Here is a 57671-nt window from a genome sequence, read left to right on the forward strand (position 1 = left end):
TGGCAAACCCAAGATCGTCGCGATTGTCGCAACGATGCGAAAACTGCTGACCATTCTCAACGCCATCATCAGGGATCAAAAACCATGGCAAGACGCTTGACGAACAAGACAGTCGCTCATTCCCGTGCTTGTCACGGGAATCCAGGCCAGCCCAAGTCCTTGGGCTGAAAAGTCTCTTGTCGCGCGGACGCGCTCCACTGGATCTCTGTGACGAGCACAGAGATGAGGGGAGGTTGAAGGCACCTTGCGCCCTACCTCTACCCTTGTGGGAGAGGAAGAAAAATCATCACCTTAGCTTGCTAAGTGATAGATTTTTCAGGTGAGGGGTTATGTACTTGCACACTGCACACTGCACACTGCACACTGCTTGGCATCGACACGACGCTAGCAGACGTCAACCACCTCAACCACTCAACCACTCAACCACTCAATCACGTTGTTGCGTGATGCGACAGCAGCTTTGTATCTGCCTGTTCGGCCCGTTCTGAGTTGCCATCCAACAAGGCGTTGATGATATCCAGATGCATTTGCACTGCGGTTTTAAGTGCCGCGGTATCGGCGGATGAAAACCAGATACGTCGGAAATGCGTTTGCAGCGGCCACAGCGATGAGGCGATAAAGCTGTTGGGGCAGGCCTCGGCAACAATTTCATCGAGATGTTTGTCGGCCTCGTAAAAGGTGAGAATGTCGTCATTATCAGAGGACTGCACCATTTTGCCAGAACAGTCTTCCAGCGCGCGGCGCAGCGGCTCACAGATGTTCTGTGCAGCAAGGGCCACCGCCATCGGTTCAAGCTGGCGGCGCGCTTGAAGGATGTTGTTGCGGTCCATGGGGTTGATATGGGTAATCTGCAGGCCAACACGCGGCCGCACGCGAATGAGATTTTCCCAGGCCAGCCTCTGGATGGCCTCCCGCACCGGCGTTCTGCCGTGACCGGTCAGTTCGATAAGCTGTCTTTCGTTTACGATAGCACCGGGTTCTACACCCAGTGTAACAATGAGCTTTTCAAGGGCCAGATAGGCAAGGTGGCTCTGCGAAGCCTGCGTCATGAAAATCGATTCGTTATTGCACTCGTTCCAGTAGTGGCACGAAGGCCTGCGACATGCAATATTCCGAACTGCGCATATAAGCTTGTGTCGCGCAGTCAGGATTAAGCCGATTTACGCCGTTATTCGTGTCGCAGTGCCTCGATCGGACTAAGACTTGCGGCGCGGCGGGCCGGGAAATAGCCAAAAACCACGCCAATAGCGGCTGAAAATGCAAAGGCGAGGAAAATGATCGATGGGCTTGCCACAAAGGGCACGTTGAGGAAGCTGACAACCGCGTAGGCGAGGCCAAGACCGGTCAAAATCCCGACAATGCCGCCAAAGGCCGACAGCATGACGGCTTCCACCAGAAATTGTCGCAGAACCTGTGTTTCAAGAGCGCCGATCGCCAGGCGAATGCCGATTTCACGGGTGCGTTCGGTGACCGATACCAGCATGATATTCATGATGCCGATACCGCCGACCAACAGGCTGACGGCGGCCACCGAGCCAAGAAGACCGGTTAGCAGCGTTGTCGTGCCAGTCATGGCCGAGGCAATCTGCGTCATGTCATTGACGGAAAAATCGTCTTCGCGGCCAATGACGATGCGGCGTCTCTCCCGCAGCAGCGATTCAAGGTCGGACTGGACTTTCGAGGTTTGCACGCCATCCTGCGCCGATACCATGATGCTGGAGATGGTGCTGGTGCCGCCAATGCGGCGCTGATGGATTTTCAGCGGCATCAGGATGGTATCGTCCTGATCATCGCCCATGCCGGACTGCCCCTTGGTGGCGAGAACGCCCACCACTGGACAGGAGATGTTGCTGACGCGCACGCTCTGGCCAATCGGGTTGCTGTCGCCAAACAGTTCCTTGCGCACGGTCTCGCCAAGAATACAGGCAATCTGGCCGCCACGTTCTTCTGCTGGGCTGAAGTCACGACCCAGTGACAGTGGCCAGTCCTGCGCAATCAGGTAGTCGTTTGTGGTGCCAAGTGCACTGCTGGAATGGTTCTTGCCGCCAAAAATTGCGGTTGCCGTGCTGCGGTTGACCGGTGCCACGGCACGCAGGCCGCTGATCTGGTCACGCATGGCTTGCACGTCATTGTCGTTAAAACGTTTGGCTTCGGTGCTGGCGCGGCCGGGACCAAACTGGCCGGGGCGCACAAACAGCATGTTGGTGCCCAGCCGTGAGAGTTCGGATTTTACCTGCGCCGTTGTGCCATTGCCAACCGTGACCATGGCGATAACTGCGGCCACGCCGATTACCACGCCAAGAACCGTGAGGAACGAGCGCAGCAGGTTGCGGCTGATGGCGCGCATTGCCAGTTTGATCGTTTCAGGAAACATGGGCGGGCTCTCCATGGGTGTTGATGCTGTCAGATGCCAGATGGCCATCAACAAAGCGCAGCAGACGCTTGGCGTAAGCGGCAATGTCGTCTTCATGGGTGACCATGATGACGGTGATGCCCTGTTCACGGTTCAGTTCCGTGATCAGTTCCATGATTTCAACGCTGGTCTTGGTGTCGAGATTACCGGTCGGCTCATCGGCCAGGAGAACGGCGGGATTGGTGACAATCGCACGGGCAATGGCAACGCGCTGTTGCTGGCCACCGGACAGTTCCTGCGTGGTGTGACCTTCGCGTCCCTTCAGGCCAACCCTTTCCAGGGCGCGCATTGCCATCTGGCGGCGCTCATGGGCCGGTGTGCCACGATAGACCAGCGGCAGTTCGACATTTTCCACCGCCGAGGTCCGGGGCAGGAGATTGAAACCCTGAAATACGAAGCCCAGCATGTGACGGCGCAGCAACGTCAATTGACCACCGGAAAAACCTGACGTCGATATGCCCTGAAACAGGTAATCGCCCGATGTCGCCACGTCGAGACAGCCGATAATGTTCATGGCGGTGGATTTGCCAGAACCGGACGGACCCATGATGGCCACGAATTCATGTTCGTGAATGGCAAGGTCGACACCGGCCAGAGCACGGATGGTCGCTTCGCCCATGCCGTATTCCTTGACCACGTTACGAAACTCTATGAGGGGAGCCGTCTGCATGTCTGGCACCTTCCGTTCAGTTCCTGCGGGCAATGGCGTCGGTAATCAGTTCATCATCCGGTTGGATGTTGCCGGATTTTACCACGGTGAACTGCCCATCGGTCGATCCAGTTTCCACCCGCTCGGAGACCGGCGTGCCGTTTTTCAGCACCCACACGGTGCGCTGGCCAGCCGCGGCACTGGCGCTGTCACCACCGCGGCCACCACCACGCCCCATGCGTGGCGGACGAAACAGGCTCATCAGACCGCCAGCGGAAGATACGTTCTGTCGCGGCGGGCTGTAACGCAGCGCGGCGTTTGGAATGAGCAGCGCGTCCTTGATCGATTCCACCACAATATTGGCCGTCGCGGTCATGCCGGGGCGCAGTTTCAGGTTGCTGTTATCAACCGTCAGGATGGCCTTGTAGGTCACGACATTGGCCACGGTTTCAGAGGCGTAGCGCACGGTCTGGATTTCGGCCGGAAAACTTTCTTCCGGGTAGGCATCAACGCTGAATGTTGCCTGCTGACCGTTGCTGACCTTGCCGACATCCGCCTCATCGACGGCCACCTGCAATTCCATTTCCCGGAGGTCGCCGGCCATGGTGAACAGAACAGGTGCATTCAGTGACGAGGCAACGGTGGCACCGGGGTCAACGTCACGCGTCAGGATGACGCCGTTGATTGGCGCGACGATCTTGCCTTTGCCCAGGTTCAGCTCCGCCAGACGCAGATCGGCTTCGGCAGACAGCACGGAGGCCTCATTGACCTCCAGCGTCGCTGCAGCAGAATTGTAGTTATACTGGGCTGCATCCAGATCCTGTTGGGTAGAGACGCGGTTCTGCACCAGGTTTTTCAGACGGTTCAGCGATGTCTCGGCCGAGCCCAGTTCTGCCTTGGCTTTCAGCACACTGGCCTTGGCGGATGCCAGCTTGGCTCTGGCGCTTTGCACGTCGGCTTCCAATTTGTTGGTGTCGAGTTCCAGCAATACGTCGCCGGCCTTGACCTCGCTGTTATAGGTCACGTTGACCTTGCGGACAGTACCAGACAATTCGCTTGAGATATCGACCTGATCGGTCGGTTGTACCGAGCCGGTGGAGGTGACGATGACCGACAGGTCATCCTTCTTGGCCGCCGTGGTGGTGTAGGTGTAGGTGGAGCCGCTGGAGGCGGAGAAATAATAATAACCACCTGCGGCCGCAATGATAATGGCAGCACCAAACAGGTAGGTGTATTTGCGGCTTTTACGACGTTTCGAGCCCGTAGACGCAAGTATCTCCTGCAGGCTGGGCTGCGTAGAGGCGCTCTTGGTCTTGTCGTCGATATTTTCCCGCTTGTTCATCGCGCCCGCCTGTAAAAAGAATTCCTGACATCAATGCTCTTGAAGATTGACCGGAATTTGCTCGCTCTATCTTACATTGATGTAGGGATGGCAGTTACACAGGTCACGGGGTTGTAAAAGTGAAATCTTGGTAATGTTACATTTGCAGTTGTACCAGAGCCGTCGTGACGCTGTTACTGACTGGATTTCGTTGCTTTCTGCCAATTGAAGACGGGAAAATTGCCGCTATCTAGATATCAGGGTGTTTTATCGATGCGGACACGCACCGACAGACGAGATGTCTGCAGCGCATGGAGATACGAGTGACGGACGACAGCAGCCACGTGCAACGCAATGAGACACCGCCGGTACGCCGCCGCAAGCCGCTGTGGCCGTGGGTGGTCTTGCTGGTGCTGACACTGTGCGCCATATACACCTACACTCAGGTCACCCATATCATCGAGACCATACGCCACGAAGTACCGCCGGAGTTCTGGGATATCATCGAATGGATGTTACGCGAAAGCGGCGTGATCCCTGACAATGGCAGGCAGGCGCCGGACTTTGCCATGGGGCTTTTTCAGCCCGTACGTGCCGCGTAATTCAAAGCACCAAATTCGCTTGCTGCAACCGGATTGAGGGAGGACCTGATGTCCACGATCTTACCGCTGGACTTGGCGTCATACATCAGCTTGTCGGCCTGATCGAGCAGGACGTCGAAGGTCATGCCGGCCTGGGCCTCGGCAATGCCGATGGCTGCACCCACCTGCACCATCTTGTCATCAATGGTGACGTGCTGGGCGATCTGGGTGCCGAGATCAAAAAAGCGCAAGGCGGAAAACTCGAAAGCGGCCGGGATAACTGAAACGATTGCAAATTCGTCACCGCCGAGACGGGCGATAAAGTCGCCCTTGCTGGTCCAGCCACGCAGGCGATCGGCAATAACACGCAACAGCTTGTCACCAATCGAGTGGCCGTGCTGGTCATTGACCTGCTTGAAGCGATTGAGATCGATGTAGGCAAGCGTGATCCGGCAGCCCGGTTCAAGCGTTGCCAACGCCTGACGCAGGTAACTTTCAAACGAGGCGCGGTTCTGTAGCCCCGTCATCGAATCCACAAAAGCTGCTTCCATGATGGCGCGCTCATAAGCCTTGCGCTCGGAATTGTCGAGAATGATTTCAATGTCGAAACTCTCGCCATCAATGCGGCGGCGCTGTGCACTGATCAATCCGGGAATGACACGGCCGCTGGAATGCAGCATGTCCACTTCGGCAAGCTCGTAAAACCCTTGCGTGTCGAGCAGATGCAGTCTTTTCATACGGGCAGGATCGTCGAGCGGGTAGGGCAGGTCGTTGCCCAGTGACTGGCCGTTCAACTCTTCCCAACTGCGGCCAACCAGCCGCAGATAGGCCGGGTTCACCTTGATGTAACGGGAATCGTGATCAATTGTGGAAATGGAAAATGGTACTGGCGAAAGATCAAAAAGCTCTTTCAAGGCTGCGTCCAGAACGCTTTCTGAAATCATCTGCCACACCTGTATCCGCTGAAAATGACTGAGTGATCGTCCCGCAGTTTACGGCAGGTCGATTCGGTTGCGCACGTATAAGCATGCAATCTGCGCGCAAGACATTAATGATTGTTATATGACTGATACATAATTTTCAGAAAAACGGTGTCAGCAGCATTAGTCGGCGCAATACGTAATTGTGATCGAAGAAATTTCATCGTGCTGTTGGAATAATTGATCGATAAAACAAATGGTTGCGGGCAATACAATAGGCCGCAGTTCGCCTTACCCCCAATATCACATAGACATAGGACACAATAAGCGTAAACTCCGCGCCATCGTTTCCACCCGATTTCGTAGGCGGTGACGACCGAGAGTTACTATGTGCTCCCGTCTGCAAAAGGAGGGCAGCCGCATGACATTTTCGTACAGCGATACGTTGAAGGACGTGCTTTACGACCGCGCTACCTTGTATAGCGGCAACGAACGGATTCGTCTCGATCTCATAGATCGTACCGTGCGTGCGGTGTCGCATATCGATCTTGGTGTCGATGCCAATATCGAGGAAGCGCTGTTCCATCTGATGGACCAGATCGCCGGTTCTGACGCGTCTAAGCCAACCTTGTGAGGGCACAAGGTTTTTCCTCGTCCATGTTGTGTTGTTACCAGGTCAGGTTGTCCGTTGATGACCTGGTTTTTTGTTGTTCTGGCGGTCACGTCGCGGCCTTATTTCAACGGTTTTATCCGCTCTCAAACACCACCTTGTCGAAGGCTGGAAGTGCTGTCATGTTAACGACACTGTAACAGTAGCTGCGTGAGCCTTGCGACGATGCACCGAATGGGGGATGGAAGTCTGGCTGGGCAAGGAGAGGCAACGAATACCGTTCCTGTTGCCACCCTGCTGGACACTGTAGACTGGCGTTCGACGCCGCTTGGTCCAAGGTCCGAATGGCCAGCCTGTTTGCATGCCGCCATAGACATCATGGTGCCCTCCCAAGCGCAGATCGTGATGTTCTGGGGGCCAGAATTCGTTGCCCTTTACAATGACGTTTATGCGCCGACCATCGGCGACAAACATCCGCATGCCTTTGGCCGTCCGGGTCGTGAATACTGGAGCGAGCTGTGGGACGACCTTGAGCCCTTGCTGAAGCGTGTGCTTGAGCATGGCGAAACGGTCGCTGCCAAGGATCGAGCGTTTTACATCGAACGGCATGGCTTTCCCGAAACCGTGTATTTCGACATTTCCTATTCACCGGTGCGGGATCTGGACAGAAATGTTGTTGGCGTTTTCTGCATCGTCAATGAAACCACGGAGCGGGTTAAGACCGATGCTGCGATGCGTGAAAGTGAAGAGCGCTTCCGGGCGATATTTTCACAATCAGCAGCTGGCATCGCGCTGAGCGATCTCACTGGAAAGCTGACCGACGTCAACCAGCGCTACTGCGAGATTGTCGGTCGAACGGCTGATGATCTGATTGGTACGCAGATGCAGGACGTGACCTTTGCCGTGGACCTGCCAGCCAATGTCGCGCTGTTTCAAAGACTGATCGAAACCGGTGAAAGTTTCGATATTGAAAAACGTTACCTGCGTGCGGATGGCAGCCTGATCTGGGTTGCCAATTCCGTCTCTGCCATCCGGGATGAAAATGGCGAGATAGAGCAAACGGTGGCCATCGTCGTCGATATTACTGAACGCAAGCGTGCTCACGAGATTGAAAAACATCTGGCCTCGATCATTGGTTCTTCCAATGACGCAATCCTTGGCATCGATCTAGACATGACAATAACCAGCTGGAACGCGGCTGCGCAGCGTCTGTATGGCTATTACGAGGACGAAGCGGTTGGCCATTCCGTGTTGATGCTGGTGCCCGACGATCGCAAGGAAGAAGAACCGTCGATCCTGCGGCAGATCAAGGCGGGGCGGATTGTCGAGCCCTATGAGACAAAACGCCTTCGCAAGGATGGCACGCTGGTTGACGTCTTGTTGAGTGTTTCTCCCATTCTCGACCCCTTGGGACATGTGATTGGCGCGTCAAAGGTCACGCATGATATCTCGACCCGCAAGGAAGCGGAGCAGCTGCAGGCCATTCTGGTGGGAGAGTTGCACCACCGCGTGAAAAATGTGCTGGCGACCGTCACGGCGATTGCCCGCCAGACCATGGGCCGCGACACCGCAAACCGAGAGGATGTGGAGGCCTTTACCAACCGCCTGTCATCGCTCAGCCGCGCGCAGGACCTGCTGCTGCACGGCGACTGGCAATATGCCGATCTCAAATCCGTGGTGATGCAGGCAATGGCGCCTTATGCGGTGGAGACATTTACCGTCAGCGGGCCCGCCGTGCCATTGCCACCCAAGGCCGTCGTCTCGTTGTCGCTGGCCCTGCATGAGCTTGCCACCAATGCCGCCAAATATGGTGCACTTTCCGTATCCACAGGTCATATTACCGTCAGTTGGGACTATGACCGTTCAAGCTCGCATCTGCGACTGCAATGGCGGGAAGAGGGTGGCCCCGAGGTGGTAACACCAACCCGCAAGGGGTTTGGTTCGACACTGGTGGAGCGTTTGTTGACAGCCGAACTGAAGGGCTACGCGCAGATTTCCTACGAAGAAAGTGGTGTTATCTGCGTCGTGGAAGCTGACCTCTCACAAATCTGATCGCAATCAGGCAGGTTTCCGTCGGCGTCGGTTGTTGCGTCACTGACAGACTGGGACGTTGAAAGTGTCAGGGGTGGAAGCCTTCCAGCACGACCTTGCCGAACAAGCCGCCGGTTTCCATGCGTCGGTGCGCATCTGCCACCTGCGTGAAAAGATATACGGCGCCGATAACTGGATGCACGGACTTGCCAAGCATAGGCAGGACATTGTCTCTGAAACGAGCGACCATTTGCCGTTTTTCTGTCCGGGACCGTGACTTCATGACCGTGCCGATAAGCTGCAAGTGGTTGTGCAAGACGAGATCCAGCGGGATGATGGCATTGTCCTCGCGGCCGAGCAGCCCAACCTGAACAAGGCGACCGCCCGGCGCAAGACTGCGGATGTTGCGGGCAAGATAGGCACCGCCGACGAAATCGACAATCAGATCAACGCCATGCGAGGCGGTTGCATCGATGACATCTGCCTCAAAATCGGAGCGTCGGTAGTCAAACACCGCGTCGGCACCGATCGACAGGACATTGTCTATGTTGGTAGAGGCGGCGGTTGCAAGAACATGTGCCCCTGACGCTTTTGCCAATTGAACCGTAGCAGAGCCGATACCTCCGGCTGCGGCATGGATGAGTACGGTTTCGGCTGTGTGGACACGACCGAGGTGGCCAACAGCTTCCCAGCCGGTCACGAAGCTTTCCATAACAGCGGCCGCTTGCGTAAACGACAGTCCGTCAGGGATTTTGGCGGCCATACCGCTGTCGAGGCGGGCATATTGCGCATAGGCACCGCCGCCGACAATGCCCATGACACGGTCGCCAACGGCAAAACCTTGCACGGCGCTGCCTGTTGCCAAAACCTCACCAGCGATCTCCAGACCCAGTAACGCACTGTCGCCATAACACCGGGTGCCATACACGCCTTCGCGCTGGAGGATGTCGGCGCGATTGACGCCGGCTGCCATGACTTTGACCAGGAGATCGTCTGGGCGGATTTCAGGCCGTGGAGCATCACCGAGGTGCAGAACATCCGCACCTCCGAAGTCGTCAAACAGGATGGCATTCATCATTCTGTCCCTCAGTTTGCCGCTGCTGCGGCTGCCAATGCCCGGCGGGCGATGCTGGCAGCGAAAAGGGGTGTCTCACGGCTGTTATGGTCGCCACCTGCGGCCTGGCGTGCAGCGGCGGCATCGTCATAGCTGACGCCGTGGCTTTCAATGAATGTCATGAAAGCGTCGGTCGGATGGGCGGTGACACGATTTGTGTAGCGGGTGCGGTTTTCGCTGACCTTTTCGGCAATCAGTTCCCAGACCACGTTGACCTGTGTGCGACCGCTGGCGGTGAACACATCCGAGATGGAATTCATGCGGCAATAGGCGGGCTCTGCGACCTCTGCCACATAGTGCTGGACAACCAGGCCGGTGCCGATCTGCTCGACATTGATCGACATGCGGCGTCCGTCGTCTGTCCATGTGATACCGGCGGCGATGTGGTCTGGTGCGCAGCAGCGCAGATATTCCGCTTCCGGCAGCGTGAACAGCCAGTCAGCAATGTCGATCTTTTCAAAGGGTACGTCGATTTCTGCAGAATATGCCGATTGCGAGAGAATGGTATCGAGAACCTTGACCATGTTGTTATTCCTTCTGTTAAGTGGGCGTTGATTGCCCGTTGACGAGAAGGAATGTGCTCCGGATGCCCGCAAATGATAACGAACTGAATGCTCGAAACGGTTTTGCGCTGTAAGCAAAGATGACGGGATTAAAGGGGTAACGGGGCAGACATGAAAGATCCAAGGTTCGCGGAACATCTTGCCGTCTATGTCGATGTGGTGCGCACAGGCAGTTTTTCTGCAGCGTCGCGGCGGCGTGCCGTCACACCATCCGCAGTGGTGCGGCAGATCGATGCGCTGGAGCAGGATCTTGGGGTGACCCTTCTGGTGCGATCCACCCGGGCGCTGGGGCTGACCGATGCCGGGCAGCATTTATTTGATCGTGCGCAACGGCTGCTTGAGGATTTAGCCGATACACATGCCGAGGTCGCCGCCTTCGATAGCGAAGTGACGGGCACCCTACGTGTTGCCTGTTTTCCGACATTCGGAAAACGGTATGTCATTCCTGTGATGGCGTCGCTGGCGCAACAACACCCAAACCTGCATGTTGAACTCGACCTTACCGAACGGCTTGCCGATCCCGTTGCCGAGCGGCTGGATCTGGTTATCAGGATGGGGGAGTTGCAGGACAGTTCGCTGATCGCCATGCGGCTTGCGCCGCTGAAACGAATTTTGGTGGCAAGTGCGGACTATCTGGGAAAACACGGCGTACCGAGCACAGTTGCTGACCTGCGCGCCCACCGCTTGCTCGACAAATTACATGGTAACGACCTGCTTGAATGGTCTCGCGTGCTGGGGTGTGCCGCAGGCGATGCGGCTGGCAAAGTGGTATTTCGCTGCGATGATTTTGAAGCCTTGAATGGCGCTGCCTTGACGGGAATGGGAATTGCGCTGTTGCCCAGTTGGGTGGCAGGGCCTTCTGTCAAATCGGGCGATCTCATACGACTTCCGCTTTCGGCAGAAGCATTTTCAGGAGAGCCCTGGAACGAAAATCCTTCCGGCATATATTTGTTGCGGGCACTTCAGGTGCCGTCGGCAAAAATCCGGGCTTTCACGGATGCGCTCAAATCCTTCATCGGCACGCCGCCCCGTTGGGATTGATGCCACCGTGCCTCGCTCTTGGAAGAGGTGTCTCTGCCCGGTGATGTGGGACGAGCAAGGCGGTTATTGTCTCGCCGAAACAAAATGTGGCACGGTAGGGAACCGTAACGGCAGGTTTGCTGTTTACGCGCTGGTGAAAAACGGTTGTGTTCCGTTCGCAGCCGTTTTTGAAATCACAATTCCGGGGAGTCAAATTGTGAAAAGCCTTATCGTAGCCATTGCTCTTGCCGTTTCGCTGCCAGTTGCGCCAGCGTTTTCCCAAGTCGTCGTATCCTCAAAGATCGACACCGAAGGTGGCGTGTTGGGAAATATCATTCTGTCGGTCCTGAGCCATAACGGCATTGAGGTCACCGACAAATTGCAGCTTGGCGCGACGCCCGTTGTGCGTGAGGCGCTAGTGACTGGCGCTATCGACATTTACCCGGAATACACGGGCAATGCGGCCTATTTCTTCAACCGCGCCGAGGACCCGATCTGGAAAGACGCGGCCAAAGCCTATGAAGAGGCAGCCAAGCTTGATCTGGAGGCCAACAAGCTGGTCTGGCTGACGCCATCCAGTGCCAACAACACCTGGGGTGTTGCCATCCGCAAGGATCTGGCCAACAGCGAAAAGATCATCACCTTCAGCGATTTCGGCAAATACATTGCCGGTGGCGGTCAGGTCGTGCTGGCTGCATCCTCCGAGTTCGTCAATTCCGCTGCCGCGCTGCCTGCCTTCCAGACGGCCTACGGTTTTACGCTGAAGCCTGACCAGCTGATTACGCTGTCGGGTGGTGATACGGCGGCAACCATTGCGGCTGCAGCCAACCAGACCAACAATGCCAATGCGGCGATGGTTTATGGCACGGATGGCGGCATTGCGGCCTCCGGTCTGGTGCTGCTGGAAGACGACAAATCCGTTCAGCCGGTTTACCAGCCAGCGCCGGTTGTCCGCAAGGACATCCTCGACAAGAACCCGCAGATTGCCGAACTGCTGAAGCCGGTATTCGCCAAGCTGGATGCCGCAACCTTGCAGGAACTGAACGGACGAGTGCAGGTGGGCGGTGAACCTGCCAAGGCGGTTGCCACGGACTTCCTGACCAAAAATGGGTTCCTGAAATAAGCGGAGCCGAAGCGACTTGGCCGTCATTGTTCCTGAGAAGACCGGGTTTGTCGGGGTAAAACCTGACAAGCCCGGCATCGTCATTGCTCTTATGCTGGTTGGCGGTGCCTTCGGCCTGCCATTCGTCATTCTGCGGCCAAACCGCATTGTGGCGGGTGAGGCGCTGTCGATTTTCCAATCGCTCCCTGTGTCGTTGATGACGGCACTGGCCTGTCTTCTCGTGGTGACAGCGGTTGCCATGTCCATCAGAATATCGGCTGCGTTGCGGCTTGTGCTTGTTGCCGTGACACTGGCATTGTTGGTTGTTGCTGCCGGCATGGCTGCCAGTTTTGTGATGCCGGAAGGTAACAGCTATGCCCGTGTCTCGCCGGGGTCTGGGGTGTGGGTGTTGCTGGCAGCGTTGCTGCTGGCCACTGCCGACTGTGTAACACGGCTTCGCCCGCATCCACTGTTTCGCATCGTCCTGCTGGTTCTCGGTTTTGCCGGTGCCGCAGCCGTGCTGATGACCGGCGTGTGGGACAATCTTTCGATCATGAAGGAATATGCCAACCGCGCCGATGTGTTCTGGCGCGAAGGTGCGCGTCACATCACGCTGGCGGTCGGATCATTGGCGGCGGCAATCGTGGTTGGGCTGCCGCTTGGCATTGTGGCGCACAGGGTAACGGCGCTGCGCAGTGCCGTTCTCAACACGCTGAACATGATCCAGACCATTCCGTCGATTGCGCTGTTTGCCATTCTTATCGCGCCGCTTGGCTGGATTGCGGTCAATGTGCCCGGCGCGTCTGCGCTTGGCATTGCCGGTATTGGTGCAGCACCGGCCTTTGTGGCGCTGTTTCTCTATTCCCTGCTGCCGGTTGTTGCCAACACGGTGGCGGGCCTGGCGGGGGTGCCGCAATCGATCACCGAGGCAGCGAAGGGGGTTGGCATGACGAGAGGCCAACGTTTGCTGGGGGTTGAAATGCCGCTTGCCGCGCCGGTCATCCTCACCGGTATCCGTATCGTGCTGGTTCAGAATATCGGCATGGCAACCATTGCCGCACTGATTGGCGGCGGCGGTTTTGGAGTGTTTGTTTTTCAAGGGGTAGGACAGATGGCCATGGATCTGGTGCTGCTGGGTGCGATACCCACCGTGGCACTGGCCTTTGCCGGTGCCATCATTTTTGACGCCCTGATTGAATTGTCTGCCAGAAAAGAAGGCGGGAGTGCAACAGCATGATCGAGATCGACCATCTGACCAAACGTTTTGAAGGTGCGGTTGCCGTCAATGATGTATCCCTTACCGTCAAACCGCATAGCGTGACAGTTATCGTCGGCTCCTCGGGCTCCGGTAAGACGACCTTGCTGCGGATGATCAACCGGCTGATCGAGCCAACTTCCGGCAGTGTGCGGATCAATGGACGCGACAATAAATCCATTGCCGGGCATGAACTGCGCCGCAGCATCGGTTACGCCATTCAGGGTTACGGCCTGTTTCCGCACCGTAGCGTCGCGCAAAACATTGCCACGGTGCCGCAGTTGCTGGGCTGGGACAAGGCACGGATCGATGCGCGGGTGCGTGAACTGCTGGAGCTTTTCCAGCTTGAGCCTGATGTGTTTGCCAAACGGTTTCCGCATGAACTGTCCGGCGGCCAGCAGCAGCGCATTGGCGTGGCGCGGGCGCTGGCGGCCGAGCCTGAACTGTTATTGATGGACGAACCCTTTGGCGCGCTGGACCCGGTTATCCGCACCAGAGCCCGGCGCGACCTTCTTGATATCAAGGCGCTGTTGGGCACGACCATCATTCTTGTGACGCATGACATGGATGAGGCCTTTGCCATTGCCGACCATATTGCCGTCATGGACAAGGGCGTTCTCGTCCAATACGGCACGCCGGCGGAGCTGGTGCACAAGCCGGCAACAGAGTTTGTTGCCGCAATGATAGGACCGGAGGAGCGACCATTCCGGTTGCTGGCATTACGGCCGGTGTCTGAGGCGATAGAGCAGGGTACTGCCGGGGGTGAGCCGATCCCTGCAGCGGTCAGTCAACGCGAAGCCCTGTCAAACCTTGTCTGGACGGGACGGCACGAAGCCCCTGTCGCGAATGATGAGGGACAGGTGCTGGGCAAGGTAACCATGGCAGCACTTTGCCAGCAGGCTGCGGGCAGCCCATGACCTTGCAAACAAGGACCGTAACCAGCCAGATGAAGGCCGCAAAAATACCAACGCGGTGGCTGGCGCACGCATTGCGGGCCTTCGGTCTTGTGCTTCTGGTTACATTTCTCGTGCAGCCACATTGGTTCGAGCCGGTTTTCCGGCCGCTGGCGCCCGCCAATGCGCCTGCCATCTATACCCAGGCCGACTTGCTGGTGTTGACCGGACAACATCTGCGAACGGTGCTGATTGCCACGGTACTGGCAAGTCTGCTGGCGATAACGCTGGCAATCATCGTGACACGGCCGTCCTGCCGGGAGTTTCTACCCCTGTCGCGTCTGGTGGTGAATACCGGGCAGACATTTCCTCCGGTTGCCGTGCTGGCGCTTGCCGTGCCGATGCTGGGTTTTGGTGAAACCCCAACACTGGTGGCGTTGTTTCTTTACGCGCTGTTGCCGATTTTCGAGAGCACGCTGACTGGGCTTGCCAATGTGCCTGATGTGACAAAAGAAGCGGCACGTGGCACCGGCATGACCCCATGGCAAAGCCTGGTGAGCGTGGAATTGCCACTGGCCTTGCCGGTTATTCTGTCGGGCGTGCGCATATCGGTTGTCATCAGTCTGGCGACGGCCACGATCGGCTCGACTGTTGCCGCGAAGACGCTTGGCGAGGTGATTATTGCCGGCCTGCAATCCAGCAACATGGCCTTTATCCTGCAAGGCGGGCTGGTGGTTGGTTTGCTCGCGATATTTGTCTATGACGCCCTCATGGCGCTGGAACGCATGGTTACGGGTTGGCAGCATGTTTCCAGCTCACGCTAAGTGGGGCCAAATGTCAGGCCCCACCGGTTGGTAAAACATGGTTCAGATCGCCTCAAGAAATGCAATCAGCGCTTCGCGTTCTCTTACCGTCAGTGAAAACGGCCTGAGGAAAGGTGATGTCATGCCGGCATAGGGCATGAAGGGATTGGCGCCTTCCCGCTCGTTGCGTGGCCGCGTTCTGCCGCCACCCACTTCATAAAAACGCACGACGCGCCGCAAATCCCTGATGATGCCGTTGTGCATGTACGGGGCTGTTTGCGAAACGTGGCGAATGCTGGGGGTTCTGAACCGGCCGACATCCAGCAACTGGTTGGTAATGGCATATCGGCCAACGTCTTCACGCGGACGGCCCAGCAACGAAAGCCCAAGATTGTGAAACTTGTTGTCGGTCAGCAGCGGACCGTTGTGACAGTTGGCGCAACCACCCTTGGTGCGGAACAGATGCATGCCCCAGATCTGCTCATTATTGAAGGCGCGGTACTGACCCGACAGGAAACGGTCGAGCCGTGTCGGTTCCTCAAGCGTGCGCTGGAAGGTGGCGATGGCATCGGTCAGTTCTGCGGCGGTTGGCATTGAGACGTTGTAGACCGCCTGAAAAGCCTCCTGATAATCCGGCCGGGCGGCAATCCGCTCAACGGCAGAGGCAATGTCGTGGTTTGCCATTTCGCGCTGGTCTGTCATCGGGATCAGCGCCTGTTCCTCCAGCGTCTCTGCGCGCCCATCCCAGAACAGAGGTGAGCGCAAACCGACATTGAACAAAGGCGGGGCGTTGCGTTTTCCCCTGGCGCGGTCATGGCCGAAGGAGCTTTGTAAGCCGTCACCCCAGCCAAGCTCCCTGTTATGACAGTTCTGGCAGGAAATCTGGCCAGAGCGCGAAAGCTGAGGATCGCGGAACAGCTTGAAGCCAAGCTGCGCCTTGGCCAGTTGCTGGCCCTGCGGGCGCGGCGGTATTGGCAGCGGTGCCAGCTCTTCTGCTTTGATACCTGAGAACAGCGACAGCGGCGGGAAGTTTTCCGCCGGTTGTCGGTAGGCTTGTGCGAGGAATGAAAGGTCATGTTCGGTTGGATCTGCTGGGAACTCGACCAGCAGATTTTGCCGGCGCTGTTCAATGGCCCGTTCTTGCAGCGCCGCCAACCGTTCTTCATTCGCCAGCCTGCGTCCCTTGGCAACCTCGTAGCACGAGATTGCCAGGATAACGGATGCAGCAACGGCACAAAAGACATAGAGCAGTCTGAGATGCGTCGACATCAGAAGGTTGCCTTCGCGCCGAGCCATACCATGCGGCCGGGAACCCATGGTTGGGCGGGTTTGGCGTTACGGTTTCCAACGTCGTTGAAAGCGTTTTGCACTCTCATCTCAAGATCCAGCGAGCCATATTTGGATTCGAATGCACGGTATTTTGCATTGAGATCAACCGTCACAGCTGTTCTGAAACGATAGTCTTCCCGGATTTCATGCACCATGCCCAAACCCTCTGAGCCAGCTGGTAGATGGCATGCTGCAGTAAGACTTACCGAGGGTGTGCATGTCGTATCCGTTTTGCGAACACCGTCATATGGTAAAATCACATTGCCGGTAACGCCGAACTTGAATTTGTCATCAAACCAGGAGGTGACGAGGTCCAGAGATCCCTTGATGGGGATATCCATGTTACCTTGCACCATCTCGAAATCTCCGAGACCATAGGATTGGTCGTTGTACCAAATGCGCGTATCGCTTGGGTCATCGAAGTAACCATTGGACGTGGACTTACGCTTTGACCACGTTAGGCTTCCGAACAGGCCTACTGTCTCCAGATTGGCATTTTGTAGTCCCCATGTCTTTCCGTATTCGATCGTCGCCGATTGAAACGCAGATTTTCCTTCATTGGTCAGCGTCATAACACTGCTGGTGGAATCCACCGACTTGAGGTACTGATCCTTGCCGTGTCGGTTCAAGTAGCGAATGCGTAATTCACCATCGAACCATGGGTCGTTCCAATCTATCCCTGCCGTAAATTCATCAACGTAAGGTGTGACAAGATCATCGCCTAAGAAACTATAGTAACGTTGTGTGCCTGTACCGACCCAGTCTGACACCACGCCGCTTGCATTGTGAGAACGACTGTATGCGCGTGCGAAGGGCTGGTTGTTCCGGATGGCATAGTAGACGGCATTGGCGTTGTAATAACGATTGAACCCGCCAATGATGGAGAAGTCTTCAGTCGGTGAAATAGTCGCCGTCAGACGCGGAGCGAAGTTCAGATTACCGAAAAAGTCTTCATAGCTGGCATGCACGCCAGCTCTGATGTTGAACCAGTCCCATGTCTGATCCACTTCGGCATATGCATCAAGCGAATTGATTGATGTCTTGTTGTGATAGGCAGGCGTCACGGTTTTGATACGTGTATATTGTTCGTATGAGCACGAGGCATCGCCGGCTGGGCATGTAAAAGAGGAAACTAGTGGCGTATTCAGCAGCGTATAGTTCGACGAATTCAGCGTATATTGATCTGCCTGTCGATATGCGTCTGTTTTTCGGTAATCGAAGCCGGTAGAGAACGTACCTGCTAGAAAATCACCGTCGATATCTGCCTTGAAGCCTTTTTCTTCCTGTCCCTGCGCCTTGTTGCCGTAACCGCCTTCACGGCAGAGTTGGGATGTTCCGGTCAAACCGGATGCCAGTGGTACCTGGCACCAGGATAATATGCTTGGATCTGTCGAATAGAACCATGTAGCTGGGTTGGTATTAGACACAGCCGATCTCGCCCAAACAGTGCGATACAATGTTTCATTTGCCCCACCGTCATTAACGGTTCGGGATTTGTTGAAATAGGCTCTCGCGTCTATCTTCACGTCCTTCACGCCGAAAGGCTCAAAGACGATTGCATCAAGATCATTTTCCCATTGCAACTGACTGGTTAAACCTTTGCTTTGTGACATGATTTGCGTGTCACGATAGAAATACCCATCCCACTCCTGTTCGTAATCCGTATAGGAGCCTTCCAGTGTGAACACACCAAAGTCTGTGTCATGCCGACTGGAAAGGCGGTAGAAATTGTTCTCTGAGAACTCTTCCGCTTCAAGACCATAGTACCTGTAATCTTTGACCTTATTGGTGTCCGCACCAGAACGGCTGTACTGACCGATCACCGCCCAATTGTCTGTTATAGGCACATTGACAGTGGCGGATGTTTTATAACGATAAAACTCCGGTGGGGGGGTGTTCTGCGGATTTAGGCCGTCTTCTGTTCCCAAAACGTAGCTTGTCGTGCTGTCGCTTTCAAAACCGTAGCTGACCGACCCGGTAACCTTATCAGTCTTTGGTTTTGCCAGTGTATATTCAACCACGCCGCCCTGAAACTGGCCGTAACGAGCGGAGACGTTGCTGTCCATCACACTCACATTGTCCAGGAATTCTGCTGGTACAAACACCGTTTGGGAATGAAGGCCAAAAACCTCGTTGATGTTGGGAGTATTCTCGTAACTTCCAAGCGTACCGCCAAATGGATCCTGCGATCCCGTGACATTGTTGATGCCGATGCCATTGAGGATGAAGTTGTTTTCATAGACCTTACCGCCGGAGATTGACATCTCTTGGGGACGCAGGTTGATCATGTCCTGACCATCGACACCGGCATCATTGTCAGAATCGTTTTGATACTGAACGTTCGGCAGATTGCGCAGGATCGAGTTTGCATCGCCGAGACCGCTTGCCTTGTTGGTGATAAGTTCACCCTCAAGAATTGTCGTGCCGATATCCGATTTGCCTTTGCCACCCAAGCGCAGCCAGTTGGGGAGCTTGACAATGATGTTATCGAGAATCGTCGCGTTGGCTGGTGCGGTGGTTGTGTCCTGCGCCATGACAGGCGAAATGGAGACGATACCACCGATGGTAACAAGCAGGCACACGGAAGCCTTCGCCACGTGTCGTGACGTTTTCAAGTTCGGATACATGTTTGAAAAACCTCCAGAAAATTCTGCGTTATGGCGCGTTGGAGGTGGGATAATAAAATGTGACTGTATGAGTCAAGATTTCGCCGTAATAAATATGATATTTTGACACAACTTTGTCATGATGCGTTGCGCAAGCAACAGCGGGCGAAGTGAAGTGACACCTTTTAGTTGTTTGTGATCGGTTTTTATTTTCTAAGGTTGTGCGGCTGGGCTTTAAGGTTGCGCTGAGTCTTGACCGTGGCAACTTAATCGCACGGCACCGGAAATGAATGCCATCGCGTTCTGGCGGGTGCCTTCATACGTTTAATATCTTTTAAGCTGTACTTTCCGGCGCATAGCGTCACAATGCCACGCGCGCCAGATTACCGCGCGGTAATTGATCACAGCGCGTTCGGTTATTGTTTCAAATAGACCAGAGATCCATTTCACTCATTGATGGAGATCAAAGTGTTTGAAGGTTTCAGCGCCGAGATTCTGGCACGAATACAGTTTGCCTTTACTGTGTCGTTCCACTTTCTGTTTCCGGCGTTTTCCATTGGCACGGCGAGTTATCTTGCTGTTCTCAATGCGTTGTGGCTGTGGAAGCGCGATCCCGTTTATCTCAAGCTGTTCGAATACTGGAAACCGATCTTTGCCATTACCTTCGGCATGGGCGTGGTGTCCGGCATCGTCATGAGCTACCAGTTCGGCACCAATTGGGCGGTGTTTTCCGACAAGGCTGGTCCGGTCATTGGCCCATTGATGGGATATGAGGTGCTGACCGCCTTTTTCCTGGAGGCGGGTTTTCTGGGCATTGCGCTGTTCGGGCGCAAACGTGTCGGTGATCGTCTGCACATGTTCGCCGTCGCCATGGTGGCCGTGGGCACCTTGATTTCCGCCACCTGGATCCTGTCTGCCAATAGCTGGATGCATACGCCGCAGGGCCACATCATTGGCGAAAACGGCCAATTTCTGCCGCAGGACTGGTGGAAGATCATTTTCAACCCATCCTTCCCGTACCGACTGACACATACGGTGCTTGCCGCGTTCCTGACGACGGCTTTCGGCGTTGGCGCAGTGGGGGCGTTCCATCTGTTGCGAGACCGCACGAATAAACAGGCGCGGGTGATGTTTTCCATGGCCATGTGGATGGCGGCACTGGTAACGCCGGTGCAGATTTTCGTTGGTGACCTGCATGGCATCAACACACTGGAGCATCAGCCGGCAAAGATTGCCGCCATGGAAGGCCATTATGAAAGCCATAAGGGCGCGCCGCTCATTCTGTTCGGCATTCCCGATGATAAGGCCGAAGCCACCCGATATGCAGTCGAAATTCCAAAGCTCGGCTCGTTGATCCTCACCCATGATCTCAATGGCGAAATCAAGGGCCTGAAAGAGTGGGCTCCCGAGGACCGGCCACCGGCGCTTATTCCCTTCATGGCCTTCCGGGTGATGGTTGGGCTTGGCATGTTGATGCTGGGTGTTGGCCTTTGGTCGCTATGGGCCAGGTGGCGAGGCTGTCTTTACGAAAGCCGGTTGTTGCACCGTGCCGCCATCTGCATGGGGCCATCGGGTTTCATTGCCGTGCTGGCAGGCTGGTTTACCACCGAAGTCGGCCGTCAGCCCTATACGGTTTACGGGCTGTTGCGCACATCTGAGAGCCTGTCGCCGGTCGATGCGCCCGCTGTCGGTGCGTCGCTGATGGCCTTTATCGTGGTCTATTTCATCGTGTTCGGGGCAGGGGTCTTTTACCTGCTGCGGCTGATGTACCGCACGCCGGTACTGGATGAAGACCATGAGCTGGACCACGCCCCATCACGAGCAACGGGAATTACCCCGGCCATTGCTCATGAACTTAATGCGGGAGGCCGCCATGATGTTTGATCTTGCGTTTATCTGGGCGGCGCTGATCGCCTTTGCCGTTCTCGCTTATGTCATTCTCGATGGGTTTGACCTCGGCATCGGTATTCTATTTCCGATGTTTCCCAACCGGCATGACCGAGACGTAATGACCAATTCCATTGCGCCTGTTTGGGACGGTAACGAAACCTGGCTGGTGTTGGGTGGCGGTGGCCTGATGGCGGTGTTTCCGCTGGCCTATGCCACTGTGTTGCCGGCCCTCTATATGCCGATCATTCTGATGCTGCTCGGGCTGATCTTTCGCGGTGTGGCGTTTGAATTTCGTTGGCGCACCAAACGCGGCAGCATCTGGTGGGATGGCGGTTTCTTTGTCGGCTCTACTGTTGCGGCCTTCATGCAGGGCGTGGCGCTTGGCGCGCTTGTGCAGGGTATCAAGGTTGTGGACCGCGCCTATGCCGGTGGCTGGTGGGACTGGCTGACACCATTCAGCGTCGTTACCGGTCTGGCGGTTGTCGTGGGTTATGCATTGTTGGGCGCCACGTGGCTCAACCTGAAAACCACGGGTGATTTGCAGGCCCGGTGCCGCAAACTCTCCATGGTCGCGGGTGTCGGTACGCTGCTTTTGATCGGCACTGTCAGCCTGTGGACACCGTTTATCGACCGGGTCTATTTCGATCGCTGGTTCGGTTGGCCAACGGCGTTTTTCTCGGCATTGGTGCCATTGCTGGTTGCCATCTGCGCATTGGCGCTGTGGCATGGCCTGACGCACGATAAACACCTGCAACCGTTTCTGGCGGCACTGGGACTGTTTGTCCTCAGTTTTGTCGGCATCGGCATCAGCTTTTACCCCTATATCGTGCCAGGCTCGCTGACGATCTGGGAAGCGGCGGCACCTGAAAGTTCGCTTGCCTTCCTGCTGGTTGGCGCGCTGGTGCTCATTCCCACGATTCTTGCCTATACCGGTTATGCTTATTGGGTATTTCGCGGCAAGATCGATCCGGAAGAGGGCTATCACTAATGGCTGACCCAGCACCTCAAGAAAGATTACCCAAGCGCCTGCTTTGGTTTGCCGCGATATGGCTGGCCAGCGTGCTGGCGCTGACGGTGGTGGCCTACGGCATCCGGTTGATGATCATGCCATAGGTATCAGATGGCGGGTGGGGCGGTACGCTCCATCCGCCATTTCTCGGAACCAAACACCTCCATTTGCTTTTACTGATATAGCAAGGGAGGAAGACATGTTTTCTAAACACGCAATTTCCACCGACCGAATAAGTACTGATACGTGGCTGAAGATCATGTGCGGATTGATGGTCAATGCGATGCTTTTTGGTGTCGGTATTGTCACCACGCTGTCTGTTCCGGCATTGGCGGAACACGCCAAATACCTGATCCCCGCCGTCGTCGTTGCCAGTTTCGCGTTGACACCTTTTCTGGTCGGCTTCTTCGCTCGCCGCATGCGCATCCGCAATTGGGGTGTCAAAGGCTGGCAGAAGGGCGACCTGATTTCTGGATAGAAGCCGGTCGCCAGCTGCGCCATTTCTGCGGAACGGTAACCCTTCGGCGGTCAGCTTATCTCGTGGTCTGGGTAGTCTTCGTTGTCTTGGCCGCCGCGGCGGCGGCTGCCTTCGCTTCGTTCGATTTGATGTAATCAAACTTGACTGGCTGGCGGTATGTCTGATTGGCTCTGGGGTTCGGTACCTTGTGATAAAATGCCAGCAGCGCCAGATGAAGCGCCATACTATCTTTCTTACGATCCCCGGTGACACTGCTGAGTTGCGTCGACGAAATATTACCCCGCGCATCCGTCTTGATCGTCACATAAACGGTATCGGAATGGACGGTCGTGCAGGCCTGAAGCAAAAGCGCCAATGCACCAACAACGACTGGAAAACGGAATTTCATCTCAAATGCCCCTGAAAATACCCAAGCGTTTGTCATCGAATCAAATCGTGATTTTCAGGTTTAGTAGTTTGTGGATTTGCAATCAGCAAGCGAATACGACAACCCTAGAGTTGTTTGATATTTTGCCTCGCTTTGTTGCTATTCGGGGCTTTGTTGAAGCGAGCCGTTAGCCGTCGTTTACATCTATAATTTTGAAGCGCAAGGACGGCGTCTGCTCCGTACATGATCCATTTCCAATCGCCGAATGGGAATCACCGATGCAAATGCGAATCGTCGAGCAGAATCATAGCAGCGCTTTGCGGGTGATTCGTTTGCCATGATTGCGCTTTAGTGGAACGTCTCAGATCGCGATGGTGACCCAAGGCGGGTAGGGCCTGTAAAGCCGAAAAGGCTTATTGCGCGGTATGTGGGGATTGTTGTGTTTTATAGACTTGATTTGATATCAACCACTTCGTTGAGAGAAGTGGTGAGAGCACAGGGATTCGAACCCTGGACCTACTGATTAAAAGTCAGTTGCTCTACCGGCTGAGCTATGCTCTCCCTTGCAGTTCGTCTGCCCTGCGGAAGTGGGCGGAACATATTTACGGCCTCGGTTCGGGTCAACCCTCAAAAACAACTTTATTTCACTATTCCGCGTTTTTTTGTCTCACCCCCTAAAAGGTGATTGGCGAAGCAGTGGTGCAAAGATTAAAACTCCTTGAAAAATACGGAGTTACACGTGTCCATCGCCGAAATTTCCCTGTTCAGTGCATTGTTTGCCGGTGCTCTGTCTTTTCTCTCGCCCTGTGTATTGCCGCTGGTTCCGCCGTACCTGTGTTACATGGCGGGCGTGTCGGTTGAGCAGTTCAAGTCGGAGAATGTTCAGGCAGAGCCGCGTGTCAAATGGGCGGTGCTGCTATCGGCGCTTTTCTTCACGCTTGGTTTTTCCACCGTGTTTATCGGCCTTGGTGCAGCAGCCTCCAGCATTGGAATGTTGCTGCGCCAGAACCTCGATATTCTGGCAAAGATCGGCGGCCTGATCATCATCATCATGGGCCTGAACTTCCTCGGCGTATTCCGCATCGGTATTCTGTCGCGTGAGGCGCGTTTTCAGGGCGGCGGCAAACCGGCGACGCTGTCCGGCGCCTATGTCATGGGCCTTGCCTTTGCTTTTGGCTGGACACCCTGCATTGGCCCGGTTCTTGGCGCGATCCTCGGTGTTGCTTCCATGCGTGATACGGTGGGTGATGGTGCCATTCTGCTGGCGATCTATTCGCTGGGTCTTGCCGTACCGTTCTGGATTGCCGCAAGCTTCTCCGGCTCTTTCATGCGCTTCATGGTGCGTTTCCGCCGCCATCTGGGCCTGATCGAGAAGATCATGGGTGTATTCCTGATCCTGACTGGTATTGCTTTCATGACCGGCTTTATCACCAACATGGCAATCTGGTTCCAGGAAACCTTCCCAATCCTGATGCAAATAGGCTAAGCGTCGCCCCGTCGATCCATCTCCCAATCGACGGGTAGGGTATTATGTCTGACATTATCAGTCTGTTGCTGCCGTTTTTCGGCATGATTCTCATTGGCTATGTCGCCGCGAAGTTGATCCGCCAACCGGCAGAAGCCATGGGCTGGCTAAACGTGTTCATCATTTACGCGGCCCTGCCAGCGCTATTCTTCAAGCTGATTTCCAAAACACCGATGGAGCAGTTGGCGCGGATGGATTTTGTCGGCACCAGCCTGCTCGCCACCTATTCTATTTTTGCGCTGCTGTTCGTCATTGGTGTGTTCATTCGCAAAAATAGCATTGCCGAGACCACCATCCAAAGTTTTGCCGGCAGTTACGGCAATATCGGTTACATGGGGCCGGGGCTTTCGCTGCTGGTGTTTGGCGAGACGGCGGCCGTGCCGGTGGCGCTGATCGTCTGTCTGGAAAATGCCACGCATTTTATTGTGGCACCGGCGATGATGGCGATTGCTGGAGGAGACAAACGTTCACCGTTGAAGCTGGCTGCTGACATCCTGAAAAAGGTGCTGACCCATCCGTTCATTCTGGCTGTCATTGCCGGGTTTCTGGCCGCCGGAACCTCATGGGAGCCACCTTTGGCCTTCCAGCGATTGATCGATTATCTGGCGCAGACGGCCGCACCCTGTGCGCTGTTTGCCATGGGTGTTACACTGGCGCTTTGGCCGATCAAACGTCTGTCGGTGGAAATGGCTTATATCGTGCCGGCAAAACTTATTCTGCACCCGCTGGTGGCCTATCTGTTCCTGACCTCGTTCGGCACATTCGACCCGATCTGGATCTATTCCGCCGTGCTGCTTGCAGCCTTGCCGACGGCGACCAATGTTTTCGTCATCGGCCAGCAATATCAGGTGTGGCAGGAGAGGGCGTCCGCCTCGATCCTGATCAGCACAGTGCTGTCGGTCGTGACGCTGACGGCGGTACTTTATATCGTGCGGCAGCTTGCGGGTTGAGCCTCGCGCTGCTTTTCATCCCGTCGTCGATCTCTGGCTTTTCCCGAGAACCTATCCATGTTGAATATTTGGCACCGGCTTAGATCCTCGCCACAAGGGCGAGGATGACGGCAGAGTGGGTGTTGGATGCCTGTGACATCAAGGTCAAGCCCGAGGAGAGGAATGAGGGAGGTTAGGGTAACCTCAGCGCCTCAATCCGGCCCACAGCAATGACGGAATGGCTTTTAACCCACGGCCGGGTTCAATACCTTCGCGCATGATGGTGCTGCGCAGTGGCGACAGGCCAGACAGCAGGTGCAGACCGGCGGCGCGCAACATCTGCACCGGCAGGAAAGACGACAGTAGCGAGCGGTTGAGCAGGTCAACGCTCCAGGTGCGGCTCATCACATCCACCTTGCGGCGGCGCTCAAAGGCGTTACCGGCATCGCCGGCAATCGGCTTGTCGGTAGAGGCGCCGAGAAGATCGGTCAAGGTCATGATATCGCGCAGGCTGAGGTTCAGGCCCTGCGCACCAATTGGCGGGAAGGCATGGCCGGCTTCGCCAACCAGTGCCACGCGCCCTTTGCCAAAACGGTCGGCCGTCATGCTGGACAGTGGCCAGCTCTGCACGCCGTCTTCCACCGTAACCTTGCCGAGCATGGATTGCATGCGCTGTTCGACACGGGCGCTCAATTCTTCTGTCGACAGTGCCAGCATCTCGGCTGCCTGTTCCGGTTTGACCACCCAGACGAGGCTGGAGCGGTTTCCTGGCAACGGCACCTGCGTGAACGGGCCGGTTGGGGTGTGAAACTCGGTAGAGACATTGCCGTGCGGCAGGGTGTGGGCGAAGTTCATGACCAGCGCGGTCTGCGGGTAACCCCAGCTGCGCACGCCGATGCCTGCGGCATCACGCACCTTGGATTTGCGGCCATCGGCGCCAATCACAAACGCGGAAGTCACGGTTTCACCGTTGTCCAGCGAGATTTCCACCTGTTCCGGTGTCAACTCTATTGTGTCGGCAACAGCTTCAATGACGGTGATGTTGGGTTCAATCGCAATGGCCTGTTCCAGCGCGTCATTGAGCGGCTTGTTGGGAATGTTCCAGCCAAAGGCCGGCAGGTTGATTTCGGAGGAGCGGAACTGCACGGTTGGTGCGCGCAGCAACCGGTCCGTGCCATCGATAATCTGCATGATGGACAGGGCGGCCGAGGACGGTTCGATATTTTTCCACAGGCCCAAACGATCCAGAAAACGGATGGACTGGTCCATCAGCGCGGTGGTGCGCTGATCGTTGCGGGCGGTGTTTGGCGCAATGAGTGCGACGTGGCGGCCAGAACGCGCCAGCGCAATGGCTGCGATTTGTCCGGCAAGGCCAGCGCCAACAACTGAAATATCGTAATCCGTCATGGTCATTATCCGTTTATCTGCGCGTCAAGCATAAAGACATTGCCGTTTGAAATCCACTGCAACCGCTGTTTGTCTTATGCTTCTGTTCCTGTAACATGCTGTAAGATGCCTTAGGATAATACATTTTCGACGGTTGCATTGCGTGTTGAATGGTCGCATACCGGACGTGGACTGAAGATTGAAAAACGAGGCGCACCCGCAGTGATGAAAATATTCAAATACAAGCGCGTGCCCTATGCGGAAATCCGGGCCTTTTCAGTTCATATACTCACAGCTTCCGGTTCTTTTCTGGCCTTTCTGGGCGTGGTTGCTGCCGCCGAACATCGTTTTGTCGATATGTTCTGGTGGCTGGGTCTTGCGCTGGCGGTGGATGGAATTGACGGGCCGATTGCCCGCAAGGTGCGGGTGAAAGAGGTTCTGCCCAACTGGTCGGGCGACACGCTGGACAATATTATCGACTATGTCACCTACGTGCTGTTGCCAGCATTTGCGCTGTACCAGAGCGGCATGATCGGTGAACCCTGGTCGTTTGTTGCTGCGGGCATGATCGTGGTGTCCAGTGCCATTTATTATGCCGACATGGGCATGAAGACCGATGAATATTTCTTCTCCGGTTTTCCCGTGGTGTGGAACATGGTGGTGTTCACGCTGTTCGTCATCGATGCCAGTGCGGTTGCGGCCATGGCCGTTGTCACCGTGTCCGTTGTCTTGACCTTCCTGCCGATCAATTTTCTGCACCCGGTGCGCGTTAAGCGTCTGCGCGGCCTCAATATGGCAATTTTTATGCTGTGGTGCGCGCTTGGCGGTTATGCGCTGCTTCTGCACTTCGATACACCGGTCTGGGTCAGCACCGGCGTTGTCGTTTCCGGCATCTACCTCTACTGCATCGGTGGAATATTGCAGCTTTTCCCGTCGCTTGGCACCAAATAAGGCGGCCTGCCGCTGCACATTAGGCTTAATAATGAAATTCTGTTGTGCATGGCAGCAAAGTCTTTATCAATAAGTCAAAAAACATATTGAGTAAGTGCTGAAACGTCGTAGAAAAGCATAGAGTTTGTTTTGTCAAAGCCTCGTAGAAGGCAGGCGAAAGAGGGGAATGGTGACGCAATCGACCGCGCAGCAGAATGCGCCACTCTTAGCTGTTTCTCAGCTTTCCAAATATTTCGGCAATTTCGCAGCATGCAACGAAATTGACCTGACTGTTCAGCGCGGCGAAATTCATGCCCTTCTGGGTGAAAATGGCGCGGGAAAATCCACGCTCGTCAAAATGCTGTTCGGGGTGCTGGAACCGACAAGCGGCGACATTCTCTGGCACGGGAAACCGGTTCGCATCAGCTCGCCCGGTGTGGCGCGCAAAACCGGCATCGGCATGGTATTCCAGCATTTTTCGCTGTTTGAAGCGCTGACCGTTGCGGAAAACATTGCGCTATCTCTCGATCCTGGCATCTCGATCAAGGAAATTGCCCGCAAGGCGGAAGAGCTTTCCAACGCTTACGGCCTGCCGCTCGACCCCAATGCCCATGTTGCCGACCTTTCGGTGGGTGAGCGCCAGCGCATCGAAATTGTCCGCGCATTGCTGCAAAACCCTGAACTGATCATTCTCGACGAGCCAACCTCGGTTTTAACGCCGCAGGAAGCCGACCGGCTGTTTGAAACCCTTGCGAAACTGAAGGCCGAAGGCCGTTCCGTTCTTTATATCAGCCACCGCCTGGAAGAAGTGCAGCGCATCTGTGATCGCGCCACGGTGCTGCGGCACGGCAAGGTCACCGGCAGCTGCGATCCAAGGCAGGAAACACCGGCCTCGCTTGCCCGCATGATGGTGGGCAATGACGTGGCGGGCATTGAGCGTGACGCTTATTGCACGCTGGGCGACAACCAGCTGGAAGTCACTGCACTTTCGGTACCGGCCCGCACACCTTTTGCCGTATCGCTCAAATCCGTCACCATGAAGGTCCGCGCCGGCGAGATTTTGGCCATTGCCGGTATTGCTGGCAACGGGCAGGGCGAGCTGTTCGATGCGCTCTCGGGTGAATATCCCGTTGCAAATGATCAGGCGATCCTTATCAGGGGCAAGGCGGTTGGCCGCACCGGCATTAATGGGCGGCGCCTTTTGGGGGCTGGTTTCGTGCCGGAAGAACGCCACGGCCATGCGGCGGTCACTGCACTCAGCCTGTCTGAAAACCTGCTGCTGGCCCGCCATCGTTCCGACGCCAAGAGTTTCCTCGGTGGTGGCCTGTTCAACGTCATCCGTTATTCGGCCATCAAACAGGCAACCAAGCGTATCTGTGACACCATGGATGTGCGTAAAAGTGCGGAAGACCCGGCAGCCGGTTCGCTGTCTGGCGGCAACTTGCAGAAATTCATCGTGGGACGTGAACTGGACCGCCAGCCATCGCTGCTGGTGGTGAACCAGCCGACCTGGGGTGTGGATGCAGGTGCAGCCAGCCGTATTCGTCAGGCGCTGGTCGATCTCGCCAAAAGCGGTTCTGCGCTTGTTGTCATCAGCCAGGATCTCGACGAAATCTTTGAAGTGGCAACCAACATCGCGGTCATTTCCGATGGTCGTCTGTCGGATGCCTATGCACGGGAAGACATGACGCGTGAGAAGATCGGATTGCTGATGGGTGGTCTGCAGGAAAGCAAACCGGAGGCTGTCGCCCATGCGCATTGAGCTTGAAAGGCGCAGCGGCGTTTCCGCATTTTTCGCGATTTTTTCGCCCTTGCTGGCGCTGGTGCTGACACTGGTTTTCGGCGCCATCATGTTTGCGATGCTGGGCAAGGACCCGTTCAATGCGCTCTACAGCTTTTTTGTAGAGCCGCTGCTTGAAGTGTGGTCGCTGCATGAACTGGTTATCAAGGCCGGGCCGCTGATCCTGATCGCCGTTGGACTATCGATCTGTTATCGCTCCAATAACTGGAATATCGGTGCGGAAGGTCAGTTCACCATCGGCGCGATCGCCGGCTCCATTATACCGGTGCTCTATCCTGAATGGCATTCGCCGCTGGTGCTGCCGCTAATGATGATCATGGGTTTTATTGGTGGCGCGCTTTACGCCTCCATTCCGGCCCTGCTGAAGACCCGCTTCAACACCAATGAAATCCTGACCAGCCTGATGCTGGTCTATATTGCCCAGCTGTTTCTGGACTGGCTGGTGCGCGGTATCTGGCGCGATCCGAAGGGCTATAACTTCCCGCAGACACAGCCGTTTTCAAGTGATGCCGTTCTGCCGGAAATGCTGTCATCCGGCCGTGCGCATTGGGGTTTCGTCTTCGCAATCGTGGCCGCCGTCGCGCTGTGGTTCATGATGCGCTACATGCTGAAAGGCTTCCAGATTGGCGTGCTTGGCCAGTCGGCACGGGCAGGCCGCTTTGCAGGTTTCTCGACGTCCGGCACAGTGTGGTTCTCGCTGCTTCTGTCTGGCGCACTGGCGGGTCTTGCCGGTATTTCGGAAGTGTCGGGTTCGATTGGTCATTTGCAGCCGGCCATTTCGCCCGGTTACGGTTTTACCGCTATCATCGTTGCCTTCCTTGGGCGCCTCAACCCGCTTGGCATTATTGCTTCGGGTCTGGTCCTGGCGCTGACCTATCTCGGTGGTGAAGCAGCACAGCTTTCTATCGGTGTTTCCGACAAGGTTACCCGCGTTTTCCAGGGGCTGATGCTGTTTTTCGTGTTGTCCTGCGACACACTCATTCTCTACAGGATCCGCATCAGATTTAATCGGGCTGTATCCAGTGAGGGAGCCGTCTAATGGATATGGCACAGGCTATACTTCTCACGGTCATTACCGCGGCAACACCGCTGGTGATTGCCTCCCTGGGTGAACTGGTTGCGGAACGTTCGGGTGTGCTGAACCTTGGCGTGGAAGGCATGATGATCATGGGTGCGGTCTGCGCCTTTGCTGCCGCCCACATGTCCGGCTCTCCCTATCTTGGCATTATCGCCGGTATTGCCGGCGGCACGGTGTTTTCACTGTTGTTCGGTTTCCTGACGCTGACTTTAGTCACCAATCAGGTGGCAACGGGTCTCGCATTGACCATTCTCGGCCTTGGCCTTTCCGGCATGCTGGGTGAAAGTTTCGTCGGCCTGCCGGGCGTTAAATTGCAGCCGATCGTCTTTCCGCTCCTGTCGGACATTCCATTCATCGGGCCTCTGCTGTTTCGCCAGGACCTGATCTTCTACATGTCGATTGCGCTGGTGGTCGGTATCAGCTGGTTCCTGTTCAAAAGCCGTACGGGCCTCAAGCTGCGGGCGATTGGCGACAGCCACGCCTCGGCGCATGCGCTTGGTATCAATGTTATTGCCACCCGCTATCTGGCCATCATGTTTGGTGGTGCCTGTGCGGGTCTGGCTGGTGCGCAGCTGTCGCTGGTCTACACACCGCAATGGGTGGAAAACATGTCGGCCGGTCGCGGCTGGATTGCACTGGCGCTGGTGGTGTTTGCCTCATGGCGACCATGGCGGGTGCTGGCCGGTGGCTACCTGTTTGGCGCCGTCACCATTGGCCAGCTGCATGCGCAGGCCTTTGGCCTTGGCATTCCGTCACAGCTGCTTTCGGCCATGCCTTATGCGGCAACAATCATCGTGCTGGTTCTCATTTCCTATAATCGCCGCACGACGCTCATCAATACTCCGGCATCGCTTGGCAAGCCATTCGTGCCGGACCGGTAACAGCATTCGAAGCTTAAAACGCCTTGTCTTGGATGAAAAACAATGTCTTGGATGAAGAGACAATGCGTTTTGGAATAACTGCAATCAAACCACAGCAGGGGTAAAAATGAAGAAGTTCATTCTCGCACTCACCGCAACGGCAGCCGTTCTCGGCGGCCTGTCTTCGGCCGCTCGCGCCGAAGATCCAAAGAAGATCTGCTTCGTCTACGTCGGTTCCCGCACCGATGGCGGCTGGACACAGGCGCACGACATTGGTCGTCTCGAACTGCAAAAGCATTTTGGCGACAAGATTGAAACGCCTTTCCTTGAAAGCGTTCCGGAAGGTCCAGATGCCGAGCGTGCAATCGAGCGCATGGCCCGTTCTGGCTGCGAAATGATCTTCACCACCTCGTTCGGCTTCATGGACGCCACCGTCAAGGTTGCCGAGAAGTTCCCGAAGGTGAAGTTCGAACACGCGACCGGCTTCAAGACGGCTGAAAACCTGGCGACCTACAACTCGCGCTTCTACGAAGGCCGTTACATTCAGGGCCAGATCGCTGCGAAAATGTCGCAGAAGGGTGTTGCAGGTTACATCGCTTCCTTCCCGATCCCGGAAGTTGTGATGGGCATTGACGCCTTCGTTCTTGGCGCACAGTCCGTGAACCCAGAATTCAAGGTCAAGGTTGTTTGGGCCAACACCTGGTTCGACCCAGGCAAGGAAGCCGACGCTGCCAAGGCTCTTATCGACCAGGGCGTTGATATCCTGACACAGCACACCGACACGACTGCTCCAATGCAGGTTGCGACCGAGCGTGGCATCAAGGCATTCGGCCAGGCTTCCGACATGATCAAGGCTGGCCCTGAGACCCAGCTGACCGCGATCGTCGACACCTGGGGTGCTTATTACATCAAGCGCACGCAGGACCTGCTCGACGGCAAGTGGAAGTCGGAATCGGTTTGGGACGGCCTGAAAGACGGCATCCTGACCATGGCGCCTTACACAAACATGCCTGACGACGTGAAGAAGATGGCGGAAGAAACCGAAGCCAAGATCAAGTCCGGCGAACTGCATCCGTTCACCGGCCCGATCAAGAAGCAGGACGGTTCCGAGTGGCTGAAGGACGGCGAAAAGGCTGAAGACGGCGTACTTCTCGGCCTGAACTTCTACGTTGCTGGCGTTGACGACAAGCTGCCGCAATAATCTGCCGCAGTCGTGACTAAGAAAAGCCGCGCGTGATTACCCCGCGCGGCTTTTTGGCGGAAAGAGCCGCCGTTTGAGTTTTGGACTGCGGGTGCGGCCAAGTTGCCGATTGCAACCGGCTGGTGATTTTTGTTAGTTTTGCATCTTATTTGTTGAAATGGCGTTTTCTTGGCGTTGCTGATTACCAGTGTTACGACACGACTTTGGTTTGATAACCAACTGAATCGTTACAGATTAAGTGTCTCACACGGGCGATCCGGCAATCGAAACGTCCAATAATAATAATGGGGTCTGGTCTTTGGTTCGAGAAAATCTCGAGAATGTCATGAAGGTGGCGCGTCCGCGCACCAGCCATGCGCAGGTCGTTCACAAGTTGGGGCAAGGCATTGTTTCAGGCGAATTTTCAGCCGGTGAGATTCTGCCCGGAGATGCTGAACTTGTCGGCCGGTTCAAGGTATCCCGCACCATTTTGCGCGAGGCGATGAAAACCCTGACGGCCAAGGGCATGGTCGCGCCAAAGGCAAGAATTGGCACGCGTGTGACTTCGCGCGACAAGTGGAATATGTTCGACAGCGATGTGCTGCACTGGCACTTCGAGACCGGCATCAACACTGAATTTCTGCTGCACCTCTACGACATGCGGTTGGCATTCGAGCCGTTTGCGGCGTCACTTGCCGCAACACATGCGTCTGATGCTGATCTTATCAGACTGGAAATGCTGGCAACCACGATGGGTGATCCTTCTTATTCCAAGGAAAAGCGCGCCATTGCCGATATGGAGTTTCATATTCTGCTGGCCGAGGTATCGGGCAATCCGTTCATGCGCACGGTCGGCACGCTGATCAAGGCGTCGCTGATCGGGATTTTCCGAATGAGCAACCCGGAAACCGACAGCAATGAGATTGCCGATGTTTCCCGCACCCATTTGCAGCTGGTGGAGGCGCTGCGCGCCCATGATGCGGAGAGTGCCCGCAAGCAGATGGAAACGCTGATCGAGAATGGTCGCAACCAGATCATGTCTTTTGTGAATTCCCGCACGACCGCCTGATATTTGCGGATTATCCACGTTTTGCTGCCATTTTTAGAAGCCAAACGTGGATTTCTTAAAGTGTGCGCTGTAACTCATCACGCAAACGTATAAATACGCGAACTGAATGGTACTTGGATAAATGCCTGCCGGACGGCGTGCCCGTCGCTGCAGCATGGAGGTTTTATGGAACGTAGTTGTCTTTCTGTTATTCTGGCTGCGGGCGAAAGCACGCGCATGAAATCCTCCATGTCGAAGGTTCTGCATCCCGTTGCTGGCCGGCCGATGATTGCCCATGTCATGCAGGCGATTGCAGGTGCTGGCGTCAGTACCGCAGCACTCGTGGTTGGCCGCGATGCCGAAAACGTCAGCAAGGCTGCCGAACGGCCGGATGTCGAGGTTGAATCCTACCTCCAGAAAGAGCGCCTTGGCACGGGCAACGCCGTGCTGGCAGCAAGGGCGGCAATCGAGCGTGGATATGATGACGTTCTGATTGCTTACGGCGATGTACCGCTGTTGACGTCTGAGACGCTGAATGCGGCGCGGGCAGAGCTGGCGCAGGATGTTGATGTTGTGGTCATCGGTTTCCACACTGCCAACCCGACCGGTTATGGTCGTCTGCTGGTGGAAAATGGTGAGCTGGTTGCTATACGTGAGGAAAAGGACGCCACGGACGAGGAGCGCAAGGTTACCTGGTGCAACAGCGGCCTGATGGCGATCAAGGGTGCCAAGGCACTGGACCTTTTGAACCGCATTGGCAACAACAATGCCAAGGGCGAATATTACCTGACCGACATCGTGGAAATTGCCCGCTCGCTGGGCGGCAAGACCGTTGCCATCGATGCGCCGGAAACTGAACTGACCGGCTGCAACAACCGCGCGGAGCTGGCCTATGTCGAGCGTCTGTGGCAGGAGCGTCGCCGCAATGAGCTGATGATTTCGGGCGTGTCGATGATTGCGCCGGAAACCGTGTTCCTGTCTTGGGACACTGCGATTGGCCAGGACGCGCTGATTGAGCCGAATGTGGTGATTGGACCCGGCGTGACCATTGAAAGCGGCGCGGTTATTCACGCCTTTTCGCATCTGGAAGGTGCCTATGTCAGCGCCGGTGCCACGGTTGGTCCATATGCGCGGCTTCGCCCCGGTGCCAATCTGGCCGCAGATGCCAAGGTCGGCAATTTCTGTGAGGTCAAGAAGGCCGAGATCGGCGCTGGCGCCAAGGTCAACCATCTGACTTACATTGGCGACGCCTTTGTCGGCGCTGGCAGCAATATTGGTGCCGGTACAATCACCTGCAACTATGACGGCATCAACAAACACATCACCAGAATCGGCGAGGGTGCCTTTATCGGCTCCAACTCGTCGCTGGTCGCACCGGTCAGCGTTGGCGATGGTGCCTATGTGGCTTCCGGCAGCGTGATCACCGCAGATGTGCCTGCCGATGCGCTGGCGTTGGGCCGTGCGCGCCAGGAGATAAAGGAAGGTCGCGCAACGGTAATTCGTGAGCGGGCAAAGGCACTTAAGGCTGAAAAGAGTAAGAAAGGCTGACCTTCGTTACCGGCCGAAACCGAAAGTGACCGGCGACGGAATTGCGGATTTCCGCGAAATGATTAGGACTGGCGGCCATAGAAGTGCCGTATGGAGAATTGCATGTGCGGAATTGTCGGAATTGTCGGAACACAGCCGGTATCGGAGCGTCTTGTTGATGCGCTGAAACGCCTTGAATATCGTGGTTATGATTCTGCCGGTGTCGCAACCATTGATAATGGCGTGATGGCCCGTCGCCGCGCTGAGGGCAAACTTTTCAACCTTGAAAAAAGGCTAGCCGACGAGCCTCTGCCGGGCAAGACAGGCATTGCCCACACCCGCTGGGCAACCCACGGCGTGCCGAACGAAACCAATGCCCACCCGCATTTCATTGATGGCGTGGCGGTTGTTCACAACGGCATTATTGAAAACTTCTCCGAACTGCGTGATGAGCTTTCCGCCGAAGGTGCTGTGTTTACCACCCAGACCGATACGGAAGTTGTGGCGCAGCTGCTGGCCAAGTTTACCCGCGAAGGCCTCGGCCACCGCGAAGCCATGCTGGCTATGCTGAACCGCGTGACCGGCGCTTACGCGCTGGTGGTAATGTTCCAGGATGATCCCGACACGCTGCTGGCTGCGCGTTTTGGACCGCCGCTTGCGGTTGGTTACGGCAAGGGCGAAATGTTCCTCGGCTCTGACGCCATTGCGCTGTCGCCGTTCACCAATGAAATCAGCTACCTGGTGGATGGTGACTGTGCGGTCGTCACCCATGCTGGTGCCGAGATTACCGATTTTACCGGCAAGCCTGTCACCCGCGCCCGCCAGATTTCGCAGGCAACCGCCTATGTCGTCGACAAGGGCAACCACCGCCACTTCATGGAAAAGGAAATCTACGAACAGCCGGAAGTGATTTCGCATGCGCTGAGCCACTATGTGGACTTTGCCGCCGGCGCCATCAAGCCGATCGATCCGGCGATTGATTTTTCCAAGGTGTCCGGTCTGGCCATTTCCGCATGCGGCACGGCGTATTTGTCCGGTCTGGTTGGCAAATACTGGTTTGAGCGTTATGCGCGCCTGCCGGTGGAAATCGACGTGGCCTCCGAGTTCCGTTACCGCGAAATGCCATTGTTGCCGACACAGGCGGCGCTGTTCATTTCGCAGTCCGGTGAAACGGCCGATACGCTGGCCTCGCTACGTTATTGCAAGGATGCCGGTCTGAAGATTGGCGCCGTGGTCAACGTCAAGGAATCGACCATTGCGCGCGAATCCGACGCGATCTTCCCGATCCTGGCCGGTCCGGAAATCGGCGTTGCCTCGACCAAGGCGTTTACCTGCCAGCTGGCGGTGCTGGCTTCGCTTGCCGTTGCGGCGGGCAAGGCACGCGGCACCATTACGCCGGAGCAGGAAAAGGAAATCGTCAAACATCTCATCGAGATGCCACGCGTGATGAGCTCCATTCTCAACAGCATCCAGCCACAGATCGAAGCGCTGTCGCGTGACCTTTCACGGTTCAAGGATGTGCTTTATCTCGGCCGTGGCACCAGCTTCCCGCTGGCGCTGGAAGGTGCGTTGAAGCTGAAGGAAATTTCCTACATTCACGCCGAAGGTTATGCCGCTGGCGAGCTGAAACATGGCCCGATTGCGCTGATCGACGAGAACATGCCTGTCATCGTCATTGCACCGTTTGACCGGTTCTTTGAAAAGACCGTTTCCAACATGCAGGAAGTAGCCGCCCGCGGCGGCAAGATCATTTTCATCACCGATGAAAAGGGTGCTGCAGCCTCCAAGTTGCCGACCATGGCAACGATCATCCTGCCGAATGTTGATGAAATCACTACGCCGATGGTGTTCTCGCTGCCAATCCAGCTGCTCGCCTACCACACCGCCGTATTCATGGGCACGGATGTGGACCAGCCGCGTAACCTGGCAAAATCGGTCACCGTGGAATGATCATCCGTCCCGAAAAGCCTGCCGATGCTGAGGCAATCTCCGCAGTAACGCAAGCGGCGTTTCGGGACATGGAACATAGCGATCAGACCGAGCATCTCATTATCGAGCGGTTAAGGGCGGACGACGCCCTGACCATTTCTCTTGTGGCGGAAGACAGCGAAGGCATTGTTGGCCACATTGCCTTTTCGCATGTCACCATTGAGGATGCAGAGGGCACATGGTTCGGGCTCGGGCCACTGTCTGTCACGCCGGAACGGCAGGGGCAGGGCATTGGCAGCCGTTTGGTAAAGGCGGGGCTGGATATGCTGGAGCGGATGCAGGCCGCAGGTTGCGTCGTGGCCGGTGATCCCGACTATTACGGTCGCTTCGGCTTTACAAATTCAGCGTCGCTGAACACCAAGGGCATACCTAACGAATATTTCATGTTCTTCAGCTTGCGTGGCAGCAAGCCATCCGGCATTGTGCATTATCATCCGGGTTTTTACGGCGATGCTGGCACATAGTTGCAGGCGCAGATTGCCGCCACAAAATGAATGAGTAATGGCCGATAACCCCCTCAGAATTTCGCTTGCCTCACGTATCAGGAACAACTTCCTGACGGGCGTCATCATACTTGCGCCTGTTGCGATAACCATCTGGATTGTTTGGTCTTTCCTGCAGTGGGCAGATAGCTGGGTCAAACCCTATATTCCCGCACGTTACGACCCGGAGCAATATTTCGATATCGCCATTCCCGGCTTTGGCCTACTGATTGCGATGGTCGGCATTACCATTATTGGCTTTCTCGGCAACAACCTGATTGGCAAATGGGTTGTCGGTTTCAGCGAATCTCTCGTCAATCGCATGCCGTTGGTCCGCCCGGTCTATAAAAGTCTGAAACAGATTTTCGAATCCGTGCTGAAGGAGCATTCCAGCTCGTTCAAGAAGGTCGGCATGATCGAGTTTCCATCATCCGGCACCTGGGCGCTGGTATTCGTGTCGTCCGATGCCAAGGGTGAACTTGCCTATCGTTTTAACGAAATGGGTCAGGAAATGGTCGCGGTGTTTTTGCCACCAACCCCGGTACCGACAGCCGGTTTCCTGCTGTTCGTGCCCAAGGACAAGATCATCATGTTGGACATGACCCCGGAAGACGGCGCCAAGCTGCTGATATCTGGTGGTCTGGTTGCGCCTGACTTCAAACTGCCGAGGTGATGGTGGCTGCGCTTGACTACGGAAACCACGCGCTGATCTGACCCCTCACTTGCGATTTCTAACACTTATGGCTTAGCGCGCTTCAAGATGTTGAAATCGCTTTCTCTTCCACAAGGGGAGAGATGGGCGGGTGCCGTGCCGTCTGGCGCCCTTACCTCTCCCCCTGTGGGAGAGGAAGAAAAATCATGGTCTTAGCAACGCTAAGTCATAGATTTTTCAGGTGAGGGGTTTTGTAATTGCGCAACGCTCACTGTCTGGCTCCAACAGCCATTTCACCCACCCCTCATTTCTGTGCTTGTCACAGAAATCCAGTCAGCCCCAGTCTTGGGGCTGGAAAGATGTCTTTTGACGCGCAGACGCGCGTCGGCTGGATCCCTGTGACAAGCACAGGGAAGAGGGAGGTTGGGGTACCGTCGGCGACCACGGCAACCGAGGTATCATAACGTTGAGCTATCGAAACAACCCCTCACTTGCGATTTCTAACACTTATGGCTTTGCCCTAAGATGTTGAAATCGCTTTCTCTCCCACAAGGGGAGAGATGGGCGGGTGGCGCGCCGTCTGGCGCCCTTACCTCTCCCCCTGTGGGAGAGGAGAAAAATCATGGTCTTAGCAACGCTAAGTCATAGATTTTTCAGGTGAGGGGTTGGTGCGCCTGTGCGGCAATCAACGGAGATGTGGTGCCAGCTCGAAAAGACGATCTAGGTGCTGCTTGGCGTCCCAGTTGTCAGGTTTTCGCTCCTCGTATCCCCGCCATTCAAGTGTCTTGCTCCATTCAGCCCGGTACGCATGCAGCGATTCCATGATCGTGTCCTTGGCGGCGGCACTAGCGAGCTGATGGTCATCAAAACCCGGTTCCCAGAAGCAAGCCGGGCAGATTGTTACTCCAATCAATCCGCCTCTTTCGGTGTATGCATCGCGGTATGCATAGTTTGGAAAACCGCATGCGGGACATATCGTGCGGCCTTCCTCATCGCGGATGTTGAACTGGCGGGCGTCGGTCACAGTGCACTCTCGTTTCGTGGACGCTGCATTAGCGCGGCGTCGGTCATTGGCTTGTAGCGTGAATTATTTGGCGCGAACAGTTTCAACGAGCGGCCCTCATTTCTGTGCTCGTCACAGAAATCCAGTCGACGCACGTCTGCGCGGCGGAAGGGTCTTTTCATCCCCAAGACTGGGGATGACTAGATTCCCGTGACAAGCACGGGAATGAGGGGGGCCGAAGCTAACAATAGCATATTGGTGCTCCTGGCCGGAATCGAACCTACCACCTCAGGAATAGTCATCCTCGTCATAGGTGTTGTCATTGTCCTGTTCGGCGCGTTCGCTGTTGGAGGAATAGAACACCGGCACGAACATGCGCATATAGACGAATTTTACCGTCCAGCCTTCGTCCAGCGCTTCTTTCCATTGTTTCTTGCGTTTTTTCTTCTTGCGAAACTTGGCGGCAATGGCCTTGGCTTCCGTGTGGCGGAAGCTGTCCGGTTGCAGGATATTATCCGGGGAACAAAGTGCGTAGCCCTTGGTATAGGCCGACGGCGGTCTGATATCTGTGGTCATGATGTTTTCCTGACATTACCCTGCATGCAGGAAGCGAATGGCCTCATCCCGGCGGTGAAGATAAAGAAGAACGCGCAAGTTCTGGCCACGCGGGCTGGTTAGCTCCGGGTCGCGGTCAATCATATAGGCGGCGTCCTTGCGGGCGATTTCCAACAGGTCCGAATGGGCTTCGAGGCTGGCTATCTTGAAACCCGGCGTACCGGACTGGCGGGTGCCGAGAACCTCGCCTTCACCGCGCAGTTTCAGGTCCTCCTCGGCAATCAGGAAGCCGTCTTCGCTGTCACGCAGGATGGAAAGTCGCGCCTTTCCGGTTTCACCCAGCGGCCCCTTGTAAAGCAGAATACAGGTGGAGGCTTCGTCACCACGCCCGACACGGCCGCGCAGCTGGTGAAGCTGGGCAAGGCCGAAACGTTCGGCATGTTCAATGACCATGATGGTGGCGTCGGGCACGTCAACACCCACCTCAACCACGGTGGTTGCCACCAGTAGCCGTGTTTCGCCATTCTTGAAGGCAAGCATGGCGGCGTCTTTTTCCGGACCACTCAAGCGGCCGTGAATGAGGCCGATCGGTGCATTGATGGCCTTTGAGAGAACGCCGTGGCGCTCTTCGGCCGACATCAGATCGACTTCTTCGGACTCTTCGACCAGTGGGCAGATCCAGTAGGCCTTCTTGCCCTCTGCAATGGCGCTCCGCAGCCTGTCTATAATGTCGCCCAAACGCTCGGTCGGGATGGTCACTGTCTGGATTGGTTTGCGGCCGGCCGGTTTTTCCGTGAGCTTTGACACATCCATGTCGCCAAAGGCGGCCAGCACCAGCGTGCGGGGAATGGGGGTGGCGGTCATGACCAGCATATGCGGCGTGATGCCCTTGGCGGTGAGCCGCAGGCGCTGGTGCACGCCAAAACGATGCTGCTCGTCCACCACGGCCAAAAGCAGGTTCTTGTAGTTGACGCTATCCTGAAACAGCGCATGGGTGCCGATGATGATCTGCGCCTCGCCAGAGGCAATGCGTTCCTCTATCGCCTGGCGTTCCTTGCCCTTGGTGCGGCCGGTCAGAACTTCGACCGTGATATTGGCAGCGGCAGCAAATCGCGAAATCGTGGCGTGGTGCTGACGGGCGAGAATTTCGGTCGGGGCCATCAGCACGGCCTGTCCGCCGGCTTCAACCACCGTTGCCATGGCCATCAGGGCCACAAGGGTTTTGCCGGCACCGACGTCACCCTGCAACAGGCGCAGCATTCTGGTGTCACCGGCCATGTCTTTCAGTATGTCGTCGACCGCAGCCCGCTGGCTGTTCGTCATGGAAAAGGGCAGGGCGTGCAGGATGCTGGCGGCCATGTCCCCCTTCACGACGACAGGATTGCCCGCGACCTTGCGCAGCCTTTGGCGCACCAAGGTCAGCGAAAGCTGCCCGGCCAGAAACTCGTCATAGGCAAGCCTGCGCCGGCTGATCGACTGCGGATCGATATCCATCCCATCGCGCGGGTCATGCAGCAGGCGAAAACTTTCTCGGGCGTCGTGAAAACCCTGCCGTACCATCAGGGTTTCATCAATCCATTCCGGCAGATCCGGCAGTCTGGTGACGGCATTATCAATGGCCTTGCGCAGCACCTTGGCGGAAAGACCTGCGGTCAGCGGATAAACCGGCTCGATCAGCGGCAGGTTTTCGGCCTCCGAGGATTTGACCATGAAATCGGGATGCACCATGGAGGCGCGGCCGTTAAACCAGTCGACCTTGCCGCTGATCAGAACTTCCTCGTCAATCGGCAGCGCCTTCATCAGCCAGTCACCCTTGGCGTGGAAAAAGGTCAACGCCAGCTCACCGGTATCATCGTGAATGAACACGCGGTAGGGAACCGAGCGATTGCCGGGCGGTGGTGGCTGGTGGCGGTCCACACGTCCCTTGATGGTGACAATGGAGCCGGTTGGTGCCAGCGCAATGCCGGGCTGGTTTCTGCGGTCGATAACGCCTGACGGGGCGTGAAACAGCAGGTCGATAACGCGGCAGTCATCGGCATTTTCGCGGCCCAGCAACCTTGCCAACAGGTCGGCAAGTTTCGGACCGACGCCCGGCAGTGTCGAGATGGAGGCAAATAACGGATCAAGCAGTGTTGGGCGCATGGCGGCAAAATCGGGGAAGGTGTCGTTCAATGCAAGAGCTGCCAGCAGATAAACAGCGTTTTTTCACCACCAGTTTGCGGATGTGACACAAATAAATGCACAAAACAGGTTCCCAAACGTTCCTGTCCTGTTCTATAGGAGATCGCAATAGACGAGGCATGAATTGAAGGGCACGCTGGCAGTTTCGATCCGGTTGTTTTCCCGCAATGTTCGGCTGTTCCTGTTGTCTGTGATAACAACTGACAACAGGGGTGGGAATGAAGCGGCAGATGGCATGACCGGATCGCGTATCGTGCACCCGTACAGGAAGGAAAATACGATGACAGGACTGGTGAGAAGCAGCGTGGACCTCGATGAGCGTCGCAGACGGATCCTCTACCGTTGCTGGCATCGTGGCATCCGCGAAATGGATCTGGTGCTGGGCCAGTTTGCCGAGGAAAACATTGCCGATCTCACGGATGTGGAACTGGACGAGCTGGAAGTCATTATGGACGAGGAAGACAATGACCTCGTAAAGATGGTGACGGGCGCTCTGCCTGTGCCAGAACGTTTCCAGACACCGCTGTTTGAACGCATTGCCTCTTACCGGCCAGACTTCGATCCGGTCACCAACTGATCAGGCCGGTCACCAACTGATCAGGGCTCGCCGCATGAAACCGCTTCATGCGTCACGCTTTAACTGTTTGTTTTTACGCATGTCGTTTCGCAAAAACCGTTCTGTTTTCTGCGGCATGCGTCAAGTTTGTGAAGTAACACGCCCATGATCCCCGGTTTTGACGCCAAGACAGTTCTTTCCTTCGATACATCCCTGACCATCGGCAATGTGCCGTCAGGCATGGAAGCGATCTTGCTTGCTGAGATGGCGCGCACCGGGCAATCCATCGCCTATGTGATGTCGGATGGCCAGCGCATGGCCGATCTTGAGCAGATGCTGGGTTTCGTTGCGCCTGACATTCCGGTGCTGACCCTGCCTGCCTGGGATTGCTTGCCTTATGACCGCGTGTCACCCAGTGCCGACACCTCGGCAAGGCGGCTGGCGGCACTGTCTGGCCTGATCAGCCACGGCAAGAAACCGCATCCGGCCATCGTTCTCGTCACTGTCAATGCCATGCTGCAGAAGATGGCGCCGCGCGACATCATTGAAAGTCTGGCGTTTTCGGCAAAGCCCGGCAACCAGATCCGAATGGATGACATTGCTGCACGGCTGGAGCGCAACGGTTTTGACCGTGTAGCGACGGTGCGTGAAGTTGGTGAATTTGCCGTGCGTGGTGGCATTCTCGACGTGTTCGTTCCCGGCACAGAAGAGCCGGTGCGACTGGACTTTTTTGGCGATACGCTTGAAAGCATTCGCACCTTCGATCCGGCCAGCCAGCGCACCATTGGACAGGCGCGTTCGCTGGATCTCAACCCGATGAGCGAAGTGACGCTGACACCGGATACGATTGCCCGTTTCCGCAAGAATTACCTGTCGCTGTTTGGTGCCGCGACCCGCGACGATGCGCTCTATCAGGCCGTGTCAGAAGGCCGTCGTTATGCCGGCATGGAACACTGGCTGCCACTGTTTTACGAAAAGCTGGAAACGGCTTTCGATTATCTCGCGGGCTTCCGCATCGTCACCGACCATACGGCACGCGAGGCTGCGGCCGAACGCTCCAAGCTGGTGCTGGACTATTTTGAAGCACGCCGCACCTCCGGCGAGACCAAGGGCGCAACACAGGGCGCACCCTACAAGCCGGTGTCACCGGGCCAGCTCTATCTTGATGGAAAGGGTTTCGAGGCGACGCTGGAGGCCGTCAGTGCCATTCGCCTGACACCGTTCAATGAACATGATGTTGCCGGTCGGCCGGTTGCGACGCTCGATGCCCATACCGGCCCACGTTGGGCGCGGCCCGTCACCGAAAATACCGATGAAGAGCGGGTCAATGTGTTTGATCTTGCCGTCAAGCACATTGCAGACAAGCGCGCCAAGGGCTGGAAGGTGCTGATTACCGGCTGGTCGGAAGGTTCTCTCGACCGCCTGTTGCAGGTGTTGAACGAACACGGTCTTGAAAAGATCAAGCCGATACAGGCGCTGAAAGAGGTAGACAAGCTCGGCAAGGGCGAGGCGGCGTCTGCGGTGCTGAGCCTCGAAGCCGGCTTTGAAACCGGCAATCTCGCTGTCATTGGCGAACAGGATATTCTCGGCGACCGTATGGTGCGCCGCTCCAAGCGCCGCAAGCGGGCCGCCGACTTCATTTCGGAAGTGGCCGGTCTCGATGTCGGTTCGCTGGTCGTGCATGCTGAACACGGTATTGGCAAGTTCGTCGGGCTTCGCACCATTGAGGCTGCGGGCGCGCCGCGTGACTGCCTGGAATTGCATTATGCCGATGATGCCAAGCTGTTCCTGCCGGTTGAAAACATCGATCTTCTGTCGCGTTACGGCTCTGATGCTGCCGAAGCGCAACTTGACAAGCTGGGCGGTGGCGCCTGGCAGATGCGCAAGGCCAAGCTCAAGAAACGCCTGCTGGATATGGCCGGCGATCTTATTCGCGTGGCGGCCGAACGCATGGTGCGCAAGGCACCGGTGCTGGTTGCACCGGATGGTCTTTACGACGAGTTTGCGGCGCGTTTCCCCTATGATGAAACTGAAGACCAGCTGAACGCCATCGATTCCATCCGCGACGATCTTGGTCTCGGCCGGCCGATGGACCGCCTGATTTGCGGTGACGTGGGCTTTGGCAAGACCGAAGTTGCGCTGCGTGCTGCCTTCCTCGCCGCTATGAATGGCGTGCAGGTGGCGGTTGTCGTGCCAACCACGCTGTTGGCTCGCCAGCACTTCCGCACCTTCTCGGAGCGTTTCCGTGGCCTGCCGATCCGCGTGCAACAGGCCTCGCGTCTTGTTGGTACCAAGGAACTGGCGCTGACCAAAAAGGAAGTGGCCGAAGGCAAGACGGATATCGTTGTCGGTACCCATGCGCTGCTCGGTCAGGGCATCAGCTTTGCCAATCTTGGCCTGCTGATTATCGATGAAGAGCAGCATTTCGGCGTCAAACACAAGGAACGTTTGAAGGAGCTGAAAGGCGATATTCACGTGCTGACGCTGTCTGCCACGCCTATTCCGCGTACCCTGCAGTTGGCGATGACTGGGGTTCGCGAATTGTCGCTGATCACCACGCCGCCGGTTGACCGCATGGCGGTGCGCACCTTCATTTCGCCGTTTGACGCGCTGGTCATTCGCGAAACGCTGATGCGCGAACATTACCGTGGCGGCCAGAGTTTCTATGTCTGCCCGCGTCTGGCTGACCTTGCGGACATTCATGCGTTCCTGCAATCGGATGTGCCGGAGTTGCGCGTTGCCGTCGCCCACGGCCAGATGGCGGCCGGTGAGCTGGAAGACATCATGAATGCCTTCTATGACGGCAAATATGACGTGCTGCTGTCCACCACGATCGTTGAATCAGGACTTGATGTGCCGACGGCTAATACGCTGATCGTGCACCGTGCCGACATGTTTGGTCTGGCGCAGCTTTACCAGCTGCGTGGTCGTGTCGGTCGTTCCAAGGTTCGGGCCTTTGCGCTGTTTACCCTGCCGGTCAACAAGGTGCTGACAACCATGGCCGAGCGCCGTTTGAAGGTGCTGCAGTCACTCGACACTCTGGGTGCCGGTTTCCAACTGGCCAGCCATGACCTTGATATTCGCGGCGCTGGCAATCTGCTGGGCGAAGAACAGTCCGGCCATATCAAGGAAGTCGGTTTTGAGCTTTACCAGCAGATGCTGGAAGAGGCGGTTGCCGAAGTAAAGGGCGATGACGATGTGCAGGAAAGCGGTTGGTCGCCGCAGATCTCGCTTGGCACATCGGTGATGATCCCGGAAAATTACGTGCCGGACCTGCATCTGCGCATGGGTCTTTACCGTCGCCTTGGCGAACTGACCGAGCTTTCGGAAATCGATGGTTTTGGTGCGGAGATGATCGACCGTTTCGGCCCGTTGCCAAAGGAAGTGCAGCACCTGCTCAAGGTGGTTTACATCAAGTCGCTGTGCCGCACCGCCAATGTCGAAAAGCTGGATGCTGGCCCGAAGGGCGTCGTCGTGCAGTTCCGCAACCGCGAATTCCCCAACCCGGCCGGTCTGGTCGGTTACATCGCCAAGCAGGGCTCACTGGCCAAGATCAGGCCGGATCACAGCGTGTTCCTGACCCGCGACCTGCCGACGCCGGAAAAACGTCTGGCCGGTGCAGCCATGGTCATGACGCAGCTGGCGGAACTCGCAAAGGGCTGAGAAACTATCGGGGCAGGGTGGCCAGCACCTTGCCTGCCCGGTCCAGCACTGTGCCATCAGGCGACAACAGAATGGCGTCATCCTCGACGCCTTCCTTCGGCGTCAGCAGCCAGGCATTTGGGTAGCTGTCGCGGATATGGCGCGGATTAAAGCGGATGAGGGTGCCGGCAGGATAGGTGTTTGCACCAAAACTTGTGTCTTTGGCCAAGCTTCCGCTGCTGACTTCATAGAGTTTTTTGTGTTCGTCCAGCATGATGCGCGGGCTTGCAATCTCCAGCCCGTCGACCAGCACGGTCGTGTCACGTGGTATGTCCAGAACCCAGCGGTCGGTATCGGTAAAACCATCAGTGTAGACATTGCCGGTTGAGGTCCAGACTTCCGTGCCAGAGGGCAGGGATATGCCATCTGCCACATTGCCTGCCGCCAGCACGCAGCGCTTGAAGGCTTTGACGCTGCCATCGTCCTTCACGTCAAATTCCACTGGCGTTGTTGCCTTGCAGGTCCAGTCCTGCTGCTGCGTCGTACCTTCGCCGACGACCCGCATATTATCCGGCGCAAACCCGGTGACATTGTAGCTGTCGTCATATTTTATGGCGATGTAACGATCGACAGCCAGCGCATTGATACCGGCAATCTCTACCGGATGCGGGAAGGTGGCGCGGCCGAATGATTCCAGTTTCTGGGCAGCCGCCAGGCGCAGTTTAGTGCCTTCGGGCATATCGATCTGGCCAATGCGCTGCGGCTTATCAAGCGTCGGCTGGAAATTTGTTTCCCGCTCCCTGTCCAGTGCGCGCAGTTCCAGCGAGACAGTAACGATATGGTAGATGGTGTAAATCGCCATGAATGTGGTCGTGCCATAGATCAGCGTGGCGAGCATGGGCCAAGGCTTGTTGGTTTTGCGGAAAAACAACAGCCATATGGTCCAGACCAGCCAGACGATGGTGGCAAGGAAAAACAGGCCGAGAAGTGCCAGAAATTCTACGGAAGGAAGTGCGACGGGTATCATGACATGCCGAGGTGAATTATGCGCTGACCCTCAACTGAGGGTATGGATTCACCTTGGTTTAAACGTCATGGCGTCTGATGGCCAGCCATTGCAGGTTCAAGTCCGGCGGCGGGACATGAACCCCGAAACCGACATGGGTTCGGGGCGCTATATTCAAAGCGGGTTTTCAGGCCTTGGTATCGGCGTCCTGGTTTTCCGGCGTGATCGCCAATGCGGCGTTCTGGTCGGCGGCAACCGAGCTTGGTAGTGGCGTGTGGCGCTGCTTTTCACGAATCAGCGTCAACATGCCGGAACCGATGATCAGCACGATGCCACACAGCATCCATCGGTCGACGTGATCACCAAAGATCAGATAACCGAACAAAATAGCCCACAACATTTGGCTATATTGGGTTGGGCCAATCACCGTGGCTGGCGCATATTGCGCGGCATACATCAACAGCACGTTGGCAAGTGCTGCAAACAAGCCGTATCCGGCGAGCCACAGCCATTGTTCGGCATTGGGTGGCTGGAAATCCGGGATCATGGCCAGACCACACAGGAACAGCGTGCCGAGAACACCGGCGCCATAGAGCGAAATGTTCTTTTCCGACGGACCCATGGCGCGGAAGATGACGATGGAGAGCGCACCGCTCAAGCCGCCGATGATCGCGCCGAGATGGCCGATCGACAGTTCACGGAAACCGGGGCGCAGAATGATCAGCACACCGACAAAACCGATGATGACGGCTGACCAGCGCTTGATGCCGACCTGTTCTTTCAGAAACACCACCGACATGATGGTGACGAAGGACGGCAACAGGAAGATCAGTGCAAAGGCTTCTGCCATTGAGAGGTGCGTAAAGGCGGTTACACTGCCAATGGCACCCATGCCTGACGACACGAAACGAAGCAGCCACAGCGGCCGGTTGGTGGTGCGCAGCACATCGCGCCACTGGTCTTTTCTTTTGCGCAGGAATGGAAGGGCAACCGTACCGAACACGGCACCAAAAAATGCCGATTCGATCGGGGAGATTTGCCCCTCGATCAATTTTACGCTGGCATCGCTCCATGCGAATGCGGCGAAGGACGCAAAGGCAATAAGAATGCCTTTCAGTGTGCTGTCGAACACAGGATCAAACTCGAGTTTTAAGTACGGGGAGTGCCGACAGCGGGAGGTCTGACGGTCAGTTCAATTCCCTATGAGCCTGCTCTTTGAGTTTTGCAATCTCTTTAAAAGCATTGACCAAAACATCCGCAGTTTGTGCACCGCTTATAGCGTACTGATGATCTACAATGAAAAATGGCACTCCATTGACGCCCATTTGTTGCGCTGCATCAATTTCAGCGACAATTGTGTCCTTGTCGGCGTCGGATGCCAGCAGCTTTTCAACCACCTTACGGTCCATGCCGGCCTTCTCGGCAATGTCGAGAAGAACAGCGTGATCACCGACATTGCGACCCTCTTCAAAGTTGGCCTTGAACAGCAGGGAAATGACCTTGTCCTGCAATTCGCGGTTCTCGGAATGAGCCCAAAGTGCGAGGCGATGTGCGTCCAGCGTGTTGGGGCCGATCTTGATGGCGTCGAAGTCGAAGGCAATGCCTACTTCCTTGCCGAGATCGGTCAGGATACCATGGGCCTTTTCAACCTCGTCCTTGCCACCCAGCTTCTTTTCAAGCTCTGCCTTCTGGTCCACACCTTCTGGCGGGTAATCCGGGTTTAGGCGGTAAGGGCGCCAGTTGATGTCAAAGCCGATCTTGTCCTGGACTTCTGCAATGGCCAGATCCAACCGCGCCTTGCCGAGGTAGCACCATGGGCAGACCACATCCGAAACGATATCAATAGTAAGCCGCAGCATGGTGTTTCCTTACGTCAATTTTGAAATATGCAGGCATTTATGCATTTCAACGCCGCCATTCAACCGGTTACCTCTATGTAACCACACGGCGTTGCCCCGCAATGACGTGGCGCTGCGAGGCATTAGTGCCGATTTTACTGGGCACGATTGTCCCACCATACCGGTTTTTGATAGCCGAAAAGTGGCGTCACATCCGGTTTGCCAAGATGCTTCCAGTGGGCCACCCACTGTGCGCCAATGTAATAAAGCGGAATGACGTAGTGGCCTGACACCAGCAGACGGTCATAGCCGCGCACAGCGGCTTCAAAATCCTCGGTGGAGCGTGCCTGCAGCAGCGCCTCGATCATGCGGTCGATATCGGGGTCTGCCGCACCGGCATAGTTGAAGCTGCCCGGCGCATCTCTGGAGGTCGAATCCCAGCGATTATATTGCTCGATGCCCGGCGACAGCGACGACGGGTACGAGCGGATGATCATATCGTAGTCAAAATTGTTTGACCGGGCCTGGTACTGGCCGTCATCGACAGAGCGAATGGCCATGTTGACGCCAATCAGCTTCAGCGACCGCTGGTAGGCCAGTGCAATGCGTTCCTGCGCTGGGTTCTGGGTCATCACCTCAAAGGCCAGCTGACGGCCTTGCGCATCGACCATGCGGCCAGCGGTGATCTTGTAACCCGCCTCCTGCAGCAGATCGACGGCCTTCCGCAGCACCTTGCGGTCGGCGCCCGAGCCATCGCTCACCGGCATCATATAGGTTCCGGCAAGTATCTCCGGTGACAGGCGCTTTGCGGCATCGCCCAGCAGGGCCAGCTCCTTTTCATTGGCCGGGTTGCCATAGGCACCCAGCGATGAGTTTTGCCAGTAACTCTGGGTGCGACTGAAGGCTCCACCGAGAATGTTGCGGTTCAGCCATTCAAAATCCAGCACGTAGGACAGGCCTTCACGGACCTTTTCATCGGCGAAGATAGGCTTGCGGGTGTTGAACACGAAACCGAACATGCCAGAGGGCAGGCGCGGTTCGAACACTTCTTTCAATATGTCGCCGCGGTTGGCGGCGGGGAAGTTGTAGGCGCTGCCCCAATGGGACGAATCGGCATTGCCATTAATGGCGTCACCTTCCGGATACATGTCTATATCGCCCTTCTTGAAGGCTTCGAACATCGAGTTGACCTGAAGGAAGTAGGTGATGCTGATTTCGTCGTAATTATCGAAACCGACCTTGGAAGGCACATCCTTACCCCAATAATTGGGGTCACGTTCCCAGATGATCTTTTCACCCGGGCGCATCGACTTGATCTTGTAGGGGCCGGAACCGACAACCGGGCCAAGGCCTGCCTTTTCAAAGGTTTCCGCATCGATGGCATGTTTGGGCAGGATAGGGGTGGAAGAGGCGAGAATCAGCGGTGTTTCGCGATTGGCCTTGTCGTTAAAGGTAAAACGAACGCCGTGTTCGCCAACTTTTTCCATTTTTTCCACCGCGGTCAGGCGGTTGTTGAACGGCGGGCGGCCCTTCTCCTTCAACAATTCAAGCGTGAACATCACGTCTTCAGGTGTCACGGGTTTACCGTCCTGCCAGCGCGCCTTTGGATTGAGGTTGAACTGGGTGTAGGTGCGCTCGTCGTCCCATTCGACACTTTCGGCCAACAGACCATAAAGCGAGAAGGGTTCGTCATTGGACCGTTGCATCAACGGCTCATAAAGCAGGTTGCCGAAATCAGGGTCCCACACGCCGCGTGCGGTGGTGCGCATGCCCCTCAAGACAAAGGGATTGAGGCTATCGAAGGTTCCGACCACGCCATAGGCAATCTTGCCGCCCTTTTTAACGTTCGGGTTGACGTAAGGGAAGCTCTTGTAATCTGCCGAAAGGGCAGGTGTGCCGTGCATGGAAATGCCATGGACAGGTTCGGCCAGCGCTGCGCTGCTGAGCAGCAAGGCCGGAATGACAGCCATCAGGCATCTGCGCATTTCATTCTCCTATGCGGAAGTCGGTTGTCTGATTCCTGCGGAATTTACCACAGGCGTCGGTCTACAGACATGAATGGTCGGGAAATCTTAAGGCAGTCGTCAAAATTCTTAAAGAAATGCTGGATATCGACGCATTCGGCATGTAACAGGTGTGCCAGAATTGGTGGGTCACGCATTTGCCTCAATTGAAAGACAGTTGAACAGGTAAGCGGATCGCGCCAACGACGGGCATAGGTTCAAAACTGACCCGACCGAATTTCAGGAGACGGAACTCTTATGATGTACAAGGCAAACAAGTTCACCCGGACAGCACTGTCCGCTCTCGTTCTTTCCATTGGCGCCGTTTCCGCCCCGGCTGTTTCCCAGGCTCAGCAGGCTGCGGCTCCGGCTGGCGCACCGCCACTCGGCTGGTTCAAGACTTGCTCCAAGCAGGAAGACAACGACGTTTGCGTCGTTCAGAACGTCGTTCTGGCACAGAACGGCCAGATGATCACTGCAGTTGGCCTCATCAGCGTTACAGGCAAGGTAAACCGCAAGATCCTGCAGGTTTCCGTACCGTCCGCACGTCTTATTCCTCCTGGCGTTATGATGCAGATTGACGGCGCCAAGGGCGTTCAGCTTGATTACGCAGTTTGCCTTCCAGACAAGTGCACCGCTGAAGTGCCACTGACAGATGCGATGATCGCCAGCCTGAAGAAGGGCAACGAAGTGGTCTTCACATCGATCAACTTCCGCCGCGCGCCAAACCCGATCAAGATTGCCCTGAACGGCTTCACTGGTGCTTATGATGGCGAGGCAATCTCGCAGTCGCAGTTGGCTGAAAGCCAGCGCACCCTGCAGGAAGGCATGCAGAAGAAGGCTGAAGAGGCTCGCAAGAAGCTCGAAGCTGCTCAGGAAGCTGCAAAGACTGCACCTGCGCAATAATTCGTTTCGCAAGAGACAGAAAAAACCGGCCCCTGTGGCCGGTTTTTTTATGCGCGTTTTTTTGGGGGGGGCTTGGCACCACGCTCTTCGTCATTCTCGGGCTTGTCCCGAGAATCTAATCACATTGCATATTTCGCGCCAGCTTAGATCCTCGCCACAGGGGCGAGGATGACGTTTGAGTGGTGTGTTGGGCCAGACCCCTCACTTGCGATTTCTAACACTTATGGCTTCGCCTTAAGATGTTGAAATCGCTTTCTCTCCCACAAGGGGAGAGATAAGCCGGATGCCGCACCGCTGCAGATACATACTGTGGGCTTTGATGAGACGAGGCGTTGAGGCTTGGCACCCCTTACCTCTACCCTTGTGGGAGAGGACGAAAAATCATGACCTTAGCTTGCTAAGTCATAGATTTTTCAGGTGAGGGGTTATGCTTTCTCCCCGGCACCCCCACAAAAAAACCGGCCTGGGAGGCCGGTTCTGATGTGTTTAGTGCGACATGATCGGCTTGGGTTTCAAGTGGCCGCCGGAATCCGTATCAAAGATCCTGGTGATGTTGGGATTGCGCAAAGGCTTTCCACTATCGTCATGGATCAGATTCTGTTCCGAAACATAGGCGACATATTCCGTGTCATCGTTTTCGGCCAGCAAATGATAAAAGGGCTGGTCGCGTTCGGGACGGATTTCTGCCGGTATCGAGTTCCACCATTCTTCCGTATTGGAAAATTCCGCATCGACATCAAAGATAACGCCGCGGAAAGGAAATATCCTGTGACGAACCACTTCTCCGATCGTGAATTTTGCATTTCTTTGCTTCATGGCTGAAACATCCTTTCGAAGAATAATTTGGGACGTCTTGCTGCAGATATCAAGTGTTTATGGTTTTTGGCCCTTTCATGCGTCGCCCGATTGGTGCTGTTGCAAGAATAACGCCGCTCATGACAAGAACGATCCCTATGGCGTGATAGGTTTCGAAAGTTTCGGCAAGAAAAAGCCAAGCCAGCACGATGGAAATTGGTGGCATGATGTAGAGCGTCACACCGGCCGTGGTGGGGCCAAACACCCGCACCGTGTGGGTAAAACACAGGAATGCCGCCAGTGATGCGATGAGAATGATGCCTGCCATCTTCATCCATGCGGTGGCGGTAACTGGCAGGCTGCCGCCTTGCGCAAACTCCACCACCGTTATCGGCAACAGCACCAGCGCGCCTGATGCGGCAATCAGGCCAAACAGGCTGAAGGACTTCAGCTTGTTGACGGCAGGTTTGCGCAGCAGCAGCGAATAAACTGCAAAGGCAATGGCGGCCGTCAGGATGCCGAAATCGCCAAGGTTGAAGTTGAGGTGCAGCAGCGCGTTGATATCACCCTTCAGCACAATGACGGTCACGCCGGCAAAAGCGATGATCATGCCGGCGACTTCCAGCGGGCGTATCGGCCGGTTCTGGAAAAAACGCTGGAAGATGATGATGAACAGCGCCGATGTCGTGTAGATCAGCGTGCCGTTGGCAGCCGATGTGTAGTTCAGCGACCAGTAGACGACGCCACCGCAAATACCCATGCCGAGAAAACCGATGACCAGCCACAGCATGCTGTTGTTGCGCACGAAGTCGATGCAGGCCTTGCGGTCGGCATAAACGAAGGGCGCCATGATGAGAGCCGATGCGGTCCAGCGAATGAAGGCGGTGGTGAACGGAGCGACTTCGCCAATCACGCCGCGGCCGAAAATGATGTTGGTGGCGAAACACAAGGGCGCAAGAAGGAAGATGACCCAGTCTAACAGCCGGGGTTGCGAGGTTTCTGCGCTCATGTCTTGTATTCCACTTCAGGCAATGTCTGGCCATACGGCCAGTTCGCGTGTCGGTTTGTGCGACCCACGAATAAGAATTGAATTGATGCCATAAAAAACGGCGGCCCGTGAGCCGCCGCTTAAAAAAGAAATGCGCCGGCAGAGCCAGCGCATATCCATTATCAAGCCGAGTAGTACATGTCGAATTCGACAGGATGCGGGGTCATTTCGAAACGCATGACTTCCTGCATCTTCAACTCGATGAAGCTGTCGATCTGGTCGTCATCGAACACGCCGCCAGCCGTCAGGAACTTACGGTCCTTGTCGAGGCTTTCAAGCGCTTCACGCAACGAGCCGCAGACGGTTGGGATCTTCTTCAGTTCCTTTGCAGGAAGATCGTAGAGATCCTTGTCCATTGGCTTGCCAGGATGGATCTTGTTCTTGATGCCGTCGAGACCAGCCATCAGCATTGCTGCGAAACCGAGGTACGGGTTCTGTGTCGGGTCCGGGAAGCGAACTTCGACGCGCTTTGCCTTCGGGTTGGAGCCGAATGGAATACGGCACGAAGCAGAACGGTTACGAGCGGAGTATGCCAGCAGAACAGGCGCTTCATAACCTGGAACCAGACGCTTGTAGGAGTTGGTTGTCGGGTTGGTGAAGGCGTTGATGGCCTTGGCGTGCTTGATGATGCCGCCGATGTAGTACAGGCAGCTTTCAGACAGACCTGCATATTCGTCGCCAGCGAAGGTTGGCTTGCCGCCCTTCCAGATGGACTGGTGAACGTGCATGCCCGAACCGTTGTCACCGAAGATTGGCTTCGGCATGAAGGTTGCGGTCTTGCCGTAAGCGTTGGCAACCTGGTGCACGACATATTTGTAGATCTGCATCTTGTCGGCGCTGTGAACCAGCGTGTCGAACTTCACACCAAGTTCGTGCTGTGCAGATGCCACTTCGTGGTGATGCTTTTCAACGACAACGCCCATTTCCGAGAGAACCGTGAGCATTTCGGAACGCATGTCCTGCAGGCTGTCGATCGGCGGAACAGGGAAGTAACCACCCTTGACGCGCGGACGGTGGCCGAGGTTGCCTGTCTCATAATCGGTGTCGTCGTTGGACGGCAGCTCGGAAGAATCAAGCTTGAAGCCGGTGTTGTACGGGTCGGCCTTGTACTTGACGTCGTCGAAGACGAAAAATTCTGGCTCAGGGCCAACGAAAACCGTGTCGCCGATACCGGATGCCTTGAGGTAGGCTTCTGCCTTCTTGGCAGTGCCGCGTGGGTCGCGGTTGTAGGATTCACCCGAGACAGGGTCGAGAATGTCGCAAAGGATGACCATGGTGGACTGTGCGAAGAACGGGTCCATGTGAACCGTCGCAGGGTCGGGCATCAGAACCATGTCGGATTCGTTGATAGCCTTCCAGCCGGCAATAGACGAGCCGTCAAACATTACGCCATCTGCAAACATGTCTTCGTCAACACAGACAACGTCCATGGTAACGTGTTGCAGCTTGCCCTTCGGGTCCGTGAAGCGCAGATCGACGAACTTGACGTCGTTGTCCTTGATCTGTTTCAAGATATCATTTGCAGTCGTCATTTTAAGGTTTTCCTTGAGTGTGGGATGACGAGGTGGCGATTTACCTGAGCCAGTTTCCGGACTCAGGTGCTTTTTTATATGGCGTCAACGCCCGTTTCACCTGTCCGGATACGGATGACTTCCTCTACATTCGAGACGAAAATCTTGCCGTCACCGATACGGCCTGTCTGGGCCGCATTTCGTATTGCTTCGATCACTGCATCTGCATTTTCGTCAGCCAAAACAACCTCGACCTTCACCTTGGGCAGAAAGTCGACGACGTATTCAGCACCGCGATAAAGTTCGGTATGGCCTTTTTGGCGACCGAAGCCTTTTGCTTCAGTTACAGTTATTCCCTGAAGACCGACTTCCTGAAGGGCTTCCTTCACTTCGTCGAGCTTGAAAGGCTTAATGATCGCTTCGATCTTTTTCATTTGAAAATATCTCTCCGCTTCTCCCGTTAAAGCAGGGTCTGCCCGCCTCCCGAACAGAATGCACATAGCATGCCAAATTGAAACGAAGATTTTGTATTTTTTCTCAAAAAAGCATCCAACGAATGTAGTTTGACCTGATTTGCATCAAAAAACAGTACTGTTTTGCCAAAAATGGTGCGTTAATGTGTCATTATTTCGTATTTTCGATATGAATTTTCGCCGGTTTATATATTGCTAATTGCAGCGTCATTTGATGAAAATGTAGTCAATTGCGTATAATTTGGGCGAAATGGCTTGCCTGTTTTATGCACATTGATTTGGCAGCCAAATTGCTATCAATATTAAGCATGAAGTTTTCTACTCGCAATTGCCTTTATAGCCCTGCTGCCATGACTGCCATCGACAAGGATGCTGCCGATAGTGGGCTTTCCTCCTTTGCGCTGATGGAGCGGGCAGGGCAGGCGATATCCGCACTGGTGCTGCGCCATTACCCAGAGGCTGGGCGTTACATCGTGCTGTGCGGGCCGGGCAATAATGGCGGCGATGGTTATGTGGCGGCGGCCGCCCTTGCTGCCTGCGGTGCTGCACCGCTTGTATTCCATTTGGGGGATCAGGGCAGGCTCTCCGGTGATGCGCGGCGCGCCATGCTGGCTTGTCCCATCAAAAGCAAACCGGTGGAAAGCTATACGCCTGAAATCGGCGATGTGGTTGTTGATGCGCTGTTTGGGGCAGGGTTGTCACGTGATGTGCCAGAAACCGTGGCGGCGCTGTTTGAGACGATCAACGGCTTGCAGTTGGATGTGGTGGCCGCCGATCTTCCTTCGGGTGTCTGTGGCAGACGTGGCACGATTTTAGGTGCGGCGCTGAAAGCCCGCCACACCGTAACCTTCATGGCGCTCAAACCCGGTCACCTGCTGATGCCGGGGCGGGAACTGGCTGGTGACATTGAGGTGTTTGATATCGGCATTCCCCAGCGCATTCTCGAGCGACATAACGACCGGCTGGCGAAAAATGACCCGTTGTTCTGGCAGGACCATCTGGCGCGTCCCGGTTCTGCGTCGCACAAGTTCACACGCGGGCATCTGACGGTCTTTTCCGGGCCGCAATATGCCACTGGTGCTGCAAGGCTTTCGGCGGGTGCCGGTTTGAAAACCGGTGCTGGCCTTGTGACTATTGCTGCACCGTCCGACGCCCTGCCGGTTCTGGCAGCGACGCTGACCGCAGTGATGCTGACGGCAATCGACACTGTGCAGCATTTGCAGGACTGGCTGACGGACAGCCGTCATGCGACCTTTGTCATTGGTCCCGGTTTTTCGGATCTGCAGAAGATCCGCCAGTTCGTGCCTGAGTTGGCTGACAAGGCGCTGGTGCTGGATGCAGACGCGATTACTGCCTTTCGTGATGAGACGGATTTGCTGTTTGACGTGTTTGCCAGCGCGCAGGCACCACGGGTGATGACGCCACATGGGGGTGAATTTGCCCGGTTGTTTCCCGACATTGCTGGCGATGATCAACTGAGCAAGGTTGAGAAGGCGCGGGCAGCTAGCGCCCGTTCGCATGCGGTTGTGGTCTACAAGGGTGCCGATACGGTGATTGCCGCGCCGGATGGCCGGGCACTGATCAATGCGAACGCGCCGCCCAATCTGGCGACGGCTGGTTCCGGCGATGTGCTGTCGGGCATTGTCGGCGGCCTGCTGGCGCAGGGCGTGCCAGCCTTTGAGGCGGCGGCAGCGGCGGTGTGGTTGCATGGTGAGGCGGGGCAGAGGGCCGGTCACGGCAGTACGGCAGAAGACATTCTGGCCGCCGTCAAACCCTATTTGTAATGCGCCTTATCGTTGTTTTCATTTGCGGC

Annotated in this window: 50 protein-coding genes, 1 tRNA gene and 1 pseudogene; 29 read left to right on the top strand and 23 right to left on the bottom strand. The window is 56.0% G+C overall.

Features of this window, described 5'->3' with window-relative positions:
* Positions 1 to 100 (top strand): annotated as a pseudogene (locus IB237_RS22295) (IS110 family transposase); the annotation flags it as partial.
* Positions 101 to 431: 331 nt separating this feature from the next.
* Here the strand turns inward: IB237_RS22295 and IB237_RS22300 are convergent.
* The 4 genes from IB237_RS22300 to IB237_RS22315 all read right to left on the bottom strand — a co-directional run bounded on the left by IB237_RS22300 (position 432) and on the right by IB237_RS22315 (position 4404).
* Positions 432 to 1049 carry a GntR family transcriptional regulator gene (locus IB237_RS22300; protein WP_192490939.1) on the bottom strand — a complete coding sequence of 206 codons (618 nt, stop codon included), beginning with the start codon at positions 1047 to 1049 and terminating at the stop codon, positions 432 to 434.
* Positions 1050 to 1168: 119 nt separating this feature from the next.
* On the bottom strand, positions 1169 to 2374 hold the full coding sequence (locus IB237_RS22305) for an ABC transporter permease (protein ID WP_192490940.1): 1206 nt from the start codon (positions 2372 to 2374) through the stop codon (positions 1169 to 1171).
* Entirely contained in the window at positions 2364 to 3083 is a 720-nt protein-coding gene (locus IB237_RS22310) for an ABC transporter ATP-binding protein (RefSeq protein ID WP_192490941.1), read from the bottom strand. The genes IB237_RS22305 and IB237_RS22310 overlap by 11 nt, the downstream gene beginning before the upstream one ends.
* A 16-nt stretch (positions 3084 to 3099) precedes the next feature.
* Positions 3100 to 4404 carry an efflux RND transporter periplasmic adaptor subunit gene (locus tag IB237_RS22315; RefSeq protein WP_192490942.1) on the bottom strand — a complete coding sequence of 435 codons (1305 nt, stop codon included), beginning with the start codon at positions 4402 to 4404 and terminating at the stop codon, positions 3100 to 3102.
* Between the two features lie 302 nt (positions 4405 to 4706).
* Between IB237_RS22315 and IB237_RS22320 the strand changes: the two genes are divergently transcribed.
* Positions 4707 to 4985 carry a hypothetical protein gene (locus IB237_RS22320; protein WP_192491213.1) on the top strand — a complete coding sequence of 93 codons (279 nt, stop codon included), beginning with the start codon at positions 4707 to 4709 and terminating at the stop codon, positions 4983 to 4985.
* Here IB237_RS22320 and IB237_RS22325 read toward each other — a convergent pair.
* A complete protein-coding gene (locus tag IB237_RS22325; RefSeq protein ID WP_192490943.1) occupies positions 4964 to 5908 on the bottom strand; it encodes a sensor domain-containing diguanylate cyclase in 945 nt (314 codons plus the stop codon). The two genes, IB237_RS22320 and IB237_RS22325, sit on opposite strands and share 22 nt — an antisense overlap.
* 397 nt (positions 5909 to 6305) lie before the next feature.
* Here IB237_RS22325 and IB237_RS22330 point away from each other — a divergent pair, with 397 nt between their 5' ends.
* Together IB237_RS22330 and IB237_RS22335 are read left to right on the top strand one after the other, a co-directional pair.
* On the top strand, positions 6306 to 6518 hold the full coding sequence (locus IB237_RS22330) for a hypothetical protein (RefSeq protein WP_192490944.1): 213 nt from the start codon (positions 6306 to 6308) through the stop codon (positions 6516 to 6518).
* A 210-nt stretch (positions 6519 to 6728) separates the two neighbouring features.
* Positions 6729 to 8546 carry a PAS domain-containing sensor histidine kinase gene (locus IB237_RS22335; RefSeq protein WP_192490945.1) on the top strand — a complete coding sequence of 606 codons (1818 nt, stop codon included), beginning with the start codon at positions 6729 to 6731 and terminating at the stop codon, positions 8544 to 8546.
* Between the two features lie 67 nt (positions 8547 to 8613).
* On the opposite strand, the gene IB237_RS22340 is transcribed toward IB237_RS22335, so the two are convergent.
* Both IB237_RS22340 and IB237_RS22345 read right to left on the bottom strand, forming a co-directional pair.
* On the bottom strand, positions 8614 to 9603 hold the full coding sequence (locus IB237_RS22340) for an NAD(P)H-quinone oxidoreductase (protein ID WP_246788213.1): 990 nt from the start codon (positions 9601 to 9603) through the stop codon (positions 8614 to 8616).
* Positions 9604 to 9611: 8 nt separating this feature from the next.
* Entirely contained in the window at positions 9612 to 10163 is a 552-nt protein-coding gene (locus IB237_RS22345; RefSeq protein WP_192490946.1) for a hypothetical protein, read from the bottom strand.
* A 150-nt stretch (positions 10164 to 10313) separates the two neighbouring features.
* Between IB237_RS22345 and IB237_RS22350 the strand changes: the two genes are divergently transcribed.
* From IB237_RS22350 to IB237_RS22370, 5 genes are all read left to right on the top strand, one after another.
* Complete coding sequence (locus IB237_RS22350; protein WP_192490947.1) at positions 10314 to 11243, top strand: LysR family transcriptional regulator; 930 nt, start codon at positions 10314 to 10316, stop codon at positions 11241 to 11243.
* Positions 11244 to 11436: 193 nt separating this feature from the next.
* Positions 11437 to 12345, top strand: coding sequence for a glycine betaine ABC transporter substrate-binding protein (locus IB237_RS22355; protein ID WP_371815395.1), 909 nt, complete (start codon positions 11437 to 11439; stop codon positions 12343 to 12345).
* A gap of 91 nt (positions 12346 to 12436) precedes the next feature.
* Positions 12437 to 13561, top strand: a complete 1125-nt coding sequence (locus tag IB237_RS22360) for an ABC transporter permease (protein WP_192491189.1) — start codon at positions 12437 to 12439, stop codon at positions 13559 to 13561.
* Complete coding sequence (locus tag IB237_RS22365; protein WP_192490949.1) at positions 13558 to 14496, top strand: ABC transporter ATP-binding protein; 939 nt, start codon at positions 13558 to 13560, stop codon at positions 14494 to 14496. Before IB237_RS22360 ends, IB237_RS22365 begins: the two co-directional genes overlap by 4 nt.
* Before the next feature lie 29 nt (positions 14497 to 14525).
* Positions 14526 to 15296, top strand: a complete 771-nt coding sequence (locus tag IB237_RS22370; RefSeq protein ID WP_192491190.1) for an ABC transporter permease — start codon at positions 14526 to 14528, stop codon at positions 15294 to 15296.
* A 42-nt stretch (positions 15297 to 15338) separates the two neighbouring features.
* Here the strand turns inward: IB237_RS22370 and IB237_RS22375 are convergent, their stop codons facing one another.
* Together IB237_RS22375 and IB237_RS22380 are read right to left on the bottom strand one after the other, a co-directional pair.
* A complete protein-coding gene (locus IB237_RS22375) occupies positions 15339 to 16544 on the bottom strand; it encodes a cytochrome-c peroxidase (RefSeq protein ID WP_192490950.1) in 1206 nt (401 codons plus the stop codon).
* Positions 16544 to 19201, bottom strand: coding sequence for a TonB-dependent receptor plug domain-containing protein (locus tag IB237_RS22380; RefSeq protein WP_192490951.1), 2658 nt, complete (start codon positions 19199 to 19201; stop codon positions 16544 to 16546). The genes IB237_RS22375 and IB237_RS22380 overlap by 1 nt, the downstream gene beginning before the upstream one ends.
* A gap of 477 nt (positions 19202 to 19678) precedes the next feature.
* Here IB237_RS22380 and IB237_RS22385 point away from each other — a divergent pair, with 477 nt between their 5' ends.
* The 4 genes from IB237_RS22385 to IB237_RS22400 all read left to right on the top strand — a co-directional run bounded on the left by IB237_RS22385 (position 19679) and on the right by IB237_RS22400 (position 22587).
* A complete protein-coding gene (locus IB237_RS22385; protein ID WP_371815384.1) occupies positions 19679 to 21094 on the top strand; it encodes a cytochrome ubiquinol oxidase subunit I in 1416 nt (471 codons plus the stop codon).
* A complete protein-coding gene (cydB, locus tag IB237_RS22390; protein ID WP_192490952.1) occupies positions 21084 to 22088 on the top strand; it encodes a cytochrome d ubiquinol oxidase subunit II in 1005 nt (334 codons plus the stop codon). The genes IB237_RS22385 and cydB overlap by 11 nt, the downstream gene beginning before the upstream one ends.
* Positions 22088 to 22213: a DUF2474 family protein gene (locus IB237_RS22395; RefSeq protein WP_192490953.1), complete on the top strand. Its 126-nt coding sequence runs from the start codon at positions 22088 to 22090 to the stop codon at positions 22211 to 22213. Before cydB ends, IB237_RS22395 begins: the two co-directional genes overlap by 1 nt.
* Positions 22214 to 22308: 95 nt before the next feature.
* Positions 22309 to 22587, top strand: coding sequence for a hypothetical protein (locus IB237_RS22400; protein WP_246788214.1), 279 nt, complete (start codon positions 22309 to 22311; stop codon positions 22585 to 22587).
* 55 nt (positions 22588 to 22642) lie between these two features.
* Here the strand turns inward: IB237_RS22400 and IB237_RS22405 are convergent, their stop codons facing one another.
* Positions 22643 to 22975: a hypothetical protein gene (locus tag IB237_RS22405; RefSeq protein ID WP_192490954.1), complete on the bottom strand. Its 333-nt coding sequence runs from the start codon at positions 22973 to 22975 to the stop codon at positions 22643 to 22645.
* Positions 22976 to 23439: 464 nt separating this feature from the next.
* Positions 23440 to 23515: transfer RNA gene (locus IB237_RS22410), tRNA-Lys, on the bottom strand.
* Positions 23516 to 23693: 178 nt separating this feature from the next.
* Between IB237_RS22410 and IB237_RS22415 the strand changes: the two genes are divergently transcribed.
* Together IB237_RS22415 and IB237_RS22420 are read left to right on the top strand one after the other, a co-directional pair.
* Entirely contained in the window at positions 23694 to 24440 is a 747-nt protein-coding gene (locus IB237_RS22415; protein WP_192490955.1) for a cytochrome c biogenesis CcdA family protein, read from the top strand.
* Positions 24441 to 24484: 44 nt separating this feature from the next.
* A complete protein-coding gene (locus IB237_RS22420) occupies positions 24485 to 25429 on the top strand; it encodes an AEC family transporter (RefSeq protein ID WP_192490956.1) in 945 nt (314 codons plus the stop codon).
* A 183-nt stretch (positions 25430 to 25612) separates the two neighbouring features.
* Here the strand turns inward: IB237_RS22420 and IB237_RS22425 are convergent, their stop codons facing one another.
* Positions 25613 to 26815, bottom strand: coding sequence for a UbiH/UbiF family hydroxylase (locus IB237_RS22425; protein WP_192490957.1), 1203 nt, complete (start codon positions 26813 to 26815; stop codon positions 25613 to 25615).
* Positions 26816 to 27019: 204 nt separating this feature from the next.
* Between IB237_RS22425 and pcsA the strand changes: the two genes are divergently transcribed.
* The 10 genes from pcsA (at position 27020) to IB237_RS22475 (ending at position 38362) form a co-directional block, all read left to right on the top strand.
* A complete protein-coding gene (pcsA, locus tag IB237_RS22430; protein WP_192490958.1) occupies positions 27020 to 27745 on the top strand; it encodes a phosphatidylcholine synthase in 726 nt (241 codons plus the stop codon).
* A 166-nt stretch (positions 27746 to 27911) separates the two neighbouring features.
* Positions 27912 to 29486, top strand: a complete 1575-nt coding sequence (locus IB237_RS22435) for an ABC transporter ATP-binding protein (protein ID WP_192490959.1) — start codon at positions 27912 to 27914, stop codon at positions 29484 to 29486.
* Positions 29476 to 30564 (top strand): ABC transporter permease, encoded by a 1089-nt coding sequence (locus tag IB237_RS22440; RefSeq protein ID WP_192490960.1) that lies wholly within the window; start codon positions 29476 to 29478, stop codon positions 30562 to 30564. Before IB237_RS22435 ends, IB237_RS22440 begins: the two co-directional genes overlap by 11 nt.
* A complete protein-coding gene (locus IB237_RS22445) occupies positions 30564 to 31484 on the top strand; it encodes an ABC transporter permease (protein WP_192490961.1) in 921 nt (306 codons plus the stop codon). Before IB237_RS22440 ends, IB237_RS22445 begins: the two co-directional genes overlap by 1 nt.
* Positions 31485 to 31590: 106 nt before the next feature.
* On the top strand, positions 31591 to 32664 hold the full coding sequence (locus tag IB237_RS22450) for a BMP family ABC transporter substrate-binding protein (RefSeq protein ID WP_192490962.1): 1074 nt from the start codon (positions 31591 to 31593) through the stop codon (positions 32662 to 32664).
* Positions 32665 to 32989: 325 nt separating this feature from the next.
* Entirely contained in the window at positions 32990 to 33712 is a 723-nt protein-coding gene (locus tag IB237_RS22455) for a FadR/GntR family transcriptional regulator (RefSeq protein ID WP_192490963.1), read from the top strand.
* 165 nt (positions 33713 to 33877) lie between these two features.
* On the top strand, positions 33878 to 35239 hold the full coding sequence (glmU, locus tag IB237_RS22460) for a bifunctional UDP-N-acetylglucosamine diphosphorylase/glucosamine-1-phosphate N-acetyltransferase GlmU (RefSeq protein ID WP_192490964.1): 1362 nt from the start codon (positions 33878 to 33880) through the stop codon (positions 35237 to 35239).
* A 102-nt stretch (positions 35240 to 35341) separates the two neighbouring features.
* Positions 35342 to 37168, top strand: coding sequence for a glutamine--fructose-6-phosphate transaminase (isomerizing) (gene glmS / locus IB237_RS22465; RefSeq protein WP_192490965.1), 1827 nt, complete (start codon positions 35342 to 35344; stop codon positions 37166 to 37168).
* The gene (locus IB237_RS22470; protein ID WP_192490966.1) at positions 37165 to 37671 is read left to right on the top strand and encodes a GNAT family N-acetyltransferase; all 507 of its coding nucleotides are present in this window, start codon (positions 37165 to 37167) and stop codon (positions 37669 to 37671) included. The genes glmS and IB237_RS22470 overlap by 4 nt, the downstream gene beginning before the upstream one ends.
* A gap of 37 nt (positions 37672 to 37708) precedes the next feature.
* Positions 37709 to 38362 (top strand): DUF502 domain-containing protein, encoded by a 654-nt coding sequence (locus IB237_RS22475; protein ID WP_192490967.1) that lies wholly within the window; start codon positions 37709 to 37711, stop codon positions 38360 to 38362.
* A gap of 664 nt (positions 38363 to 39026) precedes the next feature.
* On the opposite strand, the gene IB237_RS22480 is transcribed toward IB237_RS22475, so the two are convergent.
* The 3 genes from IB237_RS22480 to recG form a co-directional block, all read right to left on the bottom strand.
* On the bottom strand, positions 39027 to 39365 hold the full coding sequence (locus IB237_RS22480) for a hypothetical protein (protein ID WP_192490968.1): 339 nt from the start codon (positions 39363 to 39365) through the stop codon (positions 39027 to 39029).
* A gap of 267 nt (positions 39366 to 39632) precedes the next feature.
* Positions 39633 to 39920 carry a hypothetical protein gene (locus IB237_RS22485; RefSeq protein ID WP_192490969.1) on the bottom strand — a complete coding sequence of 96 codons (288 nt, stop codon included), beginning with the start codon at positions 39918 to 39920 and terminating at the stop codon, positions 39633 to 39635.
* Between the two features lie 15 nt (positions 39921 to 39935).
* Entirely contained in the window at positions 39936 to 42041 is a 2106-nt protein-coding gene (gene recG, locus IB237_RS22490; RefSeq protein ID WP_192491193.1) for an ATP-dependent DNA helicase RecG, read from the bottom strand.
* Between the two features lie 319 nt (positions 42042 to 42360).
* Here recG and IB237_RS22495 point away from each other — a divergent pair, with 319 nt between their 5' ends.
* Together IB237_RS22495 and mfd are read left to right on the top strand one after the other, a co-directional pair.
* Complete coding sequence (locus IB237_RS22495; RefSeq protein WP_192490970.1) at positions 42361 to 42657, top strand: succinate dehydrogenase assembly factor 2; 297 nt, start codon at positions 42361 to 42363, stop codon at positions 42655 to 42657.
* Positions 42658 to 42801: 144 nt separating this feature from the next.
* A complete protein-coding gene (gene mfd, locus IB237_RS22500; protein WP_192490971.1) occupies positions 42802 to 46299 on the top strand; it encodes a transcription-repair coupling factor in 3498 nt (1165 codons plus the stop codon).
* A 4-nt stretch (positions 46300 to 46303) separates the two neighbouring features.
* Here mfd and IB237_RS22505 read toward each other — a convergent pair whose 3' ends face one another.
* The 4 genes from IB237_RS22505 to IB237_RS22520 all read right to left on the bottom strand — a co-directional run bounded on the left by IB237_RS22505 (position 46304) and on the right by IB237_RS22520 (position 51107).
* On the bottom strand, positions 46304 to 47305 hold the full coding sequence (locus IB237_RS22505) for a hypothetical protein (protein WP_192490972.1): 1002 nt from the start codon (positions 47303 to 47305) through the stop codon (positions 46304 to 46306).
* Positions 47306 to 47471: 166 nt separating this feature from the next.
* A complete protein-coding gene (locus IB237_RS22510) occupies positions 47472 to 48416 on the bottom strand; it encodes a DMT family transporter (protein ID WP_192490973.1) in 945 nt (314 codons plus the stop codon).
* Positions 48417 to 48471: 55 nt separating this feature from the next.
* Positions 48472 to 49143, bottom strand: a complete 672-nt coding sequence (locus IB237_RS22515; protein ID WP_192490974.1) for a DsbA family oxidoreductase — start codon at positions 49141 to 49143, stop codon at positions 48472 to 48474.
* A 134-nt stretch (positions 49144 to 49277) separates the two neighbouring features.
* Positions 49278 to 51107 (bottom strand): extracellular solute-binding protein, encoded by a 1830-nt coding sequence (locus IB237_RS22520; protein WP_192490975.1) that lies wholly within the window; start codon positions 51105 to 51107, stop codon positions 49278 to 49280.
* A 276-nt stretch (positions 51108 to 51383) separates the two neighbouring features.
* On the opposite strand from IB237_RS22520, the gene IB237_RS22525 reads away from it, so the two are divergent.
* The gene (locus tag IB237_RS22525) at positions 51384 to 52031 is read left to right on the top strand and encodes an invasion associated locus B family protein (RefSeq protein ID WP_192490976.1); all 648 of its coding nucleotides are present in this window, start codon (positions 51384 to 51386) and stop codon (positions 52029 to 52031) included.
* Positions 52032 to 52517: 486 nt separating this feature from the next.
* On the opposite strand, the gene hspQ is transcribed toward IB237_RS22525, so the two are convergent.
* The 4 genes from hspQ to IB237_RS22545 form a co-directional block, all read right to left on the bottom strand.
* Positions 52518 to 52847 carry a heat shock protein HspQ gene (hspQ, locus tag IB237_RS22530; protein WP_192490977.1) on the bottom strand — a complete coding sequence of 110 codons (330 nt, stop codon included), beginning with the start codon at positions 52845 to 52847 and terminating at the stop codon, positions 52518 to 52520.
* 49 nt (positions 52848 to 52896) lie between these two features.
* On the bottom strand, positions 52897 to 53835 hold the full coding sequence (locus IB237_RS22535) for a DMT family transporter (RefSeq protein WP_192490978.1): 939 nt from the start codon (positions 53833 to 53835) through the stop codon (positions 52897 to 52899).
* A gap of 161 nt (positions 53836 to 53996) precedes the next feature.
* Positions 53997 to 55406, bottom strand: a complete 1410-nt coding sequence (gene glnA, locus IB237_RS22540) for a type I glutamate--ammonia ligase (RefSeq protein ID WP_192490979.1) — start codon at positions 55404 to 55406, stop codon at positions 53997 to 53999.
* A gap of 74 nt (positions 55407 to 55480) precedes the next feature.
* Entirely contained in the window at positions 55481 to 55819 is a 339-nt protein-coding gene (locus tag IB237_RS22545; RefSeq protein ID WP_007753933.1) for a P-II family nitrogen regulator, read from the bottom strand.
* Between the two features lie 347 nt (positions 55820 to 56166).
* Between IB237_RS22545 and IB237_RS22550 the strand changes: the two genes are divergently transcribed.
* Entirely contained in the window at positions 56167 to 57642 is a 1476-nt protein-coding gene (locus IB237_RS22550) for an NAD(P)H-hydrate dehydratase (protein WP_192490980.1), read from the top strand.
* Positions 57643 to 57671 lie beyond the last annotated feature (29 nt).

It is taken from the genome of Agrobacterium sp. AGB01 (genome assembly GCF_014851585.1).
In the GTDB taxonomy this organism is placed as follows: domain Bacteria; phylum Pseudomonadota; class Alphaproteobacteria; order Rhizobiales; family Rhizobiaceae; genus Agrobacterium.

What these genes read in the sequence shown, in the direction of transcription:
- IB237_RS22435 (WP_192490959.1), top strand. Translation starts at nt 27,912, where the DNA reads ATGGTGACGCAATCGACCGCGCAGCAGAATGCGCCACTCTTAGCTGTT.
- IB237_RS22550 (WP_192490980.1), top strand. Translation starts at nt 56,167, where the DNA reads ATGAAGTTTTCTACTCGCAATTGCCTTTATAGCCCTGCTGCCATGACT.
- recG (WP_192491193.1), bottom strand. Translation starts at nt 42,041, where the DNA reads ATGCGCCCAACACTGCTTGATCCGTTATTTGCCTCCATCTCGACACTG.
- IB237_RS22485 (WP_192490969.1), bottom strand. Translation starts at nt 39,920, where the DNA reads ATGACCACAGATATCAGACCGCCGTCGGCCTATACCAAGGGCTACGCA.
- IB237_RS22300 (WP_192490939.1), bottom strand. Translation starts at nt 1,049, where the DNA reads ATGACGCAGGCTTCGCAGAGCCACCTTGCCTATCTGGCCCTTGAAAAG.
- IB237_RS22360 (WP_192491189.1), top strand. Translation starts at nt 12,437, where the DNA reads ATGCTGGTTGGCGGTGCCTTCGGCCTGCCATTCGTCATTCTGCGGCCA.
- IB237_RS22515 (WP_192490974.1), bottom strand. Translation starts at nt 49,143, where the DNA reads ATGCTGCGGCTTACTATTGATATCGTTTCGGATGTGGTCTGCCCATGG.
- IB237_RS22535 (WP_192490978.1), bottom strand. Translation starts at nt 53,835, where the DNA reads ATGAGCGCAGAAACCTCGCAACCCCGGCTGTTAGACTGGGTCATCTTC.
- IB237_RS22395 (WP_192490953.1), top strand. Translation starts at nt 22,088, where the DNA reads ATGGCTGACCCAGCACCTCAAGAAAGATTACCCAAGCGCCTGCTTTGG.
- IB237_RS22455 (WP_192490963.1), top strand. Translation starts at nt 32,990, where the DNA reads ATGAAGGTGGCGCGTCCGCGCACCAGCCATGCGCAGGTCGTTCACAAG.
- IB237_RS22315 (WP_192490942.1), bottom strand. Translation starts at nt 4,404, where the DNA reads ATGAACAAGCGGGAAAATATCGACGACAAGACCAAGAGCGCCTCTACG.
- IB237_RS22520 (WP_192490975.1), bottom strand. Translation starts at nt 51,107, where the DNA reads ATGCGCAGATGCCTGATGGCTGTCATTCCGGCCTTGCTGCTCAGCAGC.
- cydB (WP_192490952.1), top strand. Translation starts at nt 21,084, where the DNA reads ATGATGTTTGATCTTGCGTTTATCTGGGCGGCGCTGATCGCCTTTGCC.
- IB237_RS22335 (WP_192490945.1), top strand. Translation starts at nt 6,729, where the DNA reads ATGGGGGATGGAAGTCTGGCTGGGCAAGGAGAGGCAACGAATACCGTT.
- IB237_RS22310 (WP_192490941.1), bottom strand. Translation starts at nt 3,083, where the DNA reads ATGCAGACGGCTCCCCTCATAGAGTTTCGTAACGTGGTCAAGGAATAC.
- IB237_RS22405 (WP_192490954.1), bottom strand. Translation starts at nt 22,975, where the DNA reads ATGAAATTCCGTTTTCCAGTCGTTGTTGGTGCATTGGCGCTTTTGCTT.
- IB237_RS22445 (WP_192490961.1), top strand. Translation starts at nt 30,564, where the DNA reads ATGGATATGGCACAGGCTATACTTCTCACGGTCATTACCGCGGCAACA.
- IB237_RS22345 (WP_192490946.1), bottom strand. Translation starts at nt 10,163, where the DNA reads ATGGTCAAGGTTCTCGATACCATTCTCTCGCAATCGGCATATTCTGCA.
- glnA (WP_192490979.1), bottom strand. Translation starts at nt 55,406, where the DNA reads ATGACGACTGCAAATGATATCTTGAAACAGATCAAGGACAACGACGTC.
- IB237_RS22365 (WP_192490949.1), top strand. Translation starts at nt 13,558, where the DNA reads ATGATCGAGATCGACCATCTGACCAAACGTTTTGAAGGTGCGGTTGCC.
- IB237_RS22330 (WP_192490944.1), top strand. Translation starts at nt 6,306, where the DNA reads ATGACATTTTCGTACAGCGATACGTTGAAGGACGTGCTTTACGACCGC.
- IB237_RS22375 (WP_192490950.1), bottom strand. Translation starts at nt 16,544, where the DNA reads ATGTCGACGCATCTCAGACTGCTCTATGTCTTTTGTGCCGTTGCTGCA.
- hspQ (WP_192490977.1), bottom strand. Translation starts at nt 52,847, where the DNA reads ATGAAGCAAAGAAATGCAAAATTCACGATCGGAGAAGTGGTTCGTCAC.
- IB237_RS22505 (WP_192490972.1), bottom strand. Translation starts at nt 47,305, where the DNA reads ATGATACCCGTCGCACTTCCTTCCGTAGAATTTCTGGCACTTCTCGGC.
- IB237_RS22495 (WP_192490970.1), top strand. Translation starts at nt 42,361, where the DNA reads ATGACAGGACTGGTGAGAAGCAGCGTGGACCTCGATGAGCGTCGCAGA.
- IB237_RS22400 (WP_246788214.1), top strand. Translation starts at nt 22,309, where the DNA reads ATGTTTTCTAAACACGCAATTTCCACCGACCGAATAAGTACTGATACG.
- IB237_RS22420 (WP_192490956.1), top strand. Translation starts at nt 24,485, where the DNA reads ATGTCTGACATTATCAGTCTGTTGCTGCCGTTTTTCGGCATGATTCTC.
- IB237_RS22370 (WP_192491190.1), top strand. Translation starts at nt 14,526, where the DNA reads ATGAAGGCCGCAAAAATACCAACGCGGTGGCTGGCGCACGCATTGCGG.
- IB237_RS22305 (WP_192490940.1), bottom strand. Translation starts at nt 2,374, where the DNA reads ATGTTTCCTGAAACGATCAAACTGGCAATGCGCGCCATCAGCCGCAAC.
- mfd (WP_192490971.1), top strand. Translation starts at nt 42,802, where the DNA reads ATGATCCCCGGTTTTGACGCCAAGACAGTTCTTTCCTTCGATACATCC.
- glmU (WP_192490964.1), top strand. Translation starts at nt 33,878, where the DNA reads ATGGAACGTAGTTGTCTTTCTGTTATTCTGGCTGCGGGCGAAAGCACG.
- IB237_RS22340 (WP_246788213.1), bottom strand. Translation starts at nt 9,603, where the DNA reads ATGATGAATGCCATCCTGTTTGACGACTTCGGAGGTGCGGATGTTCTG.
- IB237_RS22350 (WP_192490947.1), top strand. Translation starts at nt 10,314, where the DNA reads ATGAAAGATCCAAGGTTCGCGGAACATCTTGCCGTCTATGTCGATGTG.
- IB237_RS22545 (WP_007753933.1), bottom strand. Translation starts at nt 55,819, where the DNA reads ATGAAAAAGATCGAAGCGATCATTAAGCCTTTCAAGCTCGACGAAGTG.
- IB237_RS22440 (WP_192490960.1), top strand. Translation starts at nt 29,476, where the DNA reads ATGCGCATTGAGCTTGAAAGGCGCAGCGGCGTTTCCGCATTTTTCGCG.
- IB237_RS22425 (WP_192490957.1), bottom strand. Translation starts at nt 26,815, where the DNA reads ATGACGGATTACGATATTTCAGTTGTTGGCGCTGGCCTTGCCGGACAA.
- IB237_RS22470 (WP_192490966.1), top strand. Translation starts at nt 37,165, where the DNA reads ATGATCATCCGTCCCGAAAAGCCTGCCGATGCTGAGGCAATCTCCGCA.
- pcsA (WP_192490958.1), top strand. Translation starts at nt 27,020, where the DNA reads ATGAAAATATTCAAATACAAGCGCGTGCCCTATGCGGAAATCCGGGCC.
- IB237_RS22475 (WP_192490967.1), top strand. Translation starts at nt 37,709, where the DNA reads ATGGCCGATAACCCCCTCAGAATTTCGCTTGCCTCACGTATCAGGAAC.
- IB237_RS22450 (WP_192490962.1), top strand. Translation starts at nt 31,591, where the DNA reads ATGAAGAAGTTCATTCTCGCACTCACCGCAACGGCAGCCGTTCTCGGC.
- IB237_RS22325 (WP_192490943.1), bottom strand. Translation starts at nt 5,908, where the DNA reads ATGATTTCAGAAAGCGTTCTGGACGCAGCCTTGAAAGAGCTTTTTGAT.
- IB237_RS22525 (WP_192490976.1), top strand. Translation starts at nt 51,384, where the DNA reads ATGATGTACAAGGCAAACAAGTTCACCCGGACAGCACTGTCCGCTCTC.
- glmS (WP_192490965.1), top strand. Translation starts at nt 35,342, where the DNA reads ATGTGCGGAATTGTCGGAATTGTCGGAACACAGCCGGTATCGGAGCGT.